49 protein-coding genes (1 of these 49 only partly in view) are annotated in these 56,856 nt (G+C 61.3%); 23 read left to right on the forward strand and 26 right to left on the reverse strand.

Annotation, left to right across the window (positions count from 1 at the left end; all coding sequences use genetic code 11):
- Positions 1-60 precede the first annotated feature (60 nt).
- Complete coding sequence (gene rapA / locus NRB16_RS03525) at positions 61-2,907, reverse strand: RNA polymerase-associated protein RapA (RefSeq protein ID WP_257105484.1); 2,847 nt, start codon at positions 2,905-2,907, stop codon at positions 61-63.
- Between the two features lie 219 nt (positions 2,908-3,126).
- Between rapA and NRB16_RS03530 the strand changes: the two genes are divergently transcribed.
- Positions 3,127-3,486 carry a hypothetical protein gene (locus NRB16_RS03530; protein WP_045488530.1) on the forward strand — a complete coding sequence of 120 codons (360 nt, stop codon included), beginning with the start codon at positions 3,127-3,129 and terminating at the stop codon, positions 3,484-3,486.
- 71 nt (positions 3,487-3,557) lie between these two features.
- A complete protein-coding gene (locus tag NRB16_RS03535) occupies positions 3,558-3,713 on the forward strand; it encodes a hypothetical protein (protein ID WP_173426688.1) in 156 nt (51 codons plus the stop codon).
- A 557-nt stretch (positions 3,714-4,270) separates the two neighbouring features.
- On the opposite strand, the gene NRB16_RS03540 is transcribed toward NRB16_RS03535, so the two are convergent.
- Positions 4,271-4,741: a MaoC family dehydratase gene (locus tag NRB16_RS03540; RefSeq protein ID WP_045488532.1), complete on the reverse strand. Its 471-nt coding sequence runs from the start codon at positions 4,739-4,741 to the stop codon at positions 4,271-4,273.
- Positions 4,742-4,774: 33 nt separating this feature from the next.
- On the reverse strand, positions 4,775-5,719 hold the full coding sequence (locus tag NRB16_RS03545) for an alpha/beta hydrolase (protein WP_257105485.1): 945 nt from the start codon (positions 5,717-5,719) through the stop codon (positions 4,775-4,777).
- Positions 5,720-6,150: 431 nt separating this feature from the next.
- Between NRB16_RS03545 and fadD1 the strand changes: the two genes are divergently transcribed.
- The 3 genes from fadD1 (at position 6,151) to NRB16_RS03560 (ending at position 13,242) form a co-directional block, all read left to right on the forward strand.
- The gene (gene fadD1, locus NRB16_RS03550; RefSeq protein WP_257105486.1) at positions 6,151-7,842 is read left to right on the forward strand and encodes a long-chain-fatty-acid--CoA ligase FadD1; all 1,692 of its coding nucleotides are present in this window, start codon (positions 6,151-6,153) and stop codon (positions 7,840-7,842) included.
- A gap of 179 nt (positions 7,843-8,021) precedes the next feature.
- Complete coding sequence (gene hrpA, locus NRB16_RS03555; RefSeq protein ID WP_257105487.1) at positions 8,022-11,933, forward strand: ATP-dependent RNA helicase HrpA; 3,912 nt, start codon at positions 8,022-8,024, stop codon at positions 11,931-11,933.
- Positions 11,934-12,120: 187 nt separating this feature from the next.
- The gene (locus NRB16_RS03560; protein WP_257105488.1) at positions 12,121-13,242 is read left to right on the forward strand and encodes a beta-ketoacyl-ACP synthase III; all 1,122 of its coding nucleotides are present in this window, start codon (positions 12,121-12,123) and stop codon (positions 13,240-13,242) included.
- A 129-nt stretch (positions 13,243-13,371) separates the two neighbouring features.
- Here the strand turns inward: NRB16_RS03560 and NRB16_RS03565 are convergent, their stop codons facing one another.
- Entirely contained in the window at positions 13,372-14,646 is a 1,275-nt protein-coding gene (locus NRB16_RS03565; RefSeq protein WP_045488546.1) for a putative porin, read from the reverse strand.
- A gap of 275 nt (positions 14,647-14,921) precedes the next feature.
- On the opposite strand from NRB16_RS03565, the gene NRB16_RS03570 reads away from it, so the two are divergent.
- Positions 14,922-16,046, forward strand: coding sequence for a GNAT family N-acetyltransferase (locus NRB16_RS03570; RefSeq protein ID WP_257105489.1), 1,125 nt, complete (start codon positions 14,922-14,924; stop codon positions 16,044-16,046).
- A gap of 381 nt (positions 16,047-16,427) precedes the next feature.
- Here NRB16_RS03570 and NRB16_RS03575 read toward each other — a convergent pair whose 3' ends face one another.
- From NRB16_RS03575 to NRB16_RS03590, 4 genes are all read right to left on the reverse strand, one after another.
- Positions 16,428-18,260 (reverse strand): ABC transporter ATP-binding protein, encoded by a 1,833-nt coding sequence (locus NRB16_RS03575; protein WP_045488552.1) that lies wholly within the window; start codon positions 18,258-18,260, stop codon positions 16,428-16,430.
- Positions 18,261-18,348: 88 nt separating this feature from the next.
- The gene (locus tag NRB16_RS03580) at positions 18,349-18,915 is read right to left on the reverse strand and encodes a peptidylprolyl isomerase (RefSeq protein ID WP_045488555.1); all 567 of its coding nucleotides are present in this window, start codon (positions 18,913-18,915) and stop codon (positions 18,349-18,351) included.
- A gap of 87 nt (positions 18,916-19,002) precedes the next feature.
- A complete protein-coding gene (locus NRB16_RS03585; RefSeq protein WP_253138978.1) occupies positions 19,003-19,791 on the reverse strand; it encodes an alpha/beta fold hydrolase in 789 nt (262 codons plus the stop codon).
- 12 nt (positions 19,792-19,803) lie between these two features.
- Positions 19,804-20,727 (reverse strand): LysR family transcriptional regulator, encoded by a 924-nt coding sequence (locus NRB16_RS03590; RefSeq protein WP_045488560.1) that lies wholly within the window; start codon positions 20,725-20,727, stop codon positions 19,804-19,806.
- A gap of 212 nt (positions 20,728-20,939) precedes the next feature.
- Here NRB16_RS03590 and NRB16_RS03595 point away from each other — a divergent pair, with 212 nt between their 5' ends.
- From NRB16_RS03595 to NRB16_RS03610, 4 genes are all read left to right on the forward strand, one after another.
- Positions 20,940-21,257, forward strand: coding sequence for a 3-phosphoglycerate kinase (locus NRB16_RS03595; protein ID WP_257105490.1), 318 nt, complete (start codon positions 20,940-20,942; stop codon positions 21,255-21,257).
- Positions 21,258-21,372: 115 nt separating this feature from the next.
- Positions 21,373-21,972, forward strand: a complete 600-nt coding sequence (locus NRB16_RS03600; RefSeq protein WP_045488566.1) for an FMN-dependent NADH-azoreductase — start codon at positions 21,373-21,375, stop codon at positions 21,970-21,972.
- A gap of 184 nt (positions 21,973-22,156) precedes the next feature.
- On the forward strand, positions 22,157-23,026 hold the full coding sequence (locus NRB16_RS03605) for a carboxylate/amino acid/amine transporter (RefSeq protein WP_257105491.1): 870 nt from the start codon (positions 22,157-22,159) through the stop codon (positions 23,024-23,026).
- A gap of 189 nt (positions 23,027-23,215) precedes the next feature.
- Positions 23,216-24,796, forward strand: coding sequence for a PAS domain-containing methyl-accepting chemotaxis protein (locus NRB16_RS03610; protein WP_253113619.1), 1,581 nt, complete (start codon positions 23,216-23,218; stop codon positions 24,794-24,796).
- A 27-nt stretch (positions 24,797-24,823) separates the two neighbouring features.
- Here the strand turns inward: NRB16_RS03610 and NRB16_RS03615 are convergent, their stop codons facing one another.
- On the reverse strand, positions 24,824-25,915 hold the full coding sequence (locus tag NRB16_RS03615) for an NADH:flavin oxidoreductase/NADH oxidase (RefSeq protein ID WP_045488572.1): 1,092 nt from the start codon (positions 25,913-25,915) through the stop codon (positions 24,824-24,826).
- A gap of 96 nt (positions 25,916-26,011) precedes the next feature.
- On the opposite strand from NRB16_RS03615, the gene NRB16_RS03620 reads away from it, so the two are divergent.
- From NRB16_RS03620 to NRB16_RS03635, 4 genes are all read left to right on the forward strand, one after another.
- Complete coding sequence (locus tag NRB16_RS03620; protein WP_045488575.1) at positions 26,012-26,311, forward strand: helix-turn-helix transcriptional regulator; 300 nt, start codon at positions 26,012-26,014, stop codon at positions 26,309-26,311.
- A 207-nt stretch (positions 26,312-26,518) separates the two neighbouring features.
- Positions 26,519-27,283 carry an SDR family NAD(P)-dependent oxidoreductase gene (locus tag NRB16_RS03625; protein ID WP_253138965.1) on the forward strand — a complete coding sequence of 255 codons (765 nt, stop codon included), beginning with the start codon at positions 26,519-26,521 and terminating at the stop codon, positions 27,281-27,283.
- A gap of 82 nt (positions 27,284-27,365) precedes the next feature.
- Entirely contained in the window at positions 27,366-28,598 is a 1,233-nt protein-coding gene (gene eutH / locus NRB16_RS03630) for an ethanolamine utilization protein EutH (RefSeq protein ID WP_045488581.1), read from the forward strand.
- Between the two features lie 142 nt (positions 28,599-28,740).
- A complete protein-coding gene (locus NRB16_RS03635) occupies positions 28,741-29,544 on the forward strand; it encodes a helix-turn-helix transcriptional regulator (protein WP_257105586.1) in 804 nt (267 codons plus the stop codon).
- A gap of 142 nt (positions 29,545-29,686) precedes the next feature.
- Here the strand turns inward: NRB16_RS03635 and NRB16_RS03640 are convergent, their stop codons facing one another.
- Together NRB16_RS03640 and NRB16_RS03645 are read right to left on the reverse strand one after the other, a co-directional pair.
- The gene (locus tag NRB16_RS03640; RefSeq protein ID WP_045488584.1) at positions 29,687-30,088 is read right to left on the reverse strand and encodes a hypothetical protein; all 402 of its coding nucleotides are present in this window, start codon (positions 30,086-30,088) and stop codon (positions 29,687-29,689) included.
- Positions 30,089-31,214: 1,126 nt separating this feature from the next.
- Entirely contained in the window at positions 31,215-32,534 is a 1,320-nt protein-coding gene (locus NRB16_RS03645; RefSeq protein ID WP_253113631.1) for a mechanosensitive ion channel family protein, read from the reverse strand.
- Positions 32,535-32,748: 214 nt separating this feature from the next.
- On the opposite strand from NRB16_RS03645, the gene NRB16_RS03650 reads away from it, so the two are divergent.
- A complete protein-coding gene (locus NRB16_RS03650; protein WP_257105492.1) occupies positions 32,749-33,330 on the forward strand; it encodes an NAD(P)H-dependent oxidoreductase in 582 nt (193 codons plus the stop codon).
- Between the two features lie 51 nt (positions 33,331-33,381).
- A complete protein-coding gene (locus NRB16_RS03655) occupies positions 33,382-34,005 on the forward strand; it encodes a TetR/AcrR family transcriptional regulator (RefSeq protein WP_257105493.1) in 624 nt (207 codons plus the stop codon).
- A gap of 15 nt (positions 34,006-34,020) precedes the next feature.
- Here NRB16_RS03655 and NRB16_RS03660 read toward each other — a convergent pair whose 3' ends face one another.
- From NRB16_RS03660 to NRB16_RS03675, 4 genes are read right to left on the reverse strand one after another with little or no spacing between them, the layout of a single operon-like run.
- Positions 34,021-35,421, reverse strand: coding sequence for an MmgE/PrpD family protein (locus NRB16_RS03660; protein WP_253138956.1), 1,401 nt, complete (start codon positions 35,419-35,421; stop codon positions 34,021-34,023).
- A 6-nt stretch (positions 35,422-35,427) separates the two neighbouring features.
- Entirely contained in the window at positions 35,428-36,105 is a 678-nt protein-coding gene (locus tag NRB16_RS03665) for an amino acid ABC transporter permease (protein ID WP_253113636.1), read from the reverse strand.
- The gene (locus NRB16_RS03670; RefSeq protein WP_373568428.1) at positions 36,102-36,887 is read right to left on the reverse strand and encodes an amino acid ABC transporter ATP-binding protein; all 786 of its coding nucleotides are present in this window, start codon (positions 36,885-36,887) and stop codon (positions 36,102-36,104) included. Before NRB16_RS03670 ends, NRB16_RS03665 begins: the two co-directional genes overlap by 4 nt.
- Complete coding sequence (locus NRB16_RS03675; protein WP_257105494.1) at positions 36,884-37,672, reverse strand: ABC transporter substrate-binding protein; 789 nt, start codon at positions 37,670-37,672, stop codon at positions 36,884-36,886. The genes NRB16_RS03670 and NRB16_RS03675 overlap by 4 nt, the downstream gene beginning before the upstream one ends.
- A gap of 93 nt (positions 37,673-37,765) precedes the next feature.
- Between NRB16_RS03675 and NRB16_RS03680 the strand changes: the two genes are divergently transcribed.
- Both NRB16_RS03680 and NRB16_RS03685 read left to right on the forward strand, forming a co-directional pair.
- Entirely contained in the window at positions 37,766-38,653 is an 888-nt protein-coding gene (locus tag NRB16_RS03680) for a LysR family transcriptional regulator (protein ID WP_045494427.1), read from the forward strand.
- Between the two features lie 107 nt (positions 38,654-38,760).
- Complete coding sequence (locus tag NRB16_RS03685) at positions 38,761-39,264, forward strand: GNAT family N-acetyltransferase (RefSeq protein WP_045488607.1); 504 nt, start codon at positions 38,761-38,763, stop codon at positions 39,262-39,264.
- 111 nt (positions 39,265-39,375) lie between these two features.
- On the opposite strand, the gene NRB16_RS03690 is transcribed toward NRB16_RS03685, so the two are convergent.
- A complete protein-coding gene (locus tag NRB16_RS03690) occupies positions 39,376-39,816 on the reverse strand; it encodes an Lrp/AsnC family transcriptional regulator (RefSeq protein WP_045488613.1) in 441 nt (146 codons plus the stop codon).
- 131 nt (positions 39,817-39,947) lie between these two features.
- Between NRB16_RS03690 and NRB16_RS03695 the strand changes: the two genes are divergently transcribed.
- Entirely contained in the window at positions 39,948-40,844 is an 897-nt protein-coding gene (locus NRB16_RS03695) for a DMT family transporter (protein WP_045488616.1), read from the forward strand.
- A gap of 9 nt (positions 40,845-40,853) precedes the next feature.
- Here the strand turns inward: NRB16_RS03695 and NRB16_RS03700 are convergent, their stop codons facing one another.
- The 3 genes from NRB16_RS03700 to NRB16_RS03710 form a co-directional block, all read right to left on the reverse strand.
- The gene (locus tag NRB16_RS03700) at positions 40,854-41,780 is read right to left on the reverse strand and encodes an AEC family transporter (RefSeq protein ID WP_253138944.1); all 927 of its coding nucleotides are present in this window, start codon (positions 41,778-41,780) and stop codon (positions 40,854-40,856) included.
- A gap of 90 nt (positions 41,781-41,870) precedes the next feature.
- Positions 41,871-42,773, reverse strand: coding sequence for a LysR substrate-binding domain-containing protein (locus tag NRB16_RS03705; RefSeq protein WP_045488621.1), 903 nt, complete (start codon positions 42,771-42,773; stop codon positions 41,871-41,873).
- Positions 42,774-42,926: 153 nt separating this feature from the next.
- Entirely contained in the window at positions 42,927-43,550 is a 624-nt protein-coding gene (locus NRB16_RS03710; RefSeq protein ID WP_257105495.1) for an energy transducer TonB, read from the reverse strand.
- Between the two features lie 99 nt (positions 43,551-43,649).
- Between NRB16_RS03710 and NRB16_RS03715 the strand changes: the two genes are divergently transcribed.
- Positions 43,650-44,432, forward strand: coding sequence for a class I SAM-dependent methyltransferase (locus NRB16_RS03715; RefSeq protein WP_253115228.1), 783 nt, complete (start codon positions 43,650-43,652; stop codon positions 44,430-44,432).
- Between the two features lie 91 nt (positions 44,433-44,523).
- Here the strand turns inward: NRB16_RS03715 and NRB16_RS03720 are convergent, their stop codons facing one another.
- A complete protein-coding gene (locus tag NRB16_RS03720; RefSeq protein ID WP_045488627.1) occupies positions 44,524-45,159 on the reverse strand; it encodes a TetR/AcrR family transcriptional regulator in 636 nt (211 codons plus the stop codon).
- Between the two features lie 99 nt (positions 45,160-45,258).
- Here NRB16_RS03720 and NRB16_RS03725 point away from each other — a divergent pair, with 99 nt between their 5' ends.
- A complete protein-coding gene (locus tag NRB16_RS03725) occupies positions 45,259-46,359 on the forward strand; it encodes an efflux RND transporter periplasmic adaptor subunit (RefSeq protein WP_257105496.1) in 1,101 nt (366 codons plus the stop codon).
- A gap of 6 nt (positions 46,360-46,365) precedes the next feature.
- A complete protein-coding gene (locus NRB16_RS03730; protein ID WP_253138933.1) occupies positions 46,366-49,431 on the forward strand; it encodes an efflux RND transporter permease subunit in 3,066 nt (1,021 codons plus the stop codon).
- Positions 49,432-49,514: 83 nt separating this feature from the next.
- Here NRB16_RS03730 and NRB16_RS03735 read toward each other — a convergent pair whose 3' ends face one another.
- The 6 genes from NRB16_RS03735 to dapE form a co-directional block, all read right to left on the reverse strand.
- Positions 49,515-50,204, reverse strand: a complete 690-nt coding sequence (locus tag NRB16_RS03735) for a DUF4197 domain-containing protein (RefSeq protein ID WP_045488634.1) — start codon at positions 50,202-50,204, stop codon at positions 49,515-49,517.
- Between the two features lie 55 nt (positions 50,205-50,259).
- Positions 50,260-50,661, reverse strand: a complete 402-nt coding sequence (locus tag NRB16_RS03740) for a YbaY family lipoprotein (protein ID WP_253138930.1) — start codon at positions 50,659-50,661, stop codon at positions 50,260-50,262.
- A 53-nt stretch (positions 50,662-50,714) separates the two neighbouring features.
- Entirely contained in the window at positions 50,715-53,201 is a 2,487-nt protein-coding gene (plsB, locus tag NRB16_RS03745; protein WP_045488640.1) for a glycerol-3-phosphate 1-O-acyltransferase PlsB, read from the reverse strand.
- Positions 53,202-53,641: 440 nt separating this feature from the next.
- Positions 53,642-54,019: a hypothetical protein gene (locus NRB16_RS03750; RefSeq protein WP_045488643.1), complete on the reverse strand. Its 378-nt coding sequence runs from the start codon at positions 54,017-54,019 to the stop codon at positions 53,642-53,644.
- A 19-nt stretch (positions 54,020-54,038) separates the two neighbouring features.
- Positions 54,039-54,848 carry a putative RNA methyltransferase gene (locus NRB16_RS03755; protein WP_045488646.1) on the reverse strand — a complete coding sequence of 270 codons (810 nt, stop codon included), beginning with the start codon at positions 54,846-54,848 and terminating at the stop codon, positions 54,039-54,041.
- Complete coding sequence (dapE, locus tag NRB16_RS03760) at positions 54,848-55,999, reverse strand: succinyl-diaminopimelate desuccinylase (protein WP_253138926.1); 1,152 nt, start codon at positions 55,997-55,999, stop codon at positions 54,848-54,850. The genes NRB16_RS03755 and dapE overlap by 1 nt, the downstream gene beginning before the upstream one ends.
- A gap of 179 nt (positions 56,000-56,178) precedes the next feature.
- Between dapE and tcdA the strand changes: the two genes are divergently transcribed.
- Positions 56,179-56,856, forward strand: the 5' portion of a protein-coding gene (gene tcdA, locus NRB16_RS03765) for a tRNA cyclic N6-threonylcarbamoyladenosine(37) synthase TcdA (RefSeq protein ID WP_257105497.1). Its footprint extends 138 nt past the window's final position; only the first 678 of its 816 coding nucleotides appear in the window; it begins with the start codon at positions 56,179-56,181; its stop codon lies off the right edge, out of view.

Here is a 56,856-nt window from a genome sequence, read left to right on the forward strand (position 1 = left end):
GGATCAAGCCGCTCCTACAGAGCGTAGGAGCGGCTTGAGCCGCGAAGATTGCAGCGTCGATCAACCCGCTACCAGCACCCGAATCGACTCCAGGCGCAGCGCGGCTTTATCCAGCATCGCCAGGCCTTTCTCGCGCAAATCGCGCAAGGCTTGCAGCTCGCTCTCGCGCACGGTCGGGTTGACTGCACGCAGGGCGGTCAGGCGTGCCAGCTCTTCATCGGTGTCGGCAGCCAGACGGCGTTGTGCCTCGGCGACCCGCTCGGCGTGACGCGGTGCGACCTTGGCTTCGCCGGAGTTGATCTTCGGCGTCAGCACATCGCGCTGGGCCTGGATGAACTTGTTGGCACTGGCCTTGGGTACGCTTTCGAGCTGATCGTTGAGGGTGTTGAACGACACCCGGCCCGACAGATCGTTGCCGTTGCCGTCCAGCAGACAGCGCAAGGCGGCCGGTGGCAGGTAGCGGCCCAGTTGCAGGGCGCGCGGGGCGACCACTTCGCTGACGTAGATCAGTTCCAGCAGCACAGTGCCGGGCTTGAGCGCCTTGTTCTTGATCAGGGCCACTGCGGTGTTGCCCATTGAACCGGACAGCACAAGGTCCATGCCGCCCTGCACCATGGGGTGTTCCCAGGTGATGAACTGCATGTCTTCGCGGCTCAGCGCCTGATTGCGGTCATAGGTGATGGTCACGCCTTCGTCGTCGCCAAGCGGGAAGCTGGCATCGAGCATCTTCTCGCTGGGCCTGAGGATCAGGGCGTTCTCTGAATGGTCCTCGCTGTCGATGCCAAAGGCATTGAACAGGGTTTCCATATAAATAGGCAGGGTGAACTGATCGTCTTGCTCCAGGATCGCCTCGACCAGCGCCTCACCTTCGCCGGCACCGCCGGAGTTGAGTTCCAGCAGACGGTCACGGCCGCTGTGCAACTCGCCTTCGAGGCGCTCGCGCTCGGTGCGCGCCTCGTCGATCAGGGCTTGCCATTGATCGTCGTCGCCGCCTTCGAGTTGCGCCAGCAGGCGTGGGCCGAACTGGTGCTGCAAGGCGTTGCCGGTCGGGCAGGTATTGAGGAAGGCATTGAGTGCTTCGTGATACCACTGGAACAGCCGCGCCTGCGGGCTGGTTTCCAGATAGGGCACGTGCAGTTCGATGGTGTGCTTCTGGCCGATCCGGTCCAGACGGCCGATGCGCTGCTCCAGCAGGTCGGGGTGCGAGGGCAGGTCGAACAGCACCAAGTGGTGAGCGAACTGGAAGTTGCGACCCTCACTGCCGATTTCCGAACAGATCAGCACCTGGGCGCCGAACTCTTCATCGGCGAAGTAAGCCGCAGCACGGTCACGTTCCAGGATGTTCATGCCCTCATGGAACACCGTGGCCGGGATGCCTGAACGCACGCGCAAGGCGTCTTCCAGGTCCATGGCGGTCTCGGCGTGGGCGCAGATCACCAGCACTTTGGTGCGTTTGAGCATCTTCAGGGTGTCGATCAGCCACTCGACACGCGGGTCGAAGCGCCACCAGCGGTTCTCGTCGCCGTCTTCGGCCTGGGTCTGGAAGCTGACTTCCGGATACAGCTCGGCATGTTCGCCCAGCGGCAGCTCCATGTACTCCACCGGGTTGGGCAGCGGGTAGGGGTGCAATTGACGCTGAGGAAAACCTTGTACAGCGGCACGGGTGTTGCGGAACAGCACCCGGCCTGTGCCGTGGCGGTCCAGCAGTTCGCGCACCAAGCGTGCCTTGGCGTCTTCATCGCCCTTATTGACGGCGCTGATCAGGGGGTCGCCTTCGGCACCGAGCAAACCCTGGATGGTCTGGGTTGCAGGGGCGGACAGCTTGCCCTGATCCAGCAGTTGCTGAACCGCCTCGGCCACCGGGCGATAGTGTTCGCTCTCGGTGCGGAAGGCAGCCAGGTCGTGGAAACGATGCGGGTCGAGCAGGCGCAGGCGGGCGAAGTGGCTGTCCTGGCCCAGTTGCTCCGGGGTCGCGGTCAGCAGCAGCACGCCGGGGATGACTTCAGCCAGTTGCTCGACCAGCGAGTATTCGCGGCTGGCCTTGTCTTCGTGCCAGACCAGGTGGTGGGCTTCGTCGACCACCATCAGGTCCCAGCCGGCGGCAAACAGCGCGTCCTGGGCTTTTTCGTCTTCGACCAGCCACTCCAGGGCAACCAGCGCCAATTGGGTGTCTTCGAACGGGTTGCCGGCATCGCTCTCGATGAAGCGTTCGCTGTCGAACAGCGCAACCTGCAGGTTGAAGCGGCGACGCATTTCCACCAGCCACTGGTGCTGGAGGTTTTCAGGCACCAGGATCAGCACCCGGCTGGCGCGGCCGGAGAGCAACTGGCGGTGGATCACCAGGCCGGCTTCGATGGTCTTGCCCAGACCCACTTCGTCAGCCAGCAGAACCCGTGGTGCGATACGGTCAGCGACTTCGCGGGCAATGTGCAACTGGTGAGCGATCGGTTGGGCGCGCACCCCGCCCAGGCCCCACAACGAGGACTGCAACTGGCGGCTGGTATGTTCCAGCGTGTTGTAGCGCAGCGAGAACCAGGCCAGCGGGTCGATCTGCCCGGCGAACAGCCGGTCGGTGGCCAGTCGGAACTGGATGAAATTCGACAGCTGCGTCTCTGGCAGTGTCACCAGCTCGTTTTGGCTGTTGAAGCCGTGATAGACCAGCAGGCCGTCGACATCGTCGACTTCGCGGACAGTCATCTTCCAGTTTTCGAAATGGGTGATGACATCGCCCGGCGAGAACCGCACACGGGTCAATGGAGCGTTACGCAGAGCATACTGGCGGGTCTCGCCAGTGGCCGGGTAGAGCACGGTCAATAAGCGGCCATCCTGTGCCAGAACGGTGCCTAATCCCAGCTCGGCTTCGCTGTCGCTGATCCAGCGTTGCCCCGGTTGATACTGCTGCGCCATGCTGCGTGTCTCCGCGATGAAAAAAGCCGGCTATGGTAACGCAAGCGAACCCTCATGACCAAAGACGGTGAAGAAAAATCAGCGGGTTTGGCCCCGTATTTACGGGTGTCTTGCTGCCTGCCGGCACTTATTGCAGAAAACATAGTCGAAAAGCTTCGAACCAAAGCATTAAAGACGACGAAAAGGCCGCCGACAGCCTAGGTAGAGGAGGACACAATCATGTTGCAACCAATGCTGCCATTAAGTGTGGTGCCTGTGACCTCGCAAATGGACCCTGCCAAGCGTCTGCCAGAGGTTCCCCCTGTCGCGCCGGTGCAACCGAGCTCCAGCGAGAGCACCATTGATCTGCGCCACGAAGATGCCGAGCGTGCAGCGTTGCGCCTGCGTGAAGAGCAAGAGCGCCAGCAGCGCCAGCAACGCGGTGAGCCCCCGATAGAGTTCGAAGAAGAAGCCGAGCAAATAGAAGCCGGGCAACTGGCCGTTCCGGGTGATTCGCTCAACGCCGACAATACAGTGCCGGTGGTGCCACTGATCGACAACGAGCCGCGTCAGGGTCTTTGGGTGGATGTCGAGGTCTGATCCGGGCTTGTCCGGCTACCGGTTATTGCGCATCATCGCGGTTGAGCCCGCCCGTTCGAGAACCCAGCGCCATGAGCGATGAAAGCAAGCTGATCGATTTAGGTGCCGAGCGCGCCAAGCGCATCCACGACATCAACGACAAACGCCTGGACGACATGCGTAAAGCCTTCGAGCACGCCATGCCGCTGACCAGCAAAAAGCCAAAGAAAAAGCCCAAAAAACGCTGAAGTATCAAGCGCCCCCGGCAATCGGAGGCGCTGCTGCACGCAGGCTGGCTGTCGTCAGCCCGAAAAAACTCTCCATCATTGTGCGCACTGGCCGGATCACTGATCCAGGTCAATGCCTGCCCGTACGCCGGGGATTAATCTAACCCCATCGAACAGCAGCAACCGGAGCAAGCCACCATGTTTTTTCTGGACAACCCACAGACCGTCGTAACCGTGGCCTACGTCAGCGCCAGCATGCTGACCCTGTTCTTCATCAGCATGGGCCTCTTCCTCTGGAAAGACTCGCAGCACTAAGAGTTGCAGCTTTTCACAACGAGCACGCAAGGCATTTTGGGCGACTTCGGTCGCCCATTTTTTTGCGTGCAGGATTTGTGATCCAAGCCGCTGTTTAGCTTCTGCTCTTCGAACCGAGACATCACAGACGCCGCCGAATGAGACAATTGGCGCCGGAGGGAACCCCGCCTCCAAGGGCGGGGCGAAACCCGCAGTCCAGTCAACCGCGGCAATGATCCTTACACCTAACTCCGTCGTTCGTGGATTAAGGCAGGCGAAAAAACTCAGCCAAAAGTAATCTCGGGTAATACCGTCAACTCAACACTCTGTTGCTTGCGCGGTGCCAGAATCTCCGCTTCGCCATCGACCACCAGCTCATCATTCTGGTTGAACACGCGCGTGGCGATACGCACACGGAATTTAGGCAGCTTTTCGAGGATTTCCAGGCGTACAGTCAGGGTGTCGCCCAGCTTGACCGGCTTCTGAAAACTCATGGTCTGGCCAATGTAGATAGTGCCCGGCCCAGGCAGCTCACACGCCACCGCCGCACTGATCAGCGCGCCACTGAACATACCGTGGGCAATACGCTCCTTGAACATGGTCTTGGCCGCATACTCGGCATCCAGGTGCACCGGGTTATGGTCGCCAGACATGGCAGCGAACAGTTGAATATCGCGTTCTTCGACGGTTTTGCTGTAGCTGGCAGTCTGGCCGACTTCGAGGGCCTCGTAGGGCGTATTGGTGACTTGAGTCATGCGGTTTTCCTGATAATTGAAAAAACGGGCGATTCATTCAGCCCGGTGCGGGCGCGGTTGTTCGAGGGCGAAGTTCAGCCATTCGAGCAGGTCACGCGTCACCTCATCACGGTTTGTTTCATTGAACAGCTCATGCCGAGCGTCGGGGTACAGTTTAAGCCTTAATGCACTGTGGCCCACCTCAGACAGCGCATGAGTGAGATGTTTCAGACGCTTGCCATCGCTGACCGGATCACATCCGCCGCCAATAATCAGCAGTGGCAGGCCAGGGTCAATCTGCGCCAGTGCGGTGGGCTTGCTGATTTTTTGCAGGCCACCGAGCAGGTCCATCCATAACTGGTTAGTGCAATGGAAGCCGCAAAGCGGGTCGCGCAGGTAATTGTCGACCTCCAGCGGGTCGCGGCTCAGCCAGTCGAAACGGGTGCGTGCCGGCTTGAAGCGTTTATTGAAGGTGCCGAAGGACAGCCGGTCGATCAATGCGCTGCGCCCCTGCTTGCCTTGGCGCAAACGCTCCAGCCGAGCGATCAGCCGGGCCGCCCGGTACAGGGCTGCAGGCTGGTAGTTCGAGCCACTGAGGATCGCCCCCTGCAAGCTGGCGCCATGATGCATCAGCCAGGCCTGGGCGATGTAGCTGCCCATGCTGTGGCCCAGCAAGAACAGCGGCAATTGCGGATGACGTTCATCGATGGTCTGCGCCATTGTCGCCAGATCGCCAACCACCTTGCTCCAGCCTTGCTGTTGGGCGAAGTGACCCAGCGTGCCTTGCGCAGCGGTCTTGCCATGGCCGCGCTGGTCATGGGCATACAGGGCGATGCCGGCCTCGCTCAGCGCGGCGCCGAGCCGGGCATAGCGGCCTGCATGTTCTGCCATGCCATGAGCAAGCATCAGCACCGCCCGAGGTTCGTCGTCGGGTAACCAGGCATACACGTACAGGCGGGTATGATCGGTGGCATCGAGCCAGAAGGAATGTTGCTGCATGGCACTTACCTGCACAGTGCGAGATAGGAATGAGTGTATACCGAGGGCTCGGTTACGGTCAGATTGCGTGGGTTAATGGTGTAAGGCGTGGATGTTGACGGGGGATTATTTCTCAACGTGTTGTGTATGAAATTTCCGTCAATAATGTGGGACTGAGATGTCGGGGTTTTCGGCAGGGAAAGTGAAGGCGGGCCTGGATTGATCGAGACAGAATTCGCGGGCTGGAGCAAAAATCAAAGATGTGACTAAATTTTACATTTCAGTCGCATTTGTGACCGCAAGTGCCATCTTTGCCTCTAGGCGCTATTTGGCAAAGCTGCTAATCTCGGGCCGTTTTTTGACGCTAAAACGTGAATCGCATAACTCTAATTACGTTCACTCGGCATCGCAGCGCGCGATGTGGAATTCGCTATCGCTAGGAGCAGGCCTGCATGATCGAAACCTTCTGGAAGGATAAATACCCGGCCGGTGTGGCAGCCGAGATCAACCCCGACGAGTATCCGAATGTCCAGAGCGTGCTGAAGCAGTCCTGCCAGCGTTTCGCCGACAAACCTGCTTTCAGTAACCTGGGCAAGACCCTCACTTACGGCGATCTCTACGAATTGTCCGGCGCCTTTGCCGCCTGGATCCAGCAGCATACCGACCTCAAGCCTGGCGATCGCATCGCCGTGCAATTGCCCAATGTCCTGCAATACCCTGTAGCCGTATTCGGGGCCATGCGTGCCGGGCTGATCGTGGTCAATACCAACCCGCTGTACACCGCGCGGGAGATGGAACACCAGTTCAACGACTCCGGAGCCAAAGCCTTGCTGTGCCTGGCCAACATGGCGCATCTGGCAGAAAAGGTACTGCCCAAGACCCAGGTGCGTCATGTGATCATCACGGAGGTGGCAGACTTGTTGCCGCCGCTCAAGCGTCTGTTGATCAACAGCGTCATCAAGTACGTAAAGAAGATGGTCCCGGCCTACAACCTGCCGCAGGCCGTGCGCTTCAACGACGTTCTGGCCAAGGGGCGGGGCCGTTCGGTCCATGAAGCTTCGCCGGCCAGCGATGATGTGGCGGTACTGCAGTACACCGGTGGTACCACCGGGGTGGCCAAGGGGGCGATGCTGACCCACCGCAACCTGATCGCCAACATGCTGCAATGCCGCGAGCTGATGGGTTCGAACCTCAATGAAGGCTGCGAGGTTCTTATCACCCCGTTGCCGCTGTATCACATCTATGCGTTTACCTTTCATTGCATGGCAATGATGCGCTGTGGCAATCACAACGTCCTGATCACCAATCCGCGCGACTTGCCGGCGATGGTCAAGGAACTGTCGAAATGGAAGTTCAGCGGCTTCGTCGGCCTCAATACCCTGTTTGTGGCCCTGTGCAATAACCAGGACTTCCGCAACCTGGACTTCTCCGCCCTCAAGGTCACGTTGTCGGGGGGCATGGCCTTGCAGCAGGCTGTTGCCGAACGCTGGAAAGAGGTTACCCATTGCCCGATCTGTGAAGGCTACGGCATGACTGAAACCAGCCCGGTGGCCACCGTCAACCCGATCCAGAACATCCAGATGGGCACCATCGGCATCCCGGTGCCGTCGACCCTGTGCAAGGTGATCGACGATGCAGGCAACGAGCTGCCGTTTGGCGAGGTCGGTGAGCTGTGCGTCAAAGGTCCGCAGGTGATGAAGGGCTACTGGCAGCGCCAGGAAGCCACCGAGGAGATCCTCGACGCCGAAGGCTGGTTGAAAACCGGCGATATCGCGGTTATCCAGCCGGACGGCTACCTGCGCATCGTTGACCGCAAGAAAGACATGATCCTGATCTCCGGTTTCAACGTGTACCCCAATGAACTGGAAGACGTGCTGGCAACCCTGCCGGGCGTATTGCAGTGTGCGGCCATCGGTATCCCGGACGAGAAATCAGGCGAGTCGATCAAGGTCTTCGTGGTGGTCAAGCCGGGCATGACCCTGACCAAGGATCAGGTCATGGAGCACATGCGGGCCAACCTGACCGGTTACAAGGTGCCGCGTGCGGTTGAGTTCCGCGACGCGTTGCCGACTACCAACGTCGGCAAGATCCTGCGCCGTGAGCTGCGTGACGAAGAACTCAAGAAACTCGGCGTCAAGAAGTAACCCCGTTACCCCTGTAGGAGCGGCTTTAGCCGCGAATTCTTTTTAGCCGTGAATTCTTCGGTCTTCGCAGCTAAAGCAGCTCTTACAAGACCCGGCCGTTCCCGCAGCCATCCCCCTATCCGCATCAAATCTGCGACAATCCCCGCTTTGCCCCCTTTCGAAAAGACCCTGCGCAGCTGATGACCGCCGAATCGCCTCCTATCGACCAATTGTTGAAAAAACTCGATCACGTCGAAACCCGCGAGCGGCATCGCTTGCGGCGGCAGATTCATGAGTTGCGCAAGCACCCCGACGAAGTGAAGCTGGCGCAGTGGGTCGAGCGTTTGCAGGCGTCCTGTGCGCGGGTCGAGTCGCGCCAGCGCAGTGTGCCGGCGATTCGTTACGACGATAACCTGCCCATCGCGGCCAAGCGCGACGAGATCAAGGCCGCACTGCTCGAGCATCAGGTGCTGATCATTGCCGGTGAAACCGGCTCGGGCAAGACCACCCAGTTGCCGAAGATCTGCCTGGAGATCGGTCGCGGTCAGTATGGCCTGATCGGCCATACCCAGCCACGCCGGATCGCGGCGCGCAGTGTTGCCAGCCGGGTGGCCGAAGAGCTGGGCACACCGCTGGGCGCGCTGGTGGGCTATCAGGTGCGCTTTGAAGATCAGAGCGACGAAAGCACCCTGATCAAGCTGATGACCGATGGCATCCTGCTGGCCGAGACCCAGCATGACCGCTTTCTTGAGCGTTACGACACAATCATTGTCGACGAGGCCCACGAGCGCAGCCTGAACATCGACTTCTTGCTCGGCTTTCTCAAGACCCTGTTGCCGCGTCGCCCGGACCTCAAGGTCATCATCACCTCCGCGACCATCGACCTGCAGCGCTTTTCGGAGCATTTCAACGACGCGCCGATCATCGAGGTTTCCGGGCGCACCTTCCCGGTCGAAACCTGGTACCGGCCGTTGACCAGCGAGCAGGACGAAGAAGGCAACAGCGTCGAGGAAGACCTGACTGTCGACCAGGCGATCCTCGCGACGCTTGACGAGTTGGCCGAGCTGGAACGTCGCGAGCGCAAGACGCCCGGCGACGTGCTGGTGTTTTTGCCGGGTGAGCGCGAGATTCGTGACGCTGCCGAGGTGCTGCGCAAGGCGCAACTGCGCCACACCGAAATCCTGCCGCTGTATGCGCGGCTGTCACCGGCCGAGCAGCAACGGATCTTCCAGTCGCATCCGGGCCGTCGTGTGGTGCTGGCCACCAACGTGGCGGAAACGTCCCTGACCGTGCCGGGCATTCGCTATGTGATCGACATCGGCACTGCACGCATCAGCCGCTACAGCTACCGCGCCAAGGTCCAGCGCCTGCCTATCGAGGCGGTGTCCCAGGCCAGTGCCAACCAGCGCAAGGGGCGCTGTGGCCGGGTCGAGCCAGGGATCTGCATCCGTCTGTACAGCGAAGAAGATTTCCTGTCGCGGCCGGAATTTACCGACCCGGAAATTCTGCGCACCAACCTGGCGGCGGTGATTCTGCAGATGCTTCATCTGCGTCTGGGCGATATCAGCGCTTTCCCGTTCATCGAGCCGCCGGATGGCAAGGCGGTCAGTGATGGTTTCAACCTGTTGCAGGAGCTGTCGGCGGTCAACCGCGAGAACCAGCTCACGCCGTTGGGCCGTCAACTGGCACGCCTGCCGGTGGACCCGCGAATGGGCCGGATGCTGCTTGAAGCAGCGAAACAGGGCAGCTTGCAGGAAGTGCTGATCGTCGCCAGTGCGCTGTCGGTGCAGGATGTGCGTGAGCGTCCGCCCGAGCGTCAGCAGGCCGCCGATCAGGCCCATGCGCAATGGAAAGACGCCGATTCCGACTTCGCTGCGCTGGTCAACCTGTGGCGCGGTTTTGAAGAGCAGCGCCAGGCGCTGACGTCCAGCCCGCTGCGTAACTGGTGCCGGCGCAACTTCCTCAATTACCTGCGCTTGCGCGAGTGGCGCGACGCACACCGGCAACTGACCCTGATCTGCCGCGAACTCAAGCTGCCGATCAACCCGGAGCCGGCTGATTATCCGAAATTCCACAAGGCGATTCTCTCCGGCCTGCTGAGCCAGATCGGCCAGAAGACCGAAGAGGGCGATTACCTCGGTGCCCGGCAACGGCGCTTCTGGATTCACCCTTCATCGGGCCTTGGGCGTAAACGGCCACAGTGGGTGATGGCTGCCGAACTGGTGGAAACTACCAAGCTGTACGCGCGTATGGTAGCCAAGGTCGACGTCGACTGGATCGAGCCGCTGGCCGGGCATCTGATCAAGAAAAACCACTTCGAGCCGCACTGGGAGAAAAAGCGCGGGCAAGTGGTGGCGTTTGAGCAGATCACCCTGTACGGCCTGATTGTGGTCGGCCGCCGTGCAGTGCACTACGGGCCTATCGACCCGGTGGTGTCGCGCGAGCTGTTCATTCGCGAAGCTTTGGTGCGCGGCGATATCAACTCGCGGGCCAAGTGCCTGAGCGCCAATGCGCGGTTGCTCGAACAGCTCGACGAACTCGAAGCCAAGGCCCGGCGCCGTGACATTCTTGCCGACGAAGAAACCCTGTACGGCTTCTACGAGGCGCGCCTGCCTGCGGAAATTCATCAGACGGCGACCTTTGACAGCTGGTATCGCATGGGCAGTCAGAAGGACGCGAACCTGCTGATCATGCGCGAAGAAGACGTACTGGCCCGCGAGGCCAAGGAAGTCACGGCCGCGCAGTACCCCGACAGCCTGCGCCTCGGTGAACTGACCCTGCCGCTGAGTTATCACTTCGAGCCTAACCATCCACGCGACGGCGTCACCCTGCGTGCGCCTGCACCTCTGCTGTTGTCGCTGCCGGCCGAGCGCCTGGAGTGGCTGGTGCCGGGTCTGCTGGAAGCCAAGTGCATTGCCCTGGTGCGCAACCTGCCCAAGGCGATCCGCAAAAACTTCGTGCCGGTGCCGGACTTCATCAAGGCCGCTTTGCAGCGCATCAGTTTTGGCGAGGGGTCGCTGCCTGAGGCGCTGGGCCGTGAGTTGCTGCGCATGACCGGCGCCCGGGTGCCGGACGAAGCCTGGATTGAAGCTGCCGAACAGCTCGAAGGGCATCTGAAGATGAACCTGGAGGTGGTCGACGGTAATGGCAAGTTTCTCGGCGAAGGGCGTGATCTGGATACCCTGACCGCCCGCTTTGCCGAAGCCGGCCAGGCCGCCCTGGCGGTGCCGCAGACTGCCAAAAGCCAGCAGCCAGTTGAAGCCAAGGGCTTCGCCAAGGTCGATGAAAAGACCCAGCACAAGGTCGCCGGGCTGTCGATGACGGTGTATCCGGCACTGGTCGAAGAGGGCGGCAACGTCAAGGAAGGCCGCTTTTCGACCCAGGCCGAGGCCGACTACCAGCACCGCCGTGCTTTGCAGCGCTTGTTGTTGCAGCAACTGGGCGATACCGCCAAATTCTTGCGTGGCAAGCTGCCGGGGCAAACTGAACTGGCCCTGCTGCACCGTGACCTGGGCCGTGTCGAGGCGCTGATCGAAGACATTCTGCTGGCCAGCCTGGACAGCTGTGTGCTTGAAGGCGAAGCCAATCTGCCGCGTGACGGCGCCGGGCTGTTGTCGCTGGCCGAGCGCAAGCGCGGCGAGTGGGCCGAGCATGCCGAGCGGCTGGCGCGCCTGACTCTGGAAATCCTCAAGCTATGGCACGGTCTGCAGAAAAGCTTCAAGGGCAAGATCGACCTGGCCCGGGCCGTGGCACTCAACGATATCAAGGCCCAACTGGGCCGGTTGGTCTACCCAGGCTTTGTCCGCGAGACGCCGGCGCAGTGGTTCAAGGAATTGCCGCGCTACCTCAAGGCCATCGAACTGCGTCTGGAGAAACTCCCGGGCCAGTTGCAGAAGGACCGGGTGTGGAGCATCGAACTGGGCGAGTTGTGGGCGCAGTACCAGGCCCGCGCCGACAAACATGCCCAGGAAGGCAAGCGTGACCCGGAACTGACCACCTGGCGCTGGTGGCTGGAAGAGTACCGCGTCTCGCTGTTCGCCCAGCAGCTCGGCACCCGCATTCCGGTTTCCGACAAACGCCTGAGCAAACAGTGGAGTCAGGTGCAAGGCTAAACGCTGGTAGGAGCGGCCGCGATAGCTCGCAGCCGGGGCGCTGTGGCACACTTCACGCCTTGCGTGCTGTTGCCGTGGTGCCCTGCTGACGTCCATTGAGCGCCGTGGGTATTCGCGCTACGCCAGCAAGTTGGTACGCTGGTGCCACTAAGGCCAGCAAGACCCATAATCCAAGAGAGGAACGACCGTGCATAACGTCGTCATCAGCGGCACTGGCCTGTATACCCCGGCCCACAGCATCTCCAATGAAGAGCTGGTGCAATCCTTCAATACCTGGGTGACCCGATTCAACACGGACAACGCGGCAGCCATCGAGCGCGGTGAAGTCCAGGCACAAGCGCCTTCCGACGCGGCGTTCATCGAGAAAGCCTCGGGCATCAAAAGCCGTTTCGTGATGGACAAGCAGGGCATTCTCGACCCGCAACGCATGAAGCCGCTGCTCGCCGAGCGCAGCAACGACGAGCCGTCGATTCTCTGTGAAATGGGCGTGGCGGCAGCGCGCCAGGCGCTGGAGCGCGCGGGCAAAACCGTAGCGGATGTCGACGGGGTAATCGTCGCCTGTTCGAACCTGCAGCGGGCGTACCCGGCGATCTCCATCGAGATTCAGGCGGCTCTGGGGATCGAGGGTTACGGTTTTGACATGAACGTAGCCTGTTCTTCAGCCACCTTCGGTATTCAAAACGCCTACAACAGCGTGCATCTGGGCCAGGCTCGGGCGTTGCTGGTGATCAACCCGGAAATCTGCACTGCGCACCTGAATTTCCGCGACCGCGACAGCCACTTCATCTTCGGCGATGCCGCCACTGCTGTGCTGGTGGAACGCGCCGACCTGGCCACCTCGACGCACCAGTTCGAGATTGTCGGCACCCGTTTGCTGACCCAGTTCTCCAACAACATCCGCAACAACTTCGGCTTCCTTAACCGCACTGCCGAAGAGGGCAACGATGCGCGGGACAAGCTGTTCGTGCAGGAAGGCCGCAAAGTGTTCCGTGAGGTGTGCCCGATGGTGGCGCAGCTGATCGGCAGCCATCTGCAGGACAGCGGCCTGAACGTCGCTGACGTGCAGCGCTTCTGGCTGCATCAGGCCAACCTGAGCATGAACCAGTTGATCGTCAAGAAGCTGCTGGGGCGTGATGCCAGCAGTGAAGAAGCGCCGGTGATTCTCGACCGCTACGCCAACACCAGTTCGGCTGGTTCAGTGATCGCCTTCCATAGCCATCAGGATGATTTGCCGCAAGGCGCACTGGGTGTGCTTAGCTCGTTCGGTGCAGGCTATTCAATTGGCAGTGTGATCCTGCGCAAACGCTGATCCACCGCACCAGGCACAAAAAAACCGGGCGTTCAGGGTATCGTCGGATGATGGGGAACGATACTCAAACGCCCGGTTTAGCACACTCGGGTTGGGCCTCTGGCTGTGCCAGAGGCCCGCTACAGCAGATTAGAACTTGACTTCGGCGTCCAGCTGCAGGACGTCAACGTCTTTGTCGCGGCCAGCACGGCTGGCGAAGTCAGCTTCGGCCATCAGGTAGGTCGCGCCCAGCGAGAAGTTCTTGTCGATTTCGTAACCGACCTTGAACTTGTGGCCGCGCGAACCGGTGGTGCCGTTGGCGAAGTCGGAGTCGGTGAAGGCACCGACTACAGCGTTACGCTGCACGTCGCGGTAGTTGTAGTCCAGGCTGAAGCCGAATGCCTTGGTCTTCACACCGGCCAGCCAGGCAGTATCGTGACCGTCGGTGGACTCGTCGTTGACCACGTACTGACCGTACAGGCCCAGTGGCACGGCCAGGCCGCTGATGTCGATCTGACCGAAACCTTCGTACAGACGGAACTCTTCTGTAGTGTTGCCGTTCACCCGCAGCGCGCAAGGGGTGGTGGTGGCAGTGCCACAGGCGCTATCAGTGTCGTTGTCGAAGCCGTAGACGCTACCGCCCAGAGTGACTTTCAGGTTGTCCAGCGGGGCGAATTTGACACCGGCCTGGCCAGCGTACAGGCGCAGGTCGTTCTTGAACTCGACGCCGTTGCCGTCCACGTTGTCTTTGAGGGTGTAGTGACCGGCGCTGGTGAACAGCTCGGTCTTGCCTGCCAGTGGCAGCTTGTAGGTCAGGGCCAGACCTTCGGGGTTGATGTCGCTATCCCAGATCACGTCGCCCATGCTCACCCATGGCTGGTTCATCTTGCCGCCGATGATCGACAGGCCGTTGATGGCGTCCGGGTGGTAGTCGATGTAAGCCAGGTCCAGCCAGATGGATTTCTTCGAGAAGTAGCCGTCCAGGTCCTGGTTGGTCGAGCGCGCATCGTTGCCGCCACCGGTGGCGATACGGATACCGCTGTTAACCTGCGGGTTGATTTCGGTGTAGGCACCCAGGCGGGCACGGATACGCTGACGATCCTTGTCGCGGCCGCCGTTGTCGGCTTCGCCAGCGATGTCGATGTTTTCCTGACGCACACGTACGTCACCTTTGATCTGCGTCTTGGCAGCCCATGCAACTTTCTTCTCGAAATCGCTCTGCGCAGCAGCAGACTTGGTGGCAGCAGCTTGTTGCTCCTTGGCCAGGTCAGCTTGCAGCTCAGCGTGCTGGGCAGTGCTGATCGAGCCGTTTGCCTTCAGCATGTCGAGCAGTTTGGCGTCGACTGCGGCACTGGCCGGAACGCTCATGGCCAATACCAGACCGCCACACAGGGCTGCCGCAGTACGAGTAGAAACAGGACGCATAAATATCTCCGAGGCTGGGTGCGCCGGCGGCTGCCATGGCGCAGGACATCCCTGACGGGATTTGGTTCAGGTCTTTCAACCGGTTCTAAAAACAGGCGCCAGTATTGCTGCCAGGCATTACAGAAAAGTGGCAAAGTGGTGGCATGTGGATGACAATCTCGTTGCATTTGATGGGCTGTAATGCCCGGAATAGAGCGCTCGGTAATGTCTTTCTGGGAAACCGGGCGTGCAATCGGTGATACTGGCGACCTCCATTGGCCAGAGAGAACCCGCAGATGTCCGTACATGTCGTCGATAGCCTGAGCGCGGTTTCTGCGGCTGACTGGGATGCCTTGCTGCCAGATCAGCAGCCGTTTTTACGCCACGCCTTTCTCAGCGCTCTGGAAGACAGCGCCAGCCTGGGGGCCCATTCCGGTTGGCGTGCCGAGCATGTGTTGCATGAACAGGCGGGGCAGTTGGTCGCTGCCATGCCGGCCTATCGCAAATGGCATTCCTATGGCGAGTACGTGTTCGATCACGGCTGGGCCGATGCCTGTCGCCGCGCGGGCATTGCCTATTACCCCAAGCTGCTGGCCGCCGTGCCGTTCAGCCCGGTCAGCGGTGCACGAATCCTTGCCAGTAGCGCTCAGGCCGGTATGACCTTGCTCGAAGGGCTGCCGGGTTATCTGCATGGCCAAGGGCTGTCCAGTGCCCACGTAAACTTCACCGACCCGGCTGCCGATGCGTTGTTGGCCGAACAGGACGGCTGGCTACAGCGCTACGGCTGCCAGTACCACTGGCACAATCGCGGCTATCGGGATTTTCAGGATTTTCTCGATGCGCTGAGCTCTCGCAAGCGCAAACAGATGCGCAAAGAACGTGAGCAAGTGGCAGGGCAGGGCATTGAGTTCGAATGGCTGAGCGGGTCGCAGATGAGCGAGGCGCTATGGGATTTTGTCTATGCCTGCTACGCCAATACTTACGCCGTGCGCCGCCAGACGCCGTACCTGACCCGCGAGTTCTTCAGCCTGTTGGCCGAGCGCATGCCCGAAGCGATTCGAGTGGTCCTGGCCCGGCAAGGCAACCGCCCGGTGGCCATGGCCTTCAGCCTGGTCGGCGGCGACAGTTTCTATGGTCGCTATTGGGGCTGCCTGGCCGAGTTTGACCGGCTGCATTTCGAAACCTGCTTCTATCAGGGCATGGACTACGCCATCGCCCATGGCCTGCAACGCTTTGACGCAGGTGCCCAGGGCGAGCACAAACTGATTCGCGGCTTCGAACCCCAAATCACTCATTCCTGGCACTACCTGCTGCATCCAGGACTCAAAGACGCTGTGGCGGATTTTCTTGAGCAAGAGCGGGTCGGTGTACTGGCCTATGCCGAGGATGCCCGCAACGCGCTGCCGTATCGGCAGGCGTAGACGGACGAACTCGCCCTCCAACACTGCGTTGCGATGTTGTTGATTTTGCTTTTGATCTCCGAGCCGAGATAGCACAGACGACGCAAATCGCGACTTGGGTGCAGGCCGAGGGTAGGCGTCGATTCGGGGGAGAAACCGACATGGATGTCGGTTTCAGGTGCGCTGGGCAGGGATGCCCATCGCGCCGGCCCCCGAATCGATGCCGGACGGAGGGGAGTCTGCCCGCAGGGCGGACCCAAGCCAGGAGCAATGCCTTTTGGTTACTTTTGGGCGAAACCAAAAGTGACCCGCCGTAAGGGCGGAACCTGGCGAATGGACAACAGCGGCAAAGACTCTTGTATCGTGCTAAAGGTCTTCGCGGTTAAAACCGCTCCTACAGCCTCAATCCACCCCCACAAACCCGCCCGTCTGGTGCTGCCACAACCGCGCATACAGCCCGCCCTTGGCCAGCAGCTCGGCATGGTTGCCGATCTCGACAATCCGCCCCTTATCCAGCACCACCAGGCGGTCCATCCGTGCGATGGTCGACAAGCGGTGGGCAATGGCGATCACGGTCTTGCCCTGCATCAGGGTTTCCAGGCTCTCCTGAATCGCCGCCTCAACCTCCGAGTCCAGCGCCGAGGTGGCTTCGTCCATAATCAGAATCGGCGCATCCTTGAGCAGCACCCGGGTAATCGCAATGCGTTGACGCTGGCCGCCAGACAGCTTGACGCCGCGTTCACCCACATGCGCGTCGAAGCCGGTACGCCCCTCGGCATCGGACAGCAACGGGATGAATTCATCAGCCTTGGCGCGGTGCACCGCTTCCCAGAGTTGCTCATCCGTGGCGCCGGGATTGCCGTACAGCAGGTTGTCGCGGATCGAACGGTGCAGCAGCGAGGTGTCCTGAGTGATCATGCCGATCTGCGCACGCAGGCTCTCCTGAGTCACCTCGCAAATGTCCTGGCCGTCGATCAGGATGCGCCCGCTTTGTACGTCATACAGACGCAGTAACAGATTGACCAGGGTCGATTTGCCCGCACCGGACGGGCCGATCAGGCCAATTTTCTCGCCGGGCCGGATGTCCAGATCCAGGCCATGGAGGATGCCCCGGCCGTTGCCATAGTGAAAGTCGACCGCAGCGAACTTCACGCCGCCCTGGCCAATCTGCAGTTGCCGGGCATCCGGGCGATCGGTGACCGCCACCGGTTGCGAGATGCTTTCCAGACCATCCTGCACGGTGCCGATGTTCTCGAAAATGCCATTGACCACCCACATGATCCAGCCCGACATATTGACGATACGGATCACCAGGCCCGTGGCCAGAGCGATGGCCCCCATGCTGATCAGCGACTGGGTCCACAGCCACAATGCCAGACCGGTAGTACCGACGATCAACAGGCCGTTCATGCCAGTGATGGTCACGTTCATGGCCGTCAGTACGCGGCCGGCCAGTTGGACCTTCTCGGTGTTCTCGCGGATCGCTTCCTGGGCGTAGCGCTGTTCGTGATTGGTATGGGCGAACAGCTTGAGGGTGGTGATGTTGGTGTAGCCATCGACGATACGCCCCATCAGTCTGGAGCGGGCATCGGAAGCTTCCACTGAACGCTGTTTGACCCTCGGCACGAAGTACCGCAGCGCCAGGACATAGGCAGCGATCCACAGCACCAGCGGGATCACCAGCCGCCAGTCGGCTTCGGCAAACAGCACCAGCGCGCTGATCGAGTAGATCAGCACGTGCCACAGTGCGTCCATGGCCTGCACCGCCGAATCGCGCAGCGAGTTGCCGGTCTGCATGATGCGTTGGGCGATACGCCCGGCAAAGTCGTTCTGGAAGAAGTTGATGCTCTGCTTGAGCACATAGCGGTGGTTCTGCCAGCGGATCATGCTGGTCATGCCGGGGCTGATGGTCTGGTGCACCAACAGGTCATGCAGGGCGACAAAGATCGGTCGCAGCAGCAGGGTGACCACCACCATCCAGAGCAGTTCGTTACGGTGTACGCTGAAAAACTCGCCAGGCGCGGTGGTCTGTGCCAGGTCGATGATCCTGCTCAGGTAGCTGAACAGCGCCACTTCGATCAGCGAAACCACCAGGCCGACGACCAGCAGGGCGGCGAAGCTGGGCCAGACCTGGCGCAGGTAGTGCAGATAGAAGGGCAGAACCCGATTGGGCGGTGCGGCACCGGGATCGTCCCGGAAGATGTCGATTAATTGCTCGAAACGACGATAAAGCATGGGGTCTGATTCCCGCCGGCAGCGGGCTCTCCTTGAGGGTGGGAAGCGGTCCCGTCCGGCCTGCCCCGCAGGGCAGGCTGGCCCCCGATCACTCCACGCGCTTGGCGGACTTGATCAGGATCGGGTCGACAGGCACGTTCTGCATGCCTTTCTGGTTGGCGGTACGGGCATTGACGATCTGGTCGACCACGTCCATGCCTTTGACTACCTTGCCGAACACCGCGTAACCGAAGTCACGCACACCGTGGTCGAGCATGGCGTTGTCATTGGTGTTGATAAAGAACTGGCTGGTGGCCGAGTTCACGCTGCTGGTGCGGGCCATGGCAATGGTGCCGCGTACGTTGTGCAGGCCGTTGTCGGCTTCGTTCTTGATCGCCGCCTGGGTCGACTTCTGGCTCAGTTGCTGGGTGAAACCACCGCCCTGAATCATGAAGCCGGGAATCACCCGGTGGAAAACCGTGTTGCTGTAAAAATTGCTGTCGACGTAACTCAGAAAGTTCTTGGTGCTGATCGGCGCTTTGTCGTCGGCCAATTCCAGTTCGATCTGGCCGAAGCTGGTGTCGAGCACCACGTGCGTCCTCTTGGCTGGCTCGGCTGCCATCAGGTTGGCCGAGAACATCACGGTGCAGGCGGCGAGGGCGAGAGTCTTGAACATAATGCAGTGAGTCCTTCGGTGGTGGTTGCGACTGAGGTCGGCTAGCAAACCACAGCTAGCCAGGTAAACACCAGTGCGAGCCTTGCCTCAGACTTCCTGTGCGGCAATGAATTGCAGCAGGGTACGGTTGAATGCCTCGGGCTGATCCAGCGGTGTGGCATGCCGGGAGTTTTCGATGACCACCAGCCGGGCATTGCGGATCAGCTTCACGTAAGCCTGTTTGACTGCCACCGGGGTGTAATCACGGTCGCCGCTGATCACCAGGGTCGGGCAGTTGATGCGCGACAAGCGTTCCTGCACGCCCCAGCCAACAATCGCGTCAAAACTGGCCAGGTAGGCGCGCTTGTCGTTGCGTGCCCAACGCTCGGCAATCTTGCGCCGCAGATCGGCCTGGTCAGGGCGCGGGAACAGCAGTTTGCCCAGCGCCTGGCCGAGGGCCTGCATGCTCAGCAGGCGTGCCAGGCTCCAGCGCTTGAACCACTGCCACACCTCATTGGCGCTGCGCACTTTGACCTGCGGGCCGCTGTTGACGATGCACAGGCTTCTAAGCCATTGCGGATGATCCACTGCCAGTTGAAAGCCGATCATGCCGCCCATCGACAGGCCCACCACATGCACCGGTTCCAGGTGCAGGTGCTCGATCAGGGCTTCGACATCGGCGCTGAAGCCCTTGATGCTGTAACGCTCGCGGGGTTTGTCGGAGCGGCCGTGACCGCGAATGTCCAGGGTGATGACCCGGTGCTGGGCGGCCAGCGCCGGGATCTGGTATTCCCAGTCCAGGCCGCTGGAGCCCAGACCGTGAAGCAGCAGCACCGGGCTGCCCTGGCCGTACTCCTCGTAGTGCAGTGAACAACCGTCGTGTTCAAAAAAGGCCATGCGTGACTCCTGTCAGGCTTGGGGTGGGGCCGCGAATGGCGCATCCAGCGGCGCGGTATCAAAGGTACGGATCAACTCGATCAGAATTTGCGTTGCCGGACCCAGCGGTTTGTCTTTGGAAGAATAAAGATAGAACGCCGGGTTGCGATTGCCGCCTTTATCCAGCGGCAGCAGTTTGAGGACGCCTTCACGCAGTTCACGCTGGATCATGTGCCGGGGCAGCCAGGCAAAGCCCAGACCGCTGCTGACGAAGGTCGTTGCCGTTCCCAGGCTGCCGACTGTCCAGCGCTGTTCGGCGCCCAGCCAGCCGACGTCACGTGGCTGCTGGCGGCCCGAGTCGCGGATCACCACTTGTAACTGGCTTTCCAGGTCCTGAAAGGTCAGCTCGCGATTGGCCTGATGCAGCGGGTGTTCAGGGTGCGCCACGGCAACGAATTCGACCCGGCTCATTTCCGTGCCGAGATAACCGGGAATGCTCAGCGCGCTGATCGCCAGGTCTGCGACCCCTTCGAGCAGCACTTCTTCGACCCCGGACAACACCTCTTCACGCAGGCGCACCCGGCAGCCGCGGCTTTGCGGCATGAATGCGCTCAGCACGCGGACAATCCGTGCGGTGGGGTAGGCCGCATCGACCACCAGCCGTACTTCGGCTTCCCAGCCCTGCTCCATGTGGTAAGCGAGGTCTTCCAGCTGACTGGCCTGCTTGACCAGTTGCCGTGAGCGGCGCAGCAGCACACCGCCGGCCTCGGTGAGCACGGCCTTGCGCCCGTCGATACGCAGTAGCGGCACGCCCAGTTGCTCCTGCATGCGCGCCACGGTGTAGCTCACCGACGATTGCGAGCGGTGCATGGCTTCTGCTGCCTGGGCGAAGCCGCCGTGGTCGACCACAGCTTGCAGGGTGCGCCATTGATCAAGAGTGACGCGGGGGGCTTTCATCGGCTGTTGCTCCTGTTTATTGTCCGGTCATCACCGGGACACCTCTAAAAACTACCTGCGTGGCCATCGCGTTGTTGAAATCAGGCTCGTGCGCGAGTCCGATCAAAATGCTCATTTACAACATGTAAACTCCGCTTTCTCGCCTGATTTCGCCTAGCGCTGACTGCCTCGCCTACGTTTTTAGAGGCACCCCTGAGTAAGGAGACTGCCCGATGAACCGAATCTGTTGCATTGTGCTGGCCATGCTGCCGACTGCCGCGCTGGCCTATCCCATCGAAGTGCAGAAAAGCACGCCCGGAGTGCAGGTCGATTACCGCAGTCACGACACCTACCACGACACCGGGTCGCTGACTCTGGACAACTATGGCCAGACAGACGCGCGTTGCCGGGTGGAATTCATCAATGGCCCGGAAGCACCGCGCGTCCGCCGTGTCGAGGTCAAGGCCGGGCAAAGTCTCAACGTGGTGTCGAAATTCAATCGCAGCATCATCAAGCTGCGGATCAAGCTGGAATGCGAACCGGCAGCGTAAAGCAATCAAGCAAAATATTCGATTGGTCGTAGCAATTTTTTGCGCTTTTTAACGGATGAGTCGATGATTAAGCTGTGCTCCATCACATCAAATATGACTTCAAGGAGCACAAACCATGTCTCGCGTACTGATCATCGAAAGCAGCGCTCGCCAGGAAGGCTCGGTATCCCGCCAGTTGACCCGGCAGTTCATCGAGCAATGGAAGGCCGCCCACCCACAGGACGCTATCAGCGTCCGTGACCTGGCCGTCGAGCCAGCGCCACACCTGGACGCCACCTTGCTCGGTGGCTGGATGAAGCCCGATGATCAGCGTGATGCCAGCGAGCAGGCCGCCCTTGAGCGCTCCAACCTGCTGACTGATGAATTGGTCGCTGCCGATGTACTGGTGCTTGCCGCACCGATGTACAACTTCGCCATCCCCAGCACCCTGAAAGCCTGGTTCGACCATGTGTTGCGTGCCGGTGTGACCTTCAAATACGGCGAGACCGGCCCGCAGGGTCTGCTGACCGGCAAACGCGCTGTGGTCCTCACCGCCCGTGGTGGCCTGTACACCGGCGGCGCCATGGACCATCAGGAACCCTACCTGCGCCAGGTGCTGGGCTTCATCGGCATCCATGAAGTGACGTTCATCCACGCCGAAGGTTTGAACATGGGTGGTGAGTTCAGCGAAAAAGGCTTGAACCAGGCACTGGCCAAGCTGGCCGAAGTGGCCTGATACCACGCTGTCATACCGCCAATAAGGAACCTCTGTAGGAGCAGCTTCAGCTGCGAAGCTTTCACAGGCTTTCGCGGCTGATGCGGATCACCGCCCGCCGCTGCTACATGGCCCGCGTTGGTGCTCGTCTGGACAGTGCCTCGCCTGACCCGCTATGGTCGCCACCGGTCTACAAGGGGCAATCATGGGTTATCTATTTACCGTCGCGCTGATTCAGGCGCTCTCTTTCAGCCTGATCGGTGTGTATCTGGCCGGGCATGTCGACAGCTATGTCGCCGTGCTGATCCGCGTGCTGCTGGCCGGGCTGGTGTTCATCCCGCTGACCCGCTGGCGCCAGGTCGAACCGGGCTTCATGCGCGGCATGCTGCTGATCGGTGCCCTGCAGTTCGGCATTACCTACGTATGCCTGTACCTGAGTTTCAGGGTGTTGACGGTGCCGGAAGTGTTGCTGTTCACCATCCTGACCCCGTTGCATGTGACCCTGATCGAAGATGCCCTGAACCGGCGTTTCAACCCTTGGGCATTGGTGGCCGCACTGGTTGCGGTATTGGGGGCCGGGGTCATTCGCTACGACGGCCTGGACGGCGAATTTTTCGGCGGTTTTCTACTGCTGCAATTGGCCAACTTCACCTATGCCGCCGGGCAGGTGCTGTACAAGCATCTGGTCGCTCGTTACCCCAGTGATCTGCCCCATTACCGGCGCTTCGGCTATTTCTTTGTCGGCGCACTGCTGGTAGTGCTGCCGGCCTGCCTGGCGTTCGGCAATCTGCAAAAGCTGCCCGATGCGGGGCAGCAATGGTGGGTGCTGGTGTTCCTTGGCCTGTGTTCCACGGCGCTGGCCATGTACTGGTGGAACAAAGGCGCGTGCCTGGTGCCGGTTGCCAGCCTGGCAGCGATGGGCAATCTGCATGTGCCGCTGGGGCTGTTGATTAACCTGCTGATCTGGAATCAGGACCAGGACTACACCCGGTTACTGATCGGCGGCGGGGTGATCATTGCCTCGGTATGGCTCAGCCGTCTGGGCACCCGTCGCGAGCCGTCAACGCTCAGGTGACGGCTTTGTGCCGTCAAGTAAATAGCGGTTTTGAGGGCGAGAAGACGCTTGGTCGGCGTTGAGTCAAAAATTTGTGGCGGGGTTGATGTGCGTCAACTGGCCACTATGGCGAGCAGGTAGAACGTCGGCCTGCGCCGCGCTGCCTGATGGGCAGGGAGGCTCTGAAATCCCTGTCTCAAGGAACGCCTCATGCCCTCTGAACTGCCAGCCGGCGGCCGTCATATCGAACTTGCTGCCGACGCCAATATTCTTTCCACCACCAACGGCAAAAGCCACATCAGCTATGCCAATGCCGAGTTCATTGATATCAGTGGCTTCACCGAAGCAGAACTGCTCGGGCAGCCGCACAATATCGTGCGGCATCCGGACATGCCCGCGCCGGTGTTCAAACACATGTGGCAAACCCTGGCCAGTGGCCGCTCATGGATGGGACTGGTCAAGAACCGCTGCAAGAACGGCGACTATTACTGGGTCAGTGCCTATGTGACGCCGATCCGGCGTAATGGCCAGATCGTCGAATACCAGTCGGTGCGCAGCAAGCCTGAAACTGCACACTGGCAAGCTGCCGAGCGGTTGTATGAGCGGTTGCGCTGCGGCCCGGTGGCGCTGCGTGCAGGCGGTTTGCGCCGTCGTTCAATGGCCCGAGTGGGAGCCTTGGTCGGCAGCGGGGCCGTGGCCGCAGGTTGGGCATTGGCGTTGCCGCCCAGCGGCGTACTGGTGCTGGGCGGTCTGTGCAGTGCGCTGGCCATGCTCGGGGTGGGCAGTATTTTGAGGCCGGTGCAGCAACTGGCGCAGCACGCCCAGGCCCTGACCGATAATCCGGTCAGTCAGTTGCTCTACACCGGGCGCCGTGACGAACTGGGCCAGATCGAATTTGCCTTGCGCATGCTGCGCAACGAAACCGGCGCAGTGATCGGCCGTATCGCCGATGCCTCGCAAAAGGTTGGTGAGCAAACTCAGGGGTTGCTCGATGAGATCGATGCCAGCAATGCGTTGTCGATGCAACAGCAGGCCGAGACCGATCAGGTGGCGGAGTTGGTCAATTCCGTGGCCAGCAGCACTCTGGAGGTGGCCGGTCATGCGCAAAGCGCCGCCACGCTGGCCAGCCAGGCCGGTGAAGCAACCCTGTGCGGGCAGCGCATCGTGGCGCGCACCTGTGAATCGATTGCCAGTCTGGAAGCGGATATCCAGCGAGCGGTCGAAGTAGTCAATCACCTGCAGAGCCATAGCAGCGAGATCGCCACGGTCCTGGATGTGATTGGTGGCATTGCCGAACAGACCAATCTATTGGCCCTCAATGCCGCCATCGAAGCGGCGCGGGCCGGTGATCAGGGCCGCGGTTTTGCGGTGGTCGCCGATGAAGTCCGCGGCCTGGCAGCGCGCACCCAGCAATCGACCATGGATATTCATCACATGATCGAGGGGTTGCGCAGCAAGGTGCTGAGCGCCGTCAGCGTGATGGACAGCAGCCGCGAACAGGCGGCGGCCAGTGTCGGCCAGGCCAGCCAGGCGACTGATGCGTTGCGCGATATCGGTTTGCGGGTCGAAGCCATCGCCCGCATGAATGCCCAGGTGGCAGCGACCATGCACGAGCAGAGTCGCCGCACCGAGGCGATCAATCACAACATTGGCAGCATTCGCCGGGCGGCGGAGCGCAATGTCGAGGCCAGCGGCAATAACCATGGCCGTGCCAGCCAGGTCCTGCAACTGAGCACCCGCCTGCACGGGCTGGTGCAGCAGTTTCGCAGCGGCGCCAGTCGGCGCCACTGATCGCTGGCAAGCAACCGCGCCGGTTACTCAGCGATAACGCTCAAGCCAGTGGGCATACGGCGCCGGCAGGGTCCAGGAGGCGTTGTCCACGCCCAGCTCCTTGGCGGCGAAGTAGCTCCAGTGCGGGTCGGCCAGGTGCGCACGGCCCACCGAGACCAGATCCAGATGACCGGCCTTCACGGCTTCGTTGGCCAGTTGCGGGGTGCCAAAGCCCCAAGCCGAGGTCACCGCGATACCGGCTTCGCGGCGGACCCGCTCGGCAATCGGCCCCATGAACGCCGGACCCCACGGAATGTTGGTTTCTGCAATGGTGAAGCCAACGCTGACACTCAACAGATCCAGGCCGCCGGCCTTGAACCGGCGGGCCAGTTCGATGGACTCGGTGAGGGTCTGTTCGTCACGGCCGTCGTATTCCAGCACGCCGAAACGCGCGGTCAGCGGCAGGTTCTCTGGCCACACTTCACGCACGGCCGCCAGGGTCTCGAGCAGGAACCGGCTGCGGTTATCGAAGCTGCCGCCGTAAGCATCCGTGCGCTGGTTGCTGTGTTCGGAGAAAAAGCTCTGGCCCAGATAGCCGTGGGCGAAGTGCAGTTCGATCCATTCAAAGCCGGCGTCACGGGCGCGACGGGCGGCATCGACGAAGTCCTGCTTGACTCGCTGGATGTCCGAGAGGGTCATCTCGCGTGGCACTTTCGGCAGGTGGTGGCCGAAGGCAATGGCCGACGGGGCAATGGTCTGCCAGCCGCGTGGATCGTTTGCTGCGATATGGTCATCACCTTCCCACGGGCGATTGGCGCTGGCCTTGCGGCCGGCGTGGGCAATCTGGATGCCGGGCACGGAGCCAGCCGCCTTGATCGCCTTGACCGCCGGAATGAATGCCTGCGCCTGCTCGTCGGTCCAGATACCGGCACAGCCTGGGGTAATACGGCCTTCGGGCGCCACGGCAGTGGCTTCGACCACCACCAGGCCGGCACCACCACGCGCCATACCGGCCAGATGCACATGGTGCCAGTCGTTAACCACGCCTTCTTCGGCGGTGTATTGGCACATCGGTGGAATGGCGATGCGATTGCGCAGGGTCACGTCTTTAAGGCTGAAGGGTTCGAACAGGGCGGTCATGGAAACTCCGTTACAGTCGGTACAATTGTTAATACGATAGTTCGATAGTATTCGAAATATGGCGAATGTTGAAGCCCCCCGTTATGATGCCGCCCTATGAGAAGCTTCAAACACCCCATCCTTCAGGACTTCACCCTCGAACGTGTGCTCTACGCGTTGAGCGACCCGGTGCGCATGCAAATTGTCCGCTGCCTGGCGGGCGTTGAAGAGGCCAGTTGCGGTGAACTGGACGGCGGCCGCCCTAAATCCAGCATGTCCCATCACTTTCGCGTGCTGCGCGATGCCGGCCTGGTGCACACCCGCAATGTCGGTACTACGCACATGAACTCATTGCGCAAAGACGAAATGAGCGAGCGCTTTCCCGGCTTGCTGGATGCCATCCTGGCCCAAGTCTAGCCCAGACCTCGGCAGCGCCAGCCCGTAGGAGGGGCATGAGCCCCCGAAGCAGAGCTGATTCCTTCTCTATCTTTTTCGACAAAAATTCTTTTTAAAACAAAAGGTTGATTGCTCATATACCGCTCGGTATATGGACTCCTTCTGCTGCCGGTCATAGCTTGAGCCTTGGAAACCTCAAGTTACACCTGCAACCAGGAGAAAAACGAAATGGGTCGATTGCAAGGCAAGGTCGCGCTGATTACTGGTGGCGCAGGCGGTTGCGGGCTGGCCGCGTCAGAGCTGTTTGCCAAAGAGGGCGCCAAGGTGGCGATTCTCGATCTGCCGGGCAGTGATGGTGAAGCCGTTGCCGCGCGGATCAACAAGGCGGGCGGTACTGCGTATTTCTTTGCCGCCGACGTTGCCAATGGCGCGCAGGTTGAGCGCGCGGTACGCCAGGCCGAGGCGCATTTCGGTCCCGTCACCGTGTTGATGAACCACGCCGGCACCATCGCTGCCGGTCCGTTTCTGGAAACCACCGAAGCCGATTGGGACCGGCTGATGGGCATCAACGTCAAAGGCATGTTCCTGGTCACCAAGGCGGTACTGCCCGGCATGCTCGCGGCGGGCGGCGGCAGCATCGTCTGCACGTCGTCTATCTCGGCGGTGGTCGGCACGCCGATGGAGGTCGCCTACTGCACCACCAAGGGCGCCTGCCACATGTTTGCCCGGGCGATTGCCGTGGAGTATCGCGACCGCAATATCCGCAGCAATGCGGTATGCCCAGGATTTATCGGTACGGCCCATGGCCTGCGCGAAATCGAGCTGCTGCAGGGCCATGGCGTGGATGTCTCCGAGCAAGCCATCGCTGGCATGCAGGGCCGCCTGTGCGCCCCGGCCGAAGTGGCTGCCGCTGCGCTGTTTCTGGCCAGCGACGAGTCGAGCTTCGTCAATGGCACTCACCTGTTCGTCGACAACGGCTACACCGCGATCTGAGCAGTGCACCAGAATAAAAATAGCTGCAACGCTGCACTGAAAATTCCTGCCAAAACAAACTCTTACAATAGAAGAGGCAGCAATGGAAAACATCGGCACTTATGTCATTTACCTGATCATGGTCTGCGCCGTGATCGGCGCCATCGCATCGATCTACAACCCCGAGTCGGAGCTGGGCAAGGAGTTTACCGCCGGCATTAACAGCATCGGCCCGATCTTCCTGCCGGTGGCCGGGATCATGGCCGCCATCCCTTATATTTCACAGTTCATCAGCGTGTTCATCGCGCCAGTGTTCCAGGCCATGGGCGCCGATGCTGGGATTGCCGGGCCGATTTTCATTGCCGCAGACCTGGGCGGTTATCAACTGGCCCAGGCGTTGTCGAGCAGCCCCGAAGGCTGGATAGTCGGGCTGATTACCGGCTTTCAATGCGGCTCGACGGTGATTTTCGTGATCCCGGTGGGCCTGGCGATGCTCGACAAGCGCGACCACAAATACATGGCGCTGGGCATTATGGCTGGCCTGCTGAGCATCCCGGTCAGCATCATCATGATTGCCCTGCTGATGCAGGGCATGGGCCTGAACGTGCGCCCGGACATTGCCACCACCGGTATACCGACTCAGGCGTTGCACTTCACGCTGACGGGGCTGATCCAGAACCTGATGCCGCTGATCCTGTTCTGTTGCGCCCTGGCCGCTGCCTTGCGTTACCTGCCGAACCTGATGGTGGCGATCTTCCTCAAGCTCGGCCAACTGATGTATGCGTTGGTGACCCTGGTGCTGGTGGCCTCGATTGTCGAGTACTTCACCGGCTTCTTCAGCTCGACCTTCGGTCGCTGGGGTTTTGCGCCGATCATCGCCGATAAAGAGGACCAGATGCGTGCACTGGAAATCGCCGGTTACGTGAGCATCATGCTCTGTGGCGCTTTCCCCATGGTATGGCTGATCAAGCGCTACCTGTCAGGTCCGATTGAGAAGGTCGCCGGTCGGGTAGGGCTGTCGCCGGTGGGCGCTGCGGGGATTCTTGCCGCGTCGGCCAATATCCTGGCCATGTTCCGTCTGCTGGCCGACATGCCGCCCAAAGACAAGGTACTGGTGGTGGCTTTTGCCGTGTGCGCGGCGTTCACCTTTGGTGACCACTTGGCCTATTCAGCCAACTTCCAGCCCTCGATTATCCTGCCGCTGATTATCGGCAAGCTGGTGGGCGGCGTGATCGGCATGGGCCTTGCTTGGTGGTTGGCGGTGCCCAAGGCGATCGAGCTGGGTCAACAGGATGAGTCCGAGCGCCGCTTCAGTGCAGCCCCCGGTCTGTCCTGACCCACGCCAATAAAGTGCTATAAGGGCCGGCGCACCTGCGTCGGCCCCTTATATCCACCGCTGAGCGGTTACGTACCATTTTGGGGTATCTTGCCCGCAGAGGGTGCGCAGCAAGGATTTTCCGGACATGAGCATGGCAAGCATAAACGCCGATGATGCACAGCGGCTGGCCCCCCTGATCAACGCGGTAGGCACCGATCGGCTCGGTCCGGCAATCGATTCACTTTTACGCCAATGGCTCGATTTCGACATGAGCTGCGTGTACCTGTTTCGCTTCAACCACAACGCTGTATTGGTGCACGACGGCTACAACCAGTGCGTACCGCAACGCACTCTCAACGCCTATATCCGTGGCGGCTATTTGCTTGACCCGTTCTACGTGGCTTGCATAAACGACCACCCGGCCGGGCTATGGCGCATGAGTGAGCTGGCGCCGGATTGCTTTTTTTCTTCAGGGTTTTCCATCTCTCAGGACATCCATCCCTGTGTATCGTCCGGGCACGGCACGCTGATCGAAGAAATCGGCTTCATCATCCCTCTGCAGCCGCGTGTTGCCATCGTCTATTCGCTGATGCGCAACCTCAGCGGTGGCCCGTTTCAGCCTTGGGAAATGCGTGCCCTGGAGGCGCTGGCACCGTTGATCAACTCATTGTTCGAGCTGCACTGCCGGATCCGCTACAGCGACAGCTGCAAAGCCAGCGACCCTAGCGACGCCAAGTCAGAAGATGCTTTTATGGAGATTCTTCAAGGGCAACTGACTGAAACCCAGCGCTACATTGCCAAGCTGATCCTGCAGGGCCATAGCAGTTCGTCCATCGCGGCGGTGCTGGGGATTTCGGAAGGAACGGTAAAAGTGCACAAGCACAACATCTACCAGCGCCTGGAAATATCCAACAACGCTGACCTGTTTCGGTTGTTCATCGATTACCTGACCCGAGTGGCGTAGGAGCGGCCGGACGGCGATCCGCTTTAGCCGGGAAAATACCTCTGTGGGAGCGACCTTGGTAGCGCAGAGGCCGGCTGCTCCCACAGAGATTTGTGATACTTAACCGAACAGTACTGCCGCTAAAGCGGCTACGGTATAGGCGTCAGCTACCGCCACCTGCGCCACCGCCGCCGCCAGCACCTCCAGAGCCGCCGCCGCTGGAGCCACCGGCACCACTGGCGCCACCTGGGCCGGCACTGCCTGCGCCACTCGCTTCACCGGTGCTGCCGCTGGTGCCACTGCCGGTCGAACCGCTGCCGCTTTGGGTACCGCTTGATTGACCGCCGTTGCCGCTGCTGCCGCTCATCCCGCCGTTGCCACCGGAGTTGGTGCCAGGGGTGGTGGCGCCACTGGGGTTGCCGCTGTCTTGCGACATGCCGGGGTTAGCCGTGGTGCCGGATGGGCTGGTGGTCGTGCCGTCGGTGTTGGTGGCGGCAAAGCTCAGGGGAGTGATAACGCCCAGGCACAGAGCCAGGGCCAGTTGGTGAGGCCGAATCAATTTCATGGTGGTACTCCTTTTTGTTGATCACCAACGATTCGGCTGCGTAAGCGGGGCGAGGGTGCCATGTGGGGCGACGGGTGGTCGTATGTCCTTCAAGGACTGATGGGGGTGATGGCAGGCTGGACGGTTCTGTTCAATTGCTTGATTCGTCCCTCCAGACCACCATTTTCCTGATAGCTGGAGTAGAGCGTCATTAGACCGAAGAGGGCGAGTGCGACCGCTACTGAGGTGAAGCCGCTAAGGGTTTGGTTGCCCAACGATCGCTAGAAGCCTGGCCTCAGACTGTCTATCCGGGACACGATGACATCATTGCTAATCGACTCTCCCAACTGTGCGCCGAGTTGGTCGAGGGATTCTTCGATGAAGTTCTTCGCGAACTGCTCTGCTTGATCCCGGTACATCGCGACTTGTTGAGCGGTACAGGCGACTTGCTTGAAAACATCATGGTTATCGTTGGTGTGGTTGCGAATCCACTCGATTTTGTGGCGTTTGTACAGTGAGTAGGCGATTAGACCTGGAAAGTCATCGTCGTTCTCGACTAATCGTCGGAAGACGTCGCACGTTGCTGATGCCGATCCCGATATAGCCGGTGCATTGCACTCTGATGATCTGTCAGCGGGAGGCTTGCAGGATCTGCCTGGATCATTGCCGACAGTGATATCTGCGCCGGCAGACAAAGGCTCGCGGCTCATGTCAGCGTGACAAACGTTCGTATGCCCGTTTCATCATGGCATTGATGGCTTCTTTGGACAGCCGAGATGAGCGTGTGGTGAGAGGCGTTCTGCCGCTGGTAGACAGTCGTTTGTTGCTTTCCTTGATGAGAGCAATCGAGACGTCAGGCATAAAGCCTCCGATTCCATGAACATTTAAGTTGTTCTTACTGTGGTTCGCCAAGCCTGGCCTATAGGCTTCATGCATTGGCAAAGCCAGCCATTCACTGCAATAGAGCGTTGACGACCCTGGCCGCAGATGCAAGCGAACGCGGATGATGTTGGCTGGACAGGCGATGTAGGAACAGTGACTGCGCAATGCAGGGCCGATCCAGGTGAGCGAGATTGATCCTGATTTCAGGGCTGCCTGTCGAGTAACGGGGACTTCAGTCCCCGCTCATTAGTGCTCCATGTGCGCGTCAAACCTGCGCCTTCTCTTTCTCAGCCTCCTTCACCGGCGGCAACGCCAACCCTCCCTGCGCGGGCTCGCGCCCGGCCAGCCCCAGACGCATGTCCGCGCCGCTCGGCTGTTGATACAGCGTCAAGCCAAACTCGGGCAGCACCGACAACAGATAGTCAAAGATATCGCCCTGAATCCGCTCGTACTCCGCCCACACCGTGGTGGTGGTGAAGCAGTAGATCTCCAGCGGCACGCCATGCTCGTCGGCGGCCATCTGGCGGACCATGCAGGTCATGTTCTGGTGCACTTCGGTGTGGTTTTTCAGGTAGGCCAGGGCGTAGGCGCGGAAGGTGCCGATGTTGGTCATGCGACGGCGGTTGGCGGCCATGGCGGCGACGTTGCCTTGCGCGTGGTTCCACTCCTTGAGCTCGGCCTGTTTGCGGGTCATGTACTCGGTGAGCAGCTTGACGCCTGACAGGCGCTGCTCTTCTTCGTCGGTCAGAAAGCGGATGCCGCTAACGTCGATGAACAGACTGCGCTTGATGCGTCGCCCGCCCGATTGCTGCATGCCCCGGTAGTTGCGAAAGCTCTCGCTCATCAGCCGCCAGGTAGGGATCGAGACGATGGTCTTGTCGAAATTCTGCACCTTGACGGTGTGCAGGGTGATGTCGACCACGTCGCCATCGGCGCCGACCTGGGGCATTTCAATCCAGTCGCCGACGCGCAGCATGTCATTGCTGGTCAACTGCACGCTGGCGACGAACGACAGCAGGGTGTCTTTGTAGACCAGCAGGATGACCGCCGACATTGCACCCAGCCCCGACAACAGCAGCAGCGGCGAGCGGTCGATCAGGGTGGCGATGATGATGATCGTGGCGAAGATGTAGAGAATCATCTTGGCCAGTTGCACATAGCCTTTGATCGAGCGGGTCCGCGCGTGCACGGTACGCGCGTAGATATCCAGCAAGGCGTTGAGCAGCGCACCGATGGCGAAGGTCATGAACAGGATGGTGAACGCCATGGCAATGTTGCCCAGCACGTTCTTGCCGGCAGTGCTCAGCTCCGGCACCAGATTCAGGCCGAACTGGATGACCAGCGACGGGGTCATCTGCGCCAGCCGGTGAAAGACCTTGTTGTGACGTAGATCGTTGAGCCACTGCAGCGAGTGCTGGCGGCCCAGGGCCTTGACCGTATGCAGCACCACAAAGCGTGCCAGGCGACCCAGTATCAGCGCTGCGACCACCAGCAGCAGCAGGCCGAGGCCGGCTTGTACCCATGGGTGCTTTTCCAGCAGGCTCCATAGCTCTTGAGCACGGAGCATGAGTGATTTGGTATCCATTGCGACGAAAGGGCACTCTTGGTGAATGAACCGGCGATTAGAACATCCACGGATGACAGATGGCAGGCGTGATCGGAAAAAAGGCAGGATCTGACAGGTCGGGTTCAAGCCGTTGATGCATGCTGAGTTTACTAAATACCAAAAGTATCCTACCTTTGGTATTTAGTGCGTTGCGGCCAGCGACGTGTAATCAACGGGTTTCAGGAGCCATTCCATGCATGCATTGATTGTCGTCGCCCATGCCGATCAGCAGTCGTTCACCCACGCGGTGACGGCTGAAGTCGCAAAAGGCATCACCGATTCGGGCCACACCCTTGAGGTCGCCGACCTGAGTGAGCAGGGCTTTGACCCACGCTTCGGCGCGCCAGACCTGGCGAAGTTCCGCAATCAGGCCGAGGTGCCTGACGATGTCCGATTTGAACAGCAGCGTATCGAACGCGCTGGCGCGCTGGTGCTGGTCTATCCGATCTATTGGTGGTCGTTCCCTGCGTTGCTCAAGGGCTGGATCGACCGGGTGTTCACCAATGGCTGGGCTTATGAAGAGCGGGCCGATGGTGGCCTGGACAAAAAACTCGATGATCTGAATGTGCATTTGCTGGCGATTGGCGGGGCGAACCTGCGCACGTTTGCCCGTCACGGTTACTTTGGCGCGATGCGTACCCAGATCGACCATGGCATTTTCGATTATGTCGGCGCGTCGGTGCGTACCTCGGAGTTGCTGTTGCCCGCCGAAGGGAGTTTTCCCCAGGCGCACTTGCAGATAGCACAAGACATCGGCCGTCGGGTATTTGCCTGAGCCGGGCAGGTGCGGCAGTATGCGGGCGCATTCGATAAGCAAAGGCCAGACATGTCGACTCACCCAGAGCCAAGCCAGCACAGCACGCCCCGCCCGCGCACGCGCATGACCCGGCAAGACCGCTTCGTGCAGTTGCTGCAGGTGGCCTGGCAACTGGTCAGCGAGGAGGGCACCGATGCCCTGACTCTGGGGCGCCTGGCGGAGGCAGCAGGCATCACCAAGCCCACGGTGTACGAACACTTCGGCACCCGTAACGGCTTGCTGGCGGCGCTGTACCAGGATTTTGAAAGCCGTCAGAACCACATCATCGATGAGGCCATCGCGGCCGGTGAGTCAACCCTGCAGGGCAAGGCACAGGTCATCGCGGCCAGTTATATCGCCTGCGTACTCACCGAAGGCCGCGAGATTCCCGAAGTGCTGGCCGCGCTCAGCGGCTCGCCGGAGCTCGCCTCCCTGAGAAAGGCCTGCCAGAAAAGCTACATCGAAAAGTGCCGCCGGGTGCTGGCGCCTTTCGCCGGGGCGGCAGGGTTGTCGCAGGCGGCCTTGTGGGCAATGTTGGGGGCGGCTGATTCGCTTGCGGCTGTGGCAGTGGAAGGCGAGATCAGCGAGCAGCAGGCGGTGGATGAGTTGTATCAGGTGATTGTCGAGATGGTGCGCAGGCAGGCGCAGGCCTGACGCTCTTGCAGGCCGCTAGGCCCTGGCACTGCCCATCCATTGGCCACTTCCGGCCGGATAGTTCGCATCACTCCCGCTCGCCAGCAGGTTACGAATAAACCGCTCAGGCTCGCGGACCCGCCCCTGCAGGTTGGCCTGCGCCTTGGCGATCACTTCCATATCCGCCATGGGCCGTTTCTCGCTGCCATAGGGCGTCGCCTGGGCGGCCTGTATCGCCTCGCCATTGCTGTGAACCAGAGTCACCTGCGCACCTGGCTGACGATCTGCGCTGAGCCAGCGGGCATCGAGTTCCGGGTCGACGTCGGCGTGGACTTTCGCCGCCAGGGCCCGCAGCTCTGGCGAATGCAGGTTCGCTTCGCTGTACCAGTCGGTTGCCGGCAACTGCATCAGGGTGGCCGCCAATGTGTAGGGCAGGCTGAACTGCGCGTCGGTGGCGCTGGCCGGCGCGTAGACCATGAAGTCGTCGCACAGGCGTGCAAAGGTGCGCACATTAATCTGCGCAATGTCTTCTGGCGCCCAGCCGCTGGTGCGAATCAATTGCTGTGCACATTCCAGTGCGGTGGCCAACCAGCGGCAGGCCGGGTAGCGCTTGAAGCTGCCGAAGCGCAGATACCAGTCGCACCTCAGGCCTTCGATCAGGTCTCGTTCGGCAAAGCGGTCGGAGCCGATCATGCGCCAGTAGCCTTGCGGCCCGTCCAGTACATCCTGGCTGCCGGCCAGCCCGGCGCGAGCCATCAGCGCAGCCTGCACCCCGGCCTGGGCGGCCGGGGCCACGCCATCCTTGAGGGTGACGATAGGCCGCTGTTGCCAGTTGTATTTGTGCAGGCTCGGCACGCAGGCCAGGGTGGCGGCGAAGCCCAGGGTATGGTGCATCTGCTGTTCATCGAAGCCGCAGGCGCGGGCGTAGACCACCGCGGCGCCAATGGCCTGGTGCTGGGCCACGCCGTAGGCCTTGGCGAAGCTTTCGGCGCTCGGTTGCAGGGCGTTGATCAGGCGATTGTTGATCTCGAAACCCGCTGCCAGGGCGGCCAGCAGGTCGGCTTCGCTGATCGCACCCGGATGACTGTCCAGCGCGGCCATGGCGGCGGCTACCAGGCTGGAGCCTGGATGACCCATGCCTTTGCCGTCGATTTCCACGCCGTCGTCATGGTCAAGGGCGTTGATGATGAAGGCGTTGGCAAAGGCTGCCGCCGCCGGGCTGTAGTCACTGCTGCCGGCGAATACCTGGCACTGGCCCAGGCCGCCGCTGGCCCGCGCCAGCGCCCGGGCCTGGTCACCCAGCCCGGTGCCGCTGGCCGCCCAGCCGCAGCCCAGGGCATCGAGCACGTGGAGTTTGAGCTTGGTAACCAGGGTGGGCGGCACGTCGCTCAGTTGCAATTGGCAGGCGAAGCGCGCCAGGGTTGTCGTCAGGGTCATGAGAGGTCAACGCTTGAAGTATCGGGCCTGCACACGTCGTTCGATACGGCTGGCCAGCAGCGACAACGGCAGGATGGTAATGATGAAAAACAGCGCAACGAAGGTCAGGGTTTCCAGCGGTCGGAAGGTTGCGGTGCTTAATCGTTGTCCTTCGTACAGCAGCTCGCCCACGGCGATGTAGCTGCCCAGTACCGAGTTTTTCACGGCCATTACGCACTGCCCGACGAAGGCCGGCAGGATGCGTAAAAAAGCAATCGGCGCACTGATGCGCCATAGCACCTGCAACGGTGTCATGCCGTTGGCTAGGCCCGCTTCGATGTGCCCGGGGTCTACGGCCTGCAGCCCGGAGCGGAAGATCTCGGCGAAGAACACACTGGTGTACAAGCCCAGCGCCAGGGCGCAGGTCCAGTAGCCCGACAGCTTCAGGCCCACCAGAATCGGCAGGCAGTAATAAGCCCACACCACCAGCACCAGCGGTGGCACCGCGCGGACGGTTTCGATCACCGCCTGGGCCGGCAGGCGCAGCACCCGGGCCTGGGCGCCACGCAGCAGCGCCAGCAGCACACCGAGGCCAATGCCCAGGGTCAGTGACACGGCAAGGATGCGCAGCGTGGTGAGAATGCCGCCCAGCAGCAGTTCCCGGTAGGTGAACAGGACGCTGAAGTCCCACTGATAGTCGATCATTTTTCGGGGCCCTCCTGCACCGCGCGTTGCGTACCGAGAAAGCGTCGCACCGGCGCCGAGGCAGGCCGGGCCAGCAGCGCCTGCGGTGAGCCTTCATCAATGATACGGCCCTGGTCGAGCAGCAGAATGCGATGGCAAACCTGCAGGGCAAAGTTCATTTCGTGGGTCACCACGATCATGGTGGTGCCGCTTTTGGCCAGATCGGTCATCACGGCCAGCACTTCGCCGACCAGTTCCGGGTCCAGCGCCGAGGTGGGCTCGTCGAACAGGATCAGCCGCGGCTTCATGACCAGCGCCCGGGCAATCGACACCCGTTGCTGCTGACCGCCGGAGAGGGTCACCGGGTAGGCGTCTGCCTTGTGCTCCAGGCCCATGCGCCGCAGGGCTGCCAGCCCCTCTTCGATGGCTTGCTCGCGGGGCACGCCACGCACGATACGCGGCGCTTCGGTGACGTTTTCCAGCACTGTGCGGTGCGGCCACAGGTTGAAATGCTGAAAAACCATGGCCATGGCAGCACGTTGGCGGGCCAGCACGCGAGTCGGGACCGGACGCCGTTGTGGCCCGTGAACGCCGATTTCCTCGCCGTCGAGCCACACCTGGCCGCTGTCCGGGCGCTCCAGCCGGTTCAGGCAGCGCAGCAGCGTCGACTTGCCCGAGCCGCTGGAGCCGATCATGCCCAGCACTTCGCCGGCGGCCAGTTCGAATGACACCTCATGCAGCACCGGACGGCCATGAAAGGCCTTGCCCAGTGCGTTGACGCGCAGCAGGGGGGCGTTGCTCACTGAGGCACCGGCACGTGTTTAGCCCAGATACGCGCCAGAGTGCCGTCTTTTTCCAGGGTTTCCAGGCGCTGGTCCAGCCAGGCACGCAGTTGCGCACGGTCCTTGCGCAGGCCCATGTTGGTCGGTTGCTCCTGCACCGGCGACGGAATGACCATGGTGCCCTGGCCGCGCTTGGTGATGTACAACGCCATCTGCACATCGTTGGTCAGCATCGCGTCGGCGCGGCCGCTTTCCACTTCCAGTTGCAGCGCGTCATTGTTGGGCACGATCACCCATTGAGTGTGGGTCAGCTTCGGTTGCAGCAGGTTCGCGGCAGCCGAGCCATCGATGGCCGACAGCTTGATGGCGGAGGTGTTGATCTTGTCCCAGGTGGCATAGCGGCTGGCGTCTTTTTCCAGGGTCAGCACGCCAATCTTGTGGGCACCCATCGGCCGGGTGAAGTCTACGGCCTTGGCTCGTTCGGGGGTGTTGTTGAAACCGCCCAGCAGGTCGAAGCGATTCGATTGCAGGCCGGCCACCGCGGTGCCCCATTGTGTGTCAACGTACTCGACCTGCACATCGGTACCTTCGAGTACGGCCTGGACGATATCTGGCACCAGACCGGTCCACTGGTTGCTCAACAGATCCTTCTGATACCAGGGCGCGGCATTGACCGCACCGACGCGCAACAGATGACCGCCCAGAGCATCGGCAGGCTGAGCGGCTTGAACGTTGCCCAGGCTTGCACCGACAAAGGTGCCCAGCAACGTTACCAAGGTGGTCAAACGAGTAATGAACGGCTTCATGACATTCCCTGTAGGCTATAAAGAAATCCAGTCTATGAACTATAGTTCATGTATTGAAATTCATATTTAGCATAAGTTTATTCCGTTATGGCGATGAGCAATAAGCAGCTTGAGGTGTTCGTCCGGGTGGTGCAGCTCGGTTCGGTGACCGCCACCGCGCAGGCCCTGGGGATGTCTCAACCCTCGGTAAGCAAAAGCCTGGCACTCACCGAGCAGCAGTTGGGTTTCACCCTGTTCGAGCGCAGCGGCGGCAAGATGAAAGCCACCGCCGAGGCCCGCCAGATGTTCGACGAGGCGCTGCGTATGCAGGAGGGCATTGCCCGCTTCGAGCGGTTTGTCGATAACGTCAAGCGCTACCGGGTGGGGCAGTTGCGTGTCTGTGCCACCCCGGCGCTGGCGATCAACGTGTTGCCGTTGATCGCGCCCAAGCTGCGCCAGGCCTTTCCCGATCATGGGCTGGTGTTGGACATGTACCTCAACAACGAGATCGAGGACGCCATCGCGCGTCGTCAGTACGATCTGGGGTTTCTCATCCAGCCGCTGGACGAGCAGGCGCCACCGGCCGGGCTGGTATGCGCCGGGCGCATGGTCTGTGTGATGCAGGACGGGCATCCGCTGGCCGGGCGGGCGGCGGTCAACTGGGCTGACCTAGACCCGCGTGAGGTCATCTACATCACCACCGACCCGCGCCTGGTGGCAATGATGGCCAGTGCCGTTCCGGGCTTTCGTGAACGGCCGGTGTCGTCGCTGGAGACCAACCGCTACAGCCTGGCCATCAACCTGGTTCGTCAAGGCCAGGGGATGACCATCGTCGACGAGTTTTCCCTGGCCGGCACGCCGCGCCAAGGCCTGGCGGTACTGCCGTTCGAGCCGGCCATGCCTGTTGCCGTAGTGGCGGCGATGGCCGGGCGCAGTTCGATGAGCGATACCGCGCTGCGCTGCATTGACGCGCTGCGCGAAGTCCTGGAGGCCGCGCGATGACAGGGTTGCTATCGGCCATATTTTGTTAACAATAGCGGCCCTGATTTCATGGCCGCGCCAATCGGCATGCTGTGCCTTCTTTATATTTATTACATTAAGGTCCGTTGATGAGCGACCTCACCGTCGAGCTGATCCCCACCGCCCCTGACCAGATTGATCTGATCCGCAACCTGTACCAGTTCTATGCCTACGAGTCTTCCGACTGGGAGCAACAGGACGTCGAACTCGATGGCCGTTACTACATTCATGAAGAGCATCTGGTGCGCTACTGGCAGGAGCCAGACTGGAGCGCCAGCGTGTTGCTGATCGATGGCGAGGTGGCGGGGTTCATGCTGGTGGAGCGAAGCGAGTTGCCGGGTATCGATGCACTGGAGTTGGCCGACCTGTTCATCCTCAAGAAGTACCGGCGTCGCGGAATCGGTCGGGCACTGATGGGCCAGGTGCTGATGAGCGGTCACGAGAACTGGCTGGTGCGCTACTCCCAGCAGGACGATGCGGCCAATGCGTTCTGGAACAAGGTGCTGGAGGATCTGCCGCGCCCGGCCAGGGCCATCGAACTGGACGACGACCCGGAGCTGGTCAATTACCTGGTGACGCGGGTAACGCATTAACACGCCTGTTAGGGGTGAATGCCTGTCAGTCGAGGCCAATCACGACTGCTTTCCCGCATTGTCCTGACCTGTAGTTCAGCACTTGCCCTGGGTGGTCGTCCAGGGCCCATATCACTCATGCAGCGGTGGCAGGCGGCGTTTTATCGGGGTTTTCTTAACGATGGCGGTGTTGGTTTCGGCGTACAGGTTGAGTCTGTCGAGCAAGCTGTCGAGCTGGTCCATGCTGCGCACATGCATACGGGCGATGAAGCAGTCTTCGCCGGTCACTTTGTCGCACTCGGTGAACTCCGGGATGGCCTTGATCTGCCGTTCGACCTCTTGCAACTGACCGGGCAGCGGGCGAATACGCACAATGGCCTGCAGCAGGTAACCAAAATGTGTCGGGTCGATTTCCACGGTATAGCCTTTGAGCACGCCGCGTTCTTCGAGGCGGCGCAAGCGTTCGCCGACACTGGGCGATGACAGCCCGGTGATGCCGGCCAAGGTCTTGAGCGAGAGCCGCGAATCGTCCATCAGGGCGGCGATCAGTTGCTGGTCGATCAGATCAGTCATGGCGTCCTCGTAAGGTGTTTTTGGCTTTTTGCCTAATTAGTAAAGGTTAATGCGGCTTTCAACCATGTTCTTGCCATGGTGAGGGCAGGATGCAGCTTGCCATACTCATGGCTCATTCGAGGAGCCTGACAATGGACAACCTGATACGTCGCGGTTCGTGGGAAATGACCGGTGCCATGCTGATCAGCGGCACCATCGGCTGGTTTGTGCTGGTCTCTGGCGTACCGGTGCTGGAGGTGGTGTTCTGGCGCTGCGTGATCGGCGCGCTGACGTTGCTGGCGATCTGTGCCTGGCTGGGTTACCTGCGCCGTGACCTGCTGAGCCGCAGCATCGTGGCGCTGGCGATGTTCAGTGGCGTGGCCATCGTCGGTAACTGGCTGCTGCTGTTCGCGGCCTATTCCAAAGCCTCCATTTCGATTGCCACCGCAGTTTACAACCTGCAGCCGTTCATGCTGGTGCTGCTGGCCGGCGTGTTTCTCGCAGAGCAGATCACCGTGCAGAAGCTGACCTGGCTGGGCGTCGCCTTCGCCGGCATGCTGGCGCTGGTCAGCGCCCACGGCGCTGCGCAGCAGTCCGCTGACCAATACCTGGTCGGTGTGGCGCTGGCGCTGGGCGCGGCACTGCTATACGCCATCGCCGCGCTGATTATCAAACGCCTCAAAGGCACGCCGCCGCACCTGCTGGCGCTGATTCAGGTGGGCACCGGCATTGTGCTGTTGGCGCCGCTGGTCGAAGGTCACAGCCTGCACGCGTCGAGCAGCGGCTGGGCGGCGCTGCTGACTTTGGGGGTGGTGCACACCGGGGTGATGTATGTGCTGCTCTACGGCGCGATCCAGAAGTTGCCGGCCGCGTTGACCGGTGCTTTGTCGTTCATCTACCCGGTGGCGGCGATCTTCGTCGACTGGCTGGCTTTCGATCATCGCCTCGATTGGCAGCAATGGCTTGGCGTGGCTGCGATCCTGTTGGCCGCCGCCGGTATGCAGCAAGGCTGGTGGTGGCGGTCGGGCAGGATCAACGCCCGGGCATGACACGAGAAATCAGATCCAGCCCGACAAGCCAATCATCACCACCGGCAACGCCACTGCGGCAATCACCGTCTGCATCGCAATGATCCCGGCCATCAACGGTGCATCGCCACCCAGTTGCCGGGCCATGATGTAAGACGACGAAGCGGTCGGCAGGCTCTGGAACATAATCGCTGCGATTGCCGCATCACCGCGCAAGCCCAGTGCATGGCAGGCCAGCAGCGTCACCCCTGGCATCACCAGGAATTTTGACAGTGACGACATGCCCACTGGCTTCAGCCAACTGCCCGCGGTCGAGAAATTCAACGCCGCCCCCACACACAACAGTCCCAGCGGCAATGAAGCCTGGCCCAGCGCCTTGAGTGCGGGCTCAAGTCCTGCGACCAAGGGGACTTCAGCCCACTGCAGGAAAATACCGAGAAAGCACGCCAGCACCAGCGGATTGAGCGCCAGTTGCCTGAGTGTGGCCTTGAGCGACAACCGTCCGGCACTGCCGTAGCGGGCAAACACCAGCACGCAGAGAATATTCACAGTCGGTACGATGGTCGCGTTGGCCACCGCTGCCAGGGCGATACCGTGGCTCCCGAACAAGCCGGCCGCCGCCGACACTCCCACATAGTTATTGAAGCGGATACTGCCCTGAAACAGCGAGGTGAAGGCTGCATCATCGACCTTGAACAGCCCGCGCAACGTGACGAACGCGACGGCGACCCCGACCGTTGACAGCACCAGAACGCTGACCATCTCGCGTACCGGCACCTCATCGAGTTGTGCCGTCGCCAGGCTGTGCAGGAACAGCGACGGCAGCAGCAGGTAATAGCCCAGGCGTTCAGCCTGCGGCCAGAAGGCCTCGCTGAGAAACTGCCGATGGCGCAGCCAGGCGCCCAGAGCAATCAGTAAGGCGATGGGCAACAGGGCCAGAATCAGGGCGGTGGTCATGGCGTGCCTCAACACAGAGAGTCGAGTCACGATAACGGCAGCCAAAGGCAAGAAAAATCGATATTAACTTGAGGCTTTCTCAAGTAATTCTCATGGGTTGGGCTGCCCTGCGAATGACCGATCGATGGCCTGTGCCCGCACCGCCTCTGCCAGCGCCACCGCCAGACGTCCGGCGGGGCGGTCTTCGCGTTCCAGCAGCACCACACGGCGCATCCGTTGCGGCTCGCCGAACGGCAGGCACACCAGCTCAGCGAAGACTGTGAGGTTATGCGCCGAGATCGGAATCACGGCAACTCCCAAACCCTTGGCGACCATGCGGATGATCGCGTCCTGGCTGTCCAGCTCCATGCTGGTCTGGACCCGCAAACGCTGGCGACGCAGTTCGCGTTCGATGGTGCGCCCGGCCCAGGCGCGGCGGTCGAAGCGGATAAACGGATAACTCTGCAACAGGCGTTTGGCATCGCGGCTTGGCGCTGAGGGTGGGGCAATGATCCAAAAGCCCTCCTCGAACAATGTGGTGCTGACCAGGCCATGCGGGTAAGGCTTGACCGGCTCGGTGGTAATGGCGGCGTCCAGATCACCGGCGTCGATCAGCCCCGCCAGTTCGGCCGACATCCCCGATGAGACGTTGACCCGCAAGTGCGGATGACTGGCGCCCATCGCCGCCAGCGCTGCTGGCAGCACACCGGCCAGCGCGGTCTGGATCGCGCCTATGCGCAGCCGCCCGCGTAATTCGCTGCCATCACCCAGTTCGGCGGCGATGCTGTCGTAGAGGGCCAGGATTTCCCGGGCACGCTCCACCGCCAGATGGCCGGCTTCGGTCAGTACCGGCAAACGCCGCGCACGGTCGAACAGCGGCGCATTGAATTCCTCTTCCAGGCCGCGTACATGCAGGCTGACTGCCGACTGGGTCAGATGCACCGCCTCGGCGGCCCTGGCAAAGGAGCCGTGTTGGGCAATGGCGACCAGCGTGCGCAAGGCGCGTAAAGACATGGGGGGGCTCCGAACGGCGGGAACTAAGGCGTGGCCTGAGCAGCATAATCAATCGGCTGATCAGGCGGCCAGATTCATAGCCGTAGTTCGCTGTCCAGAGCACTTGGCTTAGCGCCGGAGCGGGCTTGGTCGCGAAGCGAGCAGCAGGGAAGGTCAGGCGACCTGACGCAGGTTTTGCAGAATCAGGGGCCGTGCCCAGCCATTGTCGAAGTCCAGTGCACGCTGCTGACTGACCAGGGTTGCTTGGTCGTAAGGCTCGGCCGGCTTCTCGGCCAGATCCCATTCCAGCTCGGCGATCGGCAAATGCAGCGGGCGAGGTCGTGGGGCGGCGCTTGGCGACTTGCCACTGTCATCGTACGCATGGAACACCGTCGGGCGAACCCACTCGGTATCGAACTCCAGGTTACGCTGCTGCTCGATCAGTTCCATGGCACTGAATGGTTCGGCAGCCGGTGGCAGCAGATCCAGTTCAAATTCGGCAATCGGCAGAAACAGCGGCTCAGGCGGACGCACTTGAGTGTCAGTCACCGGGCAGGCGCGCTGTTCAACGATTTTGCTCAGGGTTTGGGCGCCAGCAATCGGCTCACCGGTGCTTTGATCCAGAATTTCAGGGAAAGCGGTTGTAGCGACCGCCTTGTCATCGCCAGACTGTTCGGCCATCGCCCGGGCGAACGCATCGGACCAGAGCTGGGTTACATCCCCCAGGACCCGGTTGTTGCGCAGGCTGAAGTCGCCACTGTGCGACAAGTACCCGATTGATTGAACATTATCTGACATGGCGATCAGTACTGGCTCTGGCTCTGGCAAAATGCCTGATACCGAAGTTATCGGCCGCTTTGGCCGATCATTAATTTATTTTTCGAGTGTGTAGAAGCAATGAGCGAGCAGTCAGGTGGCAGCGTGATCCGGGTCGAAGCCCTGGACCCGGCCGGGCAGGAACAAGCCCATTACTGGGCGCAGCGTCTCGGTTTGGCGTTGCAGGCCGAACAGGCCGACTTTGCCTTGCAGGTCAGCGCCGACGGCCTGCAGTTGCAGCAACTGGGCAAGGATGCGCCCGGTGCGGTGCGGGTGGATTTCGTCGACGGTGCAGCAGCGCACCGACGGTTGTTCGGCGGTGGCAGCGGGCAGATGATTGCCAAGGCGGTGGGCCTGCAACCCGGTGTGCGGCCACGGGTGCTGGATGCCACGGCGGGGCTGGGCAAGGACGCTTTCGTACTTGCTACTCTGGGCTGTGAAATGCAGTTGATCGAGCGTCAGCCGATCATCGCCGCGCTGCTCGAAGACGGTCTGGCCCGTGGCCGGCAAGACGCCGAGGTGGGCGAAATCCTGCGTCGCATGCAATTGCTGAGCGGTAATTCCATCGAGCTGATTCGCAACTGGCAGGGCGAGCCGCCGCAGGTTATCTACCTGGACCCGATGTTTCCGCACCGCGACAAGAGCGCGCTGGTGAAAAAGGAAATGCGCCTGTTCCGCCCGCTGGTCGGTGACGACCTCGATGCCCCGGCGCTGCTGCATGCCGCTCTGGCGCTGGCCAGCCATCGGGTGGTGGTCAAACGCCCGCGCAAGGCCCCGCCTATCGAAGGTGCCAAGCCGGGCTATACCCTGGAGGGCAAGTCCAGCCGGTACGACATCTATCCGAAGAAAGCGCTAAAACCCTGAGGCTTGCATTTGTAGGAGATGCTCGTAGGAGCTGCTTTAGCAGCGAAACACGGTAAGGCCTTCGCGGCTAAAGCGTAGCGCCGCCCGGTCGCTACGGTTTTGCATAAGCCCTGACGAACAGCTTCACCACCTCCTGCACGTGGGCCTCGACACTGGCCGGGTCGCGCTCGGCGCAACAGCCTACCAGCAGGCGAAAGTGGTCGATGCCCTTGATCAGACTGAGAAAGTGCCCCGCCGCGCTGTGCGGCGACGGGATCTGCAACTGCCCGCTCTGATCGGCACGGATCATGAAACGCTGCATGCCGTCGAGCACCCGTTGCGGGCCCGCCTTGAAAAAGGTCTGCGACAGGACCGGGTCCTGAATCCCCAATGTGGCCATCAAGCGGTGCAATTGCAGGGATTCGGGGCTATTGATCAAGTGCTCGAAGGCCCGGGCGATCGTTAGCAGCATGTCTGCCACGGGCAAGTTGTCGTTGAATTCGAAATACGGATCAGGCAACAGCTCTTCGCAGCAAGCGGTCACCGCCTCGATGAACAAGGTTTCTTTGTCAGTGAAATGGCTATAGACGGTGAGCTTGGACACCCCGGCTTCGCTGGCGATGCTGTCCATGCTGGTGCCGGTGTAGCCATGCCGGATGAACAGGTTTTTCGCGGCCTCAAGGATGGCACGGCGCTTTTCCAGATCCTTGGGACGGCCAGGGCCAGGTGTGGACGGTAAATCAGGCATTTTTGGGTCTAATAATGTACTGGTGAGTTTTGTATTTTTTAATATACTCGCCGGTACAAATATTCCAAGCCCACACTCACGGAAGAATCCGCCTACATCATGCCGCGTCATATCCTGTCTCCGATCCTCGCTATCGGCTTGGTAACGCTACTGACCGCTTGTGGTCAGGAAGCAGCTGCGCCAGTTACCGTCCGTCCGGCTCTGGTGGTGCAACCCCTCCCTGCGTCACGTTCCATGGACAGCTACCCCGGTGAGGTCCGTGCCAGGTTCGAGCCGGAGCTGGCCTTCAGAATCGGCGGCAAGGTCAGTCGCCGCCTGGTCGAGGAGGGGCAGCGGGTCAAGGCCAACCAGCCGCTGGCTGAGCTCGATGCTCAGGATGTACGCCTGCAACGCGAGGCGATGCGTGCTCAAGTGGCAGCGGCCGAGGCCAACCTGCAACTGGTGCGCGCCGAGCGCGACCGCTACAAAACCCTGCTGGGCAAGCAGATGGTCAGCCAGTCGCAATACGACAATGCCGAAAACCTCTATCGCTCTGGTGAGGCGCGCCTCAAGCAGCAACGCGCGGAACTTACCGTGGCCGATAACCAGGCCGACTACACCGTATTGCGGGCGCCGCAAGAGGGCGTGATTGCCAGGCGTGCCGTGGAGGTCGGCCAGGTGGTCGCTGCCGGGCAGATAGTCTTCACCCTGGCCGCCGATGGTGAGCGGGAGGTGAGTATCAGCCTGCCGGAGCAGAATTTTGCCCGCTTCAAGATCGGTCAGCCGGTTACGGTCGAACTGTGGACCCAACGTGACCGGCGTCTGCCGGGGCGGGTTCGCGAGCTCTCGCCAGCCGCCGATCCGCGTTCGCGCACCTTCGCGGCCCGCATTGCATTCGAGGCCGGTCAGGTGCCGGTCGAGCTGGGCCAGAGCGCCCGGGTCTATGTCGCCAACGAGCATGCAGTCGCGTTGGCGGTGCCGTTGTCAGCGGTCAGTGCCGAGCAGGGCGCCAGCTATGTCTGGCGGGTTGAGGCCGACAGCACCCTCAAACGTGTTGCCGTGCAGCTTGGGCCATGGGGCCAGGAAACCGTGCCGGTGCTCGAAGGGCTGCGCGCCACCGATTGGGTGGTGGCCGCTGGCGTACATGTGCTGCGCGAAGGTGAGCGAATCCGCCCGGTGGATCGCAGTAACCGGGTGGTCGACCTGGCTGGCAAGGAGTAACCTGCGATGCACTTCAACCTTTCCGAATGGGCGCTGCGGCATCGCCAGGTGGTGCTGTACCTGATGATCGTGCTGGCCGTGGTCGGTGCGTTGTCTTATAGCAAGCTGGGGCAGAGCGAAGACCCGCCGTTCACCTTCAAGGTCATGGTGGTTCGTACCCTGTGGCCGGGTGCCAGCGCCGAGGAAGTGGCGCGTCAGGTCACCGACCGGGTCGAGAAAAAGCTGATGGAAACCGGCGAGTACGAACGCATGACCTCGTTCTCCCGGCCCGGTGAGTCCACGGTGATCTTCATGGCCCGCGATTCGCTTTTTTCGGCGTTCCTGCCCGAGCTGTGGTACCAGGTGCGCAAGAAGGTCGGCGATATCCGGCACACCCTGCCGGCCGGGGTGCAGGGGCCATTCTTCGATGACGAGTTCGGCACCACGTTCGGCAATATCTACGCGCTGACCGGCCAGGGCTTTGACTACGCGGTGCTCAAGGATTATGCCGAGCGCATCCAGATTCGCCTGCAGCGGGTCAAGGATGTCGGCAAGGTCGAACTGATCGGCGTGCAGGACGAGAAAATCTGGATCGAGCTGTCCAACGTCAAACTGGCGACCCTGGGGGTTCCATTGCAGGCTGTCCAGCAGGCGCTGGAAGCGCAGAACGTAGTGGCCTCGTCGAGCTTCTTCGAAACCTCACAGGAGCGTATTCACCTGCGGGTCAGCGGGCGCTTTGTATCGGTCGATGAGATTCGTGACTTCCCGATCCGCGTCGAGGGTCGAACCTTGCGTATCAGTGACCTGGCCGAGGTGACGCGTGGTTTCAACGATCCTCCGGCACCAGGCATGCGCTTCATGGATCAGGACGCGATTGGCGTGGCCGTGGCAATGAAAGGTGGCGGCGATATCCTGGTGCTGGGCAAAGCGCTGCAAGCCGAGTTTGCTCGCTTGCAAGCCAACCTGCCGGCCGGCATGGAACTGCGCAAGGTGTCTGATCAACCGGCGGCGGTGCGCACCGGCGTGGGCGAGTTCGTTCAGGTGCTGGCCGAGGCGTTGATCATCGTCCTGCTGGTGAGCTTTTTCTCATTGGGCGTACGCACTGGCATGGTAGTGGCGCTGGCCATCCCGTTGGTGCTGGCAATGACCTTTGCCTGCATGCTCTATCTGGGCATCGGCCTGCACAAGATTTCGCTGGGCGCGCTGGTACTGGCGCTGGGGTTGCTGGTGGACGACGCGATCATTGCCGTGGAAATGATGGCGATCAAGATGGAGCAAGGCTACGACCGGCTCAAGGCGGCCAGCTTTGCCTGGACCAGCACCGCGTTCCCGATGCTCACCGGCACCTTGATTACGGCAGCAGGCTTTCTGCCCATCGCCACTGCACAATCGAGCACCGGTGAGTACACCCGCTCGATCTTCCAGGTCGTGACCATCGCCTTGCTGGCCTCGTGGGTGGCGGCGGTGATGTTCGTCCCATGGCTGGGTGAAAAACTGCTGCCGGACCTGGCGAAAAAGCACGCGCTGCGGCATGGCAGCGGGGTTGAGCCTGACCCCTACGCGACGCCGATGTACCAGCGGGTACGGGTGGTGATCGAATGGTGCGTGCGGCGCCGCAAGACGGTGATTGTTGCCACCGTGGCGCTGTTTGTACTGTCGCTGGTGATGTTCCGCTTCGTGCCGCAGCAGTTCTTCCCGGCGTCCGGACGTCTTGAGTTGATGGTTGACCTGAAGCTGGCCGAAGGCGCGTCGCTGAGCAATACCACCGAACAGGTCAAACGCCTGGAGGCACTGCTCAAGGATCATCCCGGTATCGAAAATTATGTGGCCTATGTCGGCACCGGTTCACCGCGTTTCTACCTGCCGTTGGACCAGCAACTGCCCGCAGCGAGCTTTGCCCAGTTTGTGGTACTGGCCAAGACCATCGAAGACCGTGAGCAATTGCGCAGTTGGCTGATCAGCGCCCTTAATGAGCAGTTCCCGACCTTGCGCTCACGAGTGACCCGGCTGGAGAACGGCCCGCCGGTCGGCTACCCGGTGCAGTTCCGGATTACCGGCGAACACATCGACGAGGTTCGGGCGCTGGCGCGTAAGGTCCAGGCCAAAGTGCGCGAGAATCCGCACGTGGCCAACGTCCACCTGGACTGGGAAGAGCCCAGCAAGGTGGTGCATTTGAACATCGACCAGGACCGCGCCCGGGCACTGGGGGTGAGCAGCGGCGACGTGGCGAAATTCCTCCAGTCGTCGCTGACCGGCTCCAGCGTCAGCCAGTTTCGTGAAGACGATCAGTTGATCGATATCGTCATGCGCGGCACCCGCAGTGAGCGTGAGCGGTTGCAGGACCTGTCGAGCCTGGCCGTGCCGACCAGCAACGGCACAAGCATCGCTCTGGCGCAGATCGCGACCCTCGAATACGGCTTCGAAGAAGGCGTCATCTGGCATCGCAACCGCCTGCCGAACGTCACGGTACGCGCCGACATCTACGGTCCGCAGCAGCCGGCTAGCCTGGTCAAGGAGATTCTGCCGAGCCTTGCCCAGGTGCGTGCCGAACTGCCCGATGGCTATCTGCTGGAGGTCGGTGGTACGGTGGAGGATTCCGAGCGTGGCCAGAGCTCGGTCAATGCCGGGGTGCCGTTGTTCATCGTGGTGGTGCTGACCCTGTTGATGATCCAGCTGCGCAGCTTTTCGCGGATGTTCATGGTGTTCATCACCGCGCCACTGGGGCTGATAGGCGTGACCCTGTTTCTGTTGGTGTTCAACCAGCCGTTCGGCTTTGTGGCCATGCTCGGCACCATCGCCCTGTCGGGAATGATCATGCGCAACTCGGTGATATTGGTCGATCAGATCGAGCAGGACATCGGCTCCGGGCAAGACAGCTGGCACGCGATCATCGACGCCACGGTGAGGCGCTTCCGCCCCATCGTACTCACCGCGCTGGCCGCAGTGCTGGCGATGATCCCGCTGTCACGCAGCCTGTTCTTCGGGCCGATGGCGGTGGCAATCATGGGTGGCCTGATCGTCGCCACGGCCCTGACCCTGCTGTTCTTGCCGGCCTTGTATGCGGCGTGGTTCAGGGTGAAAAAGCCGGAGTAGGACCGGCCGGGCGACGATCCGCTTTGGTCGGGGAAAGAGTCGATGCTTTCCCGGCTAAAGCCGGTCCTACGGGAGCCGCGAGATCACAACGCGCCAAATACCTTCTTCGCCAGGCTGGTCGCGGCAGCGGCCGGGTTGGCGCGGATGCTCTGCTCCTGCTTGGCAATCATCTCGAACAAACCATTGAGCGCCTGCTCGGCCACATAGTTTTCGACGTTGGCGTTCTTCGCGTCCAGCACGCCCAGCGCGGCAGCCTGGCCAGCGAAAGCGTTGTATTTCTGCGCCACGCCAACCTTGTCGGTGGCCTGCTTGACGATCGGCAGGAACTTGGCGCGAATCGCCTCACGACTGGTTTTGTCCAGGTATTGGGTAGCCGAATCCTGGCCGCCGCTGAGAATCGCCTTGGCATCAGCCACGGTCATCTTCTTCACCGCATCGACCAGCAACGCCTGAGCCTGTGGCACCGCGGCCTCGGCGGCCTGGTTCATGCTGGTTTCGAGTTGATCGACCTCAGCGCCCATACCGAATTGGCGCATCTTCTTGGCGACCTTGCCCAGATTGCCCGGCAGTTCAATGCGCACGTCCTGGTTATTGCTGAAACCGCCCGGTGTGCCCAGTTGCTTGACCGCGATCTGCGCACCCTGGGTCAGGGCATCCTTGAGTCCGCCACTGGCGTCCGACTGCGACAGATCGCTCAGCGACAGGGCGAAAACATTAGCCGAGAGCAACAGGCCTGCACACAGGCCAGCGAAAGTGAACGAGGGGCGAAACATGGCAGGATCCTTTTCCGGTTGAAACATCTTGAATGGAGCAAGTGCTGCAAGAGTATCAGGGAAGTGCCGGATTGACCCGGATGCGCAGCGGCTGCCGGTCACTGCCATCCAGGTTCACGCTGTGCCGTTCAGTGCTGATGAACAACAGGCGCCCGTCGGCCTCTATGCGCGCGCTGACGGCGTAGCTGTGGCCGGGCGTCACCTGTGCAGGATCGTATTGCAGATGAAAAGGCAGTGGTACCTGAGTGTTGATGGGCGTGTTGTACTGGGCCAGCGTGGTCGCTGGTGCGTCGGCGCGTGACACGTCTTGCAGGCTGACACTCAGCGTCGCGGCAGGCGGCAGGGCACTGCGTTGCAGGTAGAACACCTCGCCTTCAAGGCTGGCGATGCCGGGTTTGTGCATGGCCGAGCAAGCACTCAGTAGTGCTGTCAGGGCGATAAGCGGGATGGCTTTCATGCCGGGGCTCCTTGAGAAACCGCCTGCCCGGAGCAGGCGGGTTGAACATAACACTAGCCAGCTGCAGGTGCTTCGTCGTCTGCGCCCTGCAACGTGACCTGGTGAATCGACAGGCGGATTTCTGCGGTCAGTACCCGCTTGGCGGCGCCTTCGGCCATCTCGCCAAGCTGCGGGTGGTAGCTGAGTTTGCCATTGACGTCTTTGCGCAATACGCCCTGGTCGAGCAGGGTCTGGATGAAGTGGCGGAACAGGCTTTTGTCGAAGAACTCCGGCGCATTGAGGCCATGCAGGATCGACAGGCGCTGTGCCATGACTGTGCACAAGTCTTCCAGTTCTTCTGCGCTCAGCGCGTGCTGGCCGTTATCCAGCAGCAGCGCGACAGCCATATAGAAGCGTTGTAGGGTCTGGGCGATGGCGCGTGACAGCACAGTCAGTTGCACGAACTCCCGCGAGCTGGGCTCGGGGCGCAGGTACACGTCATTTTCCAGGCGCAACAGACCTTGCTCGACAAACGCTGCCAGCCACTGTTCGATGACTTCGTCCAGTTCGGCCAGCGACCAACGGATGAACAGCTCCGACTGCAGATAAGGGTACAGGGCACGGGTGTAGCGCAGGATCAACTCGCGGCTCATCCGTGACCAGCTCTGGAAGAAGCAGGCCAGCAGCGAGGGCAGGGCAAAGATATGCAGGACATTGTTGCGGTAGTAGGTCATCAACACCGCGTTCTGCTCGTCCAGATAATAGATGCGCCCCAGCGCGTCCTTTTGCTCGGCCAGCAGTTCCATGCTTTTCACATGCTCGATCAGCGCCTTGCCGTCACCGTCCGGCAGCGTGGTGTGCGCGGAGTAAGGCACCTGGCGCAGTAGCGTCAGGAACAGATCCAGGGTGCGCTCCAGCGCCTGGTCACCCAGTGCCAGGCGCGGCGTGGACAGCAAGGCCAGGGCCACCAGATTGACCGGGTTGATGGCGGCCGCCTCGTTGATCCGTTGCGCCACGCGCTCGGCCAGCTGGTTAGTGGTCGTGCTCAGCCATTGCGGGCGATCGTGCGGGCCGACCGACTGCTGACGCCAGTCTGGTTGTTGCTGGTCAAGAAATTCAGCCAGGCGGATCGGTTCGCCAAAGTTGACCGCCACCTCGCCGAAGCGTTTTTTCAGCGCGCCGAAGACCTTGAACAGATCGAACACCGATTCTTTCTTTTTGGTCTTGCCGCGCAATTCACCCAGATAGGTACGGCCTTCGAGTACCCGTTCATAACCGATATAGACCGGCACGAAGACCAGCGGCATGCGTGGATTACGCAAAAAGCTGCGCAAGGTGATGGCCAGCATGCCGGTCTTGGGTTGCAGCATGCGCCCGGTGCGCGAGCGGCCGCCTTCGACAAAGTATTCGACCGGGAAGCCTTTGCTGCACAGGGTGTTGAGGTATTCGTTGAATACCGTGCTGTAGAGCGGATTGCCTTTGAAGCTGCGGCGCATGAAAAACGCCCCGCCACGGCGCAGCAGGTTACCGACCACCGGCATGTTGAGGTTGATCCCGGCGGCGATGTGCGGCGGGGTCAGGCCATTGCGGAACAACAAATAGGAGAGCAGCAGGTAGTCGATGTGGCTGCGGTGGCACGGCACGTAGACCACCTCATGCCCTGGTGCGACCTTTTGCACGTTCTCGATGTGATTGACCTTGATACCGTCGTAGATCTTGTTCCAGAACCAGCTGAGCAGCACTTCCATGAAGCGGATGACGGTATAGGTGTAGTCCGAGGCGATCTCGTTGGCATAGCCCAGCGCCTGCTCACGGACCTTGGCTTCAGGCAGGTTGTCGCGTTCGGCGGCTTCCTTGATCGCTTGCACCACCAACGGTGCTCTGATCAGGTCCTTGACCAGATTGCGTCGGTGCGAAACGTCCGGGCCGATAACCGAACTGCGCACATTGCGAAAATGCACCCGCAGCAGCCGCTGGGTCATGCGCAGGGTCAGGGCCGGTCCCTTGTTCTGCGCCAGCAGGTCGCGCAAGTGAATGGGCGCGGAAAACTGCACACGGGTCTTGCGGCCCAGAATCAGAATGGTCACCAGCCGCCGCAACCGCCCGGTCACCGCCCAGCTGTCAGCGAACAGCAACTTCCAGGCGCTGGACTCATGGTCGGGCGACTGCCCCCAGAACACACTCACCGGAATGATCTGCGCATCCTCGCCCGGATACTCATTGAGCGTATTGAGTAACCGCTCCAGCACCGGTGGCGCCCCGCGTTTGTCATGGCGCCCCAGCCAGTCTGGCTCCGGGGTCAGATAGAAGAACCCGGCTGGCTCTAGCTGACCATTGACCGCGACTTCCAGTACCGGACGCGGCAGGCCCACCTTGGTGCACTCCCGATCCACCACTGCCAGATCACTCAGCGCTGGCGACTGCAAGGCATAAAACACCGGCTTGCTGCGGTCCAGATCCAGCTTCAGCGACGACTGATTGATCGTCTCCGAACGAACCCAGAGAAACAACACACGGCGCAAGGCACCGAAGACAAGGCGGTGCAACGGAGATCGGGTCATACGGAGTCTGCTAACAAGGAAGGCATGGGCGGCCGGGGCGACAGTGTGCCGTATCCGCCAGGGAACGGCAAAAAGACCGGTGTCGTCTATTGGTGTCAAGAATCGTAGGAAAGTTCGCAGCGACAGCCCCAAGCAGGAGCTCGCTGTCCATGCTTGGCTCGTGATCTTGCTCTGCTGTAGCTTTGCTTTTGCTCTCGAACCAAGATGGCGCAGACGACGCGAATCGCGACTTTGGTGCTGGCCGAGGGTAGGCATCGATTCGGGGGAGAAACCGACATGGATGTCGCTGCTCTTGATATCAGGAGCAGGTGCGCTGGGCAGGACGCCCATCGCGCCGGCCCCGAGGATCAAACAACCGCAGCAATGACCCTTGCACAAAACGAAAGGCCTTCGCGGCTAAAGCCGCTCCTACGGGCGATCCCGCGCCAGGCCAGCTGATGTCAGGAGGTGCGCCAGATAATCTCTTGTTCACCTTCGGCACTGATCCTGATCCACCGGTCAGCGTCCTCCTCACCATCATCCTCCGCCCAACTGCCCGGCGCACAGCGTACCTCAACAGCCAGCGCCGCAAACGCCGCATGGGCGCAGGCAATATCGTCGTCCCAAGGCGTCTTGTCACTCTCCAGAAACAGACTGTTCCACTTGCCCACTGCCTTGGGCACCCAGGTCACCGGCACCTCGCCGGCCCGGCACTTCCAGGTCTGGCCTTTCTGCTGCCACTCACTGCACGGCCCCAGCGCGACACTCAACCAGGCAGTAATCGCCTTGTGATCGACGTCTTCGTCCTTCAGGTAAATCTCGATATCAGGTTGACGCATGATGGCCTCGAAAAATGGCTTACTGCAGCACGAAATAATCGTAGCGCATGGAAACGGTGACCTTGAACGGGCCAGGGTAATCGATGACCGCTGCCCGGCGCTCGGCGCTGGCCCGCCAGCCATGTGGCGTCATCGCCAAGAGATCGGCACGCGACTGGCTGTCGATCAGCTTGAGGGTATAGGTCAGGGTCTCGCTGTGAGCCAGCTCCATCCCCTCCGGTACCAGTGCCAGATGCTTGTCATCGGCGTAGTCGCGGACTTCGTCGTACAGCTTCTGGCGCATCTCCATCAGATGGCCGCTGGTCGGCCCCACGCGCATCAGGCCGCCGCCAGGCGTCAGCAGACGCCTGGCCTCAAGCCAGTCCAGCGGGCTGAAGACGCTGGCCAGAAACTGACAACTGGCGTCCGGCAACGGAATGCGCGCCATGCTCGCGACCAGCCAGGTCAGGCTGCTGTCACGCCGGCAGGCGCGTTTGATTGCCTCGCGGGAAATATCCAGCGCATAGCCATCGGCTTTGGGCAGTGCCTCGGCAATTTGCGCGGTGTAATAGCCTTCGCCGCAGCCGATGTCCAGCCAGCGCCCCGGCGCTCGCTCGGCGGCCAGTTCCGCCAGACGGCGGGCCACCGGCGCGTAATGGCCGGCGTCGAGAAAGCGCCGCCGGGCTTCGACCATCGCCTGGTTATCGCCCGGGTCACGGCTGTTCTTGTGCTGCACCGGCAGCAGATTCAGGTAGCCCTGGCGTGCGCGGTCGAAACGATGGTTGGCCGGGCAGGCCACACCGTTGTCGGCGTTGGCCAGTGGCGCTGCGCAGATTGGACAGGTGAGCATCAGGCGAGCAACTTGACCAGGGTCTGATAGTAGATCTCGGTCAGCACGTCGAGGTCGCTGGCCAGGATGCGTTCGTTGACCTGGTGGATGGTGGCGTTGACCGGGCCGAGTTCGACGACCTGGGTGCCCAACGTGGCGATAAAGCGACCGTCAGAGGTGCCGCCGCTGGTCGAAGCCTGGGTTTCGCGACCAGTAATGTCACGGATGCTCGCCGACACGGCATCAAGCAGCGCGCCTGGCTCGGTCAGAAATGGCAGGCCCGACAGCGCCCAGTCGATGTGCCAGTCCAGGTCGTGCTTGTCGAGAATTGCTGCGACGCGCTGTTGCAGGCCTTCGACAGTGGACTCGGTAGAGAAGCGGAAGTTGAACACCGCGACCAGCTCACCGGGAATCACGTTGGTCGCACCGGTGCCCGAGTTGAGGTTGGAGATCTGAAAGCTGGTCGGCGGGAAGAATGCGTTGCCTTCGTCCCAGTGCTCGGCAGCCAGTTCAGCCAGGGCCGGGGCGGCCAGATGAATCGGGTTTTTGGCCAGATGCGGGTAGGCCACGTGGCCTTGTTTGCCGCGCACCTGCAAGGTGGCGCCGAGCGAGCCACGGCGGCCGTTCTTGACCACGTCACCGACCAGCGTGGTGCTCGACGGCTCGCCGACGATGCACCAGTCCAGACGCTCGTTACGTGCTGCCAGGCGTTCGACCACCGCCTTGGTGCCGTGGTGCGCCGGGCCTTCTTCATCGCTGGTGATCAGAAAGGCCACCGAGCCTTTGTGATCGGGGTAGTCGCGCACGAAGCGTTCGCTGGCCACCACCATCGACGCCAGGCTGCCTTTCATGTCGGCTGCACCACGGCCGCAGAGCATGCCGTGCTCGTCGATCAGCGCGTCGAACGGGTCGTTCTGCCAGGCCTGTACCGGACCGGTGGGCACCACGTCGGTGTGGCCGGCAAAACACAGCACCGGCCCGTCACCGTTGCCATGGGTGGCCCAGAAGTTATCGACGTCTTCGATGCGCATTGGTTCGAGCTTGAAGCCGACCGCGCCCAGGCGTTGCATCATCACCGCCTGGCAATCGGCATCGAGCGGCGTAACCGATGGCCGACGAATCAGGTCGCAGGCCAGTTGGAGAGTGGGCGAGAGGTCGGCTGGGGCCGTCATGAACAGGACTCCGGTTGCAGGGCGCAGAATGTGCGAGGTGCGAAAAGGCCGATATCTTAAAGCAAATTTGCCCGCTCCATGCGCCTGAATCGGCGGCTTTGCGACAGTCCGTTGCTGGCGGTGGGTGTCCTGCGCGGCGTCAACGCCTATAATGCGCGCCGGTTTTCGAGGTCATGAACATGAGCACAGCAGATCCACGTTTTGCCGGTATCGCCCGGTTGTATGGCAGCCAGGGGCTGGAGCGCCTGCAAGCGGCCCATGTCGCGGTGATTGGTATTGGTGGCGTGGGTTCGTGGGCTGCTGAGGCGCTGGCGCGCAGTGGCGTGGGCGAGATATCGCTGTTCGATCTGGACGACGTCTGTGTCAGCAACACCAACCGCCAGTTGCATGCGCTGGACGGTACTGTGGGGCGGGCCAAGGTCGAGGTGATGGCCGAGCGTATTCGGGCGATCAACCCGGACTGCGTGGTGCATGCGGTGATGGACTTCGTGACCCCAGACACACTGGCTGAGTACATCACTCAAGAGCTGGATTTCGTGATCGACTGTATCGACAGCGTCAAGGCCAAGGCCGCGCTCATTGCCTGGTGCAAGCGGCGCAAGATCGGCCTGGTGACCACCGGCGGTGCAGGCGGGCAGATCGACCCGACGCAAATCCAGGTCTGTGACCTGAACCGTACCTTCAACGATCCGCTGGCGGCCAAGGTGCGTTCGACCCTGCGCCGCGACTACAACTTCTCGCGTACCCCCAGCCGCAGCTACAGCGTGCCGTGTGTATTTTCCAGCGAGCAGTTGCGTTATCCGATGCCCGACGGCAGCGTGTGCCAGAGCAAGACCTTTGTCGGCGAGGGCGTGCGT

It is taken from the genome of Pseudomonas sp. LJDD11, from assembly GCF_024584215.1.
Lineage (GTDB): Bacteria > Pseudomonadota > Gammaproteobacteria > Pseudomonadales > Pseudomonadaceae > Aquipseudomonas.

Bases quoted from the DNA above. Each gene is read 5' to 3' on its own strand.
- rapA (WP_257105484.1), bottom strand. From the start codon at position 2,907: ATGGCGCAGCAGTATCAACCGGGGCAACGCTGGATCAGCGACAGCGAA.
- NRB16_RS03530 (WP_045488530.1), top strand. From the start codon at position 3,127: ATGTTGCAACCAATGCTGCCATTAAGTGTGGTGCCTGTGACCTCGCAA.
- NRB16_RS03535 (WP_173426688.1), top strand. From the start codon at position 3,558: ATGAGCGATGAAAGCAAGCTGATCGATTTAGGTGCCGAGCGCGCCAAG.
- NRB16_RS03540 (WP_045488532.1), bottom strand. From the start codon at position 4,741: ATGACTCAAGTCACCAATACGCCCTACGAGGCCCTCGAAGTCGGCCAG.
- NRB16_RS03545 (WP_257105485.1), bottom strand. From the start codon at position 5,719: ATGCAGCAACATTCCTTCTGGCTCGATGCCACCGATCATACCCGCCTG.
- fadD1 (WP_257105486.1), top strand. From the start codon at position 6,151: ATGATCGAAACCTTCTGGAAGGATAAATACCCGGCCGGTGTGGCAGCC.
- hrpA (WP_257105487.1), top strand. From the start codon at position 8,022: ATGACCGCCGAATCGCCTCCTATCGACCAATTGTTGAAAAAACTCGAT.
- NRB16_RS03565 (WP_045488546.1), bottom strand. From the start codon at position 14,646: ATGCGTCCTGTTTCTACTCGTACTGCGGCAGCCCTGTGTGGCGGTCTG.
- NRB16_RS03570 (WP_257105489.1), top strand. From the start codon at position 14,922: ATGTCCGTACATGTCGTCGATAGCCTGAGCGCGGTTTCTGCGGCTGAC.
- NRB16_RS03575 (WP_045488552.1), bottom strand. From the start codon at position 18,260: ATGCTTTATCGTCGTTTCGAGCAATTAATCGACATCTTCCGGGACGAT.
- NRB16_RS03580 (WP_045488555.1), bottom strand. From the start codon at position 18,915: ATGTTCAAGACTCTCGCCCTCGCCGCCTGCACCGTGATGTTCTCGGCC.
- NRB16_RS03585 (WP_253138978.1), bottom strand. From the start codon at position 19,791: ATGGCCTTTTTTGAACACGACGGTTGTTCACTGCACTACGAGGAGTAC.
- NRB16_RS03590 (WP_045488560.1), bottom strand. From the start codon at position 20,727: ATGAAAGCCCCCCGCGTCACTCTTGATCAATGGCGCACCCTGCAAGCT.
- NRB16_RS03595 (WP_257105490.1), top strand. From the start codon at position 20,940: ATGAACCGAATCTGTTGCATTGTGCTGGCCATGCTGCCGACTGCCGCG.
- NRB16_RS03600 (WP_045488566.1), top strand. From the start codon at position 21,373: ATGTCTCGCGTACTGATCATCGAAAGCAGCGCTCGCCAGGAAGGCTCG.
- NRB16_RS03605 (WP_257105491.1), top strand. From the start codon at position 22,157: ATGGGTTATCTATTTACCGTCGCGCTGATTCAGGCGCTCTCTTTCAGC.
- NRB16_RS03610 (WP_253113619.1), top strand. From the start codon at position 23,216: ATGCCCTCTGAACTGCCAGCCGGCGGCCGTCATATCGAACTTGCTGCC.
- NRB16_RS03615 (WP_045488572.1), bottom strand. From the start codon at position 25,915: ATGACCGCCCTGTTCGAACCCTTCAGCCTTAAAGACGTGACCCTGCGC.
- NRB16_RS03620 (WP_045488575.1), top strand. From the start codon at position 26,012: ATGAGAAGCTTCAAACACCCCATCCTTCAGGACTTCACCCTCGAACGT.
- NRB16_RS03625 (WP_253138965.1), top strand. From the start codon at position 26,519: ATGGGTCGATTGCAAGGCAAGGTCGCGCTGATTACTGGTGGCGCAGGC.
- eutH (WP_045488581.1), top strand. From the start codon at position 27,366: ATGGAAAACATCGGCACTTATGTCATTTACCTGATCATGGTCTGCGCC.
- NRB16_RS03640 (WP_045488584.1), bottom strand. From the start codon at position 30,088: ATGAAATTGATTCGGCCTCACCAACTGGCCCTGGCTCTGTGCCTGGGC.
- NRB16_RS03645 (WP_253113631.1), bottom strand. From the start codon at position 32,534: ATGGATACCAAATCACTCATGCTCCGTGCTCAAGAGCTATGGAGCCTG.
- NRB16_RS03650 (WP_257105492.1), top strand. From the start codon at position 32,749: ATGCATGCATTGATTGTCGTCGCCCATGCCGATCAGCAGTCGTTCACC.
- NRB16_RS03655 (WP_257105493.1), top strand. From the start codon at position 33,382: ATGTCGACTCACCCAGAGCCAAGCCAGCACAGCACGCCCCGCCCGCGC.
- NRB16_RS03660 (WP_253138956.1), bottom strand. From the start codon at position 35,421: ATGACCCTGACGACAACCCTGGCGCGCTTCGCCTGCCAATTGCAACTG.
- NRB16_RS03665 (WP_253113636.1), bottom strand. From the start codon at position 36,105: ATGATCGACTATCAGTGGGACTTCAGCGTCCTGTTCACCTACCGGGAA.
- NRB16_RS03675 (WP_257105494.1), bottom strand. From the start codon at position 37,672: ATGAAGCCGTTCATTACTCGTTTGACCACCTTGGTAACGTTGCTGGGC.
- NRB16_RS03680 (WP_045494427.1), top strand. From the start codon at position 37,766: ATGAGCAATAAGCAGCTTGAGGTGTTCGTCCGGGTGGTGCAGCTCGGT.
- NRB16_RS03685 (WP_045488607.1), top strand. From the start codon at position 38,761: ATGAGCGACCTCACCGTCGAGCTGATCCCCACCGCCCCTGACCAGATT.
- NRB16_RS03690 (WP_045488613.1), bottom strand. From the start codon at position 39,816: ATGACTGATCTGATCGACCAGCAACTGATCGCCGCCCTGATGGACGAT.
- NRB16_RS03695 (WP_045488616.1), top strand. From the start codon at position 39,948: ATGGACAACCTGATACGTCGCGGTTCGTGGGAAATGACCGGTGCCATG.
- NRB16_RS03700 (WP_253138944.1), bottom strand. From the start codon at position 41,780: ATGACCACCGCCCTGATTCTGGCCCTGTTGCCCATCGCCTTACTGATT.
- NRB16_RS03705 (WP_045488621.1), bottom strand. From the start codon at position 42,773: ATGTCTTTACGCGCCTTGCGCACGCTGGTCGCCATTGCCCAACACGGC.
- NRB16_RS03710 (WP_257105495.1), bottom strand. From the start codon at position 43,550: ATGTCAGATAATGTTCAATCAATCGGGTACTTGTCGCACAGTGGCGAC.
- NRB16_RS03715 (WP_253115228.1), top strand. From the start codon at position 43,650: ATGAGCGAGCAGTCAGGTGGCAGCGTGATCCGGGTCGAAGCCCTGGAC.
- NRB16_RS03720 (WP_045488627.1), bottom strand. From the start codon at position 45,159: ATGCCTGATTTACCGTCCACACCTGGCCCTGGCCGTCCCAAGGATCTG.
- NRB16_RS03725 (WP_257105496.1), top strand. From the start codon at position 45,259: ATGCCGCGTCATATCCTGTCTCCGATCCTCGCTATCGGCTTGGTAACG.
- NRB16_RS03730 (WP_253138933.1), top strand. From the start codon at position 46,366: ATGCACTTCAACCTTTCCGAATGGGCGCTGCGGCATCGCCAGGTGGTG.
- NRB16_RS03735 (WP_045488634.1), bottom strand. From the start codon at position 50,204: ATGTTTCGCCCCTCGTTCACTTTCGCTGGCCTGTGTGCAGGCCTGTTG.
- NRB16_RS03740 (WP_253138930.1), bottom strand. From the start codon at position 50,661: ATGAAAGCCATCCCGCTTATCGCCCTGACAGCACTACTGAGTGCTTGC.
- plsB (WP_045488640.1), bottom strand. From the start codon at position 53,201: ATGACCCGATCTCCGTTGCACCGCCTTGTCTTCGGTGCCTTGCGCCGT.
- NRB16_RS03750 (WP_045488643.1), bottom strand. From the start codon at position 54,019: ATGCGTCAACCTGATATCGAGATTTACCTGAAGGACGAAGACGTCGAT.
- NRB16_RS03755 (WP_045488646.1), bottom strand. From the start codon at position 54,848: ATGCTCACCTGTCCAATCTGCGCAGCGCCACTGGCCAACGCCGACAAC.
- dapE (WP_253138926.1), bottom strand. From the start codon at position 55,999: ATGACGGCCCCAGCCGACCTCTCGCCCACTCTCCAACTGGCCTGCGAC.